General features: G+C 37.2%; 34 protein-coding genes, 1 tRNA gene and 1 pseudogene. 20 read left to right on the top strand and 16 right to left on the bottom strand.

Features of this window, described 5'->3' with window-relative positions; translation table 11 throughout:
* Positions 1 to 1,338, top strand: a 1,338-nt coding sequence (locus H6F62_RS17340; protein ID WP_190372571.1) for an Eco57I restriction-modification methylase domain-containing protein, incomplete at its 5' end; no start/stop codon positions are given.
* Positions 1,339 to 1,346: 8 nt separating this feature from the next.
* Here H6F62_RS17340 and H6F62_RS17345 read toward each other — a convergent pair.
* From H6F62_RS17345 to H6F62_RS17355, 3 genes are all read right to left on the bottom strand, one after another.
* Complete coding sequence (locus tag H6F62_RS17345; RefSeq protein WP_028088620.1) at positions 1,347 to 1,724, bottom strand: hypothetical protein; 378 nt, start codon at positions 1,722 to 1,724, stop codon at positions 1,347 to 1,349.
* Positions 1,725 to 1,852: 128 nt separating this feature from the next.
* On the bottom strand, positions 1,853 to 3,766 hold the full coding sequence (gene ftsH / locus H6F62_RS17350; protein ID WP_137906328.1) for an ATP-dependent zinc metalloprotease FtsH: 1,914 nt from the start codon (positions 3,764 to 3,766) through the stop codon (positions 1,853 to 1,855).
* A 127-nt stretch (positions 3,767 to 3,893) separates the two neighbouring features.
* Positions 3,894 to 4,466, bottom strand: coding sequence for an NUDIX hydrolase (locus H6F62_RS17355; protein WP_137906327.1), 573 nt, complete (start codon positions 4,464 to 4,466; stop codon positions 3,894 to 3,896).
* Between the two features lie 95 nt (positions 4,467 to 4,561).
* Here H6F62_RS17355 and H6F62_RS17360 point away from each other — a divergent pair, with 95 nt between their 5' ends.
* Positions 4,562 to 5,614, top strand: coding sequence for a dipeptide epimerase (locus H6F62_RS17360; protein ID WP_190372572.1), 1,053 nt, complete (start codon positions 4,562 to 4,564; stop codon positions 5,612 to 5,614).
* Positions 5,598 to 6,644 carry a DUF1611 domain-containing protein gene (locus tag H6F62_RS17365; protein ID WP_137906325.1) on the top strand — a complete coding sequence of 349 codons (1,047 nt, stop codon included), beginning with the start codon at positions 5,598 to 5,600 and terminating at the stop codon, positions 6,642 to 6,644. The genes H6F62_RS17360 and H6F62_RS17365 overlap by 17 nt, the downstream gene beginning before the upstream one ends.
* On the opposite strand, the gene menH is transcribed toward H6F62_RS17365, so the two are convergent.
* Positions 6,631 to 7,455, bottom strand: coding sequence for a 2-succinyl-6-hydroxy-2,4-cyclohexadiene-1-carboxylate synthase (gene menH / locus H6F62_RS17370; protein WP_190372573.1), 825 nt, complete (start codon positions 7,453 to 7,455; stop codon positions 6,631 to 6,633). The genes H6F62_RS17365 and menH overlap by 14 nt on opposite strands.
* Before the next feature lie 25 nt (positions 7,456 to 7,480).
* Entirely contained in the window at positions 7,481 to 7,852 is a 372-nt protein-coding gene (locus tag H6F62_RS17375) for a metal-sensing transcriptional repressor (protein WP_190372574.1), read from the bottom strand.
* A gap of 202 nt (positions 7,853 to 8,054) precedes the next feature.
* On the opposite strand from H6F62_RS17375, the gene H6F62_RS17380 reads away from it, so the two are divergent.
* The 5 genes and pseudogenes from H6F62_RS17380 (at position 8,055) to H6F62_RS17400 (ending at position 16,672) form a co-directional block, all read left to right on the top strand.
* Positions 8,055 to 9,266 (top strand): HhoA/HhoB/HtrA family serine endopeptidase, encoded by a 1,212-nt coding sequence (locus H6F62_RS17380; RefSeq protein WP_190372575.1) that lies wholly within the window; start codon positions 8,055 to 8,057, stop codon positions 9,264 to 9,266.
* A 295-nt stretch (positions 9,267 to 9,561) separates the two neighbouring features.
* Positions 9,562 to 9,981 carry a hypothetical protein gene (locus H6F62_RS17385; RefSeq protein ID WP_190372576.1) on the top strand — a complete coding sequence of 140 codons (420 nt, stop codon included), beginning with the start codon at positions 9,562 to 9,564 and terminating at the stop codon, positions 9,979 to 9,981.
* 32 nt (positions 9,982 to 10,013) lie between these two features.
* Positions 10,014 to 13,718, top strand: a complete 3,705-nt coding sequence (locus H6F62_RS17390) for a WD40 repeat domain-containing protein (protein WP_190372577.1) — start codon at positions 10,014 to 10,016, stop codon at positions 13,716 to 13,718.
* 261 nt (positions 13,719 to 13,979) lie between these two features.
* Positions 13,980 to 14,129: pseudogene (locus H6F62_RS17395) on the top strand (transposase); the annotation flags it as partial.
* A 134-nt stretch (positions 14,130 to 14,263) separates the two neighbouring features.
* Positions 14,264 to 16,672: a GH116 family glycosyl hydrolase gene (locus tag H6F62_RS17400; RefSeq protein ID WP_190372578.1), complete on the top strand. Its 2,409-nt coding sequence runs from the start codon at positions 14,264 to 14,266 to the stop codon at positions 16,670 to 16,672.
* A 1,514-nt stretch (positions 16,673 to 18,186) separates the two neighbouring features.
* On the opposite strand, the gene H6F62_RS17405 is transcribed toward H6F62_RS17400, so the two are convergent.
* Complete coding sequence (locus H6F62_RS17405) at positions 18,187 to 18,363, bottom strand: hypothetical protein (RefSeq protein ID WP_162501155.1); 177 nt, start codon at positions 18,361 to 18,363, stop codon at positions 18,187 to 18,189.
* A gap of 702 nt (positions 18,364 to 19,065) precedes the next feature.
* Here H6F62_RS17405 and H6F62_RS17410 point away from each other — a divergent pair.
* The 8 genes from H6F62_RS17410 to H6F62_RS17445 all read left to right on the top strand — a co-directional run bounded on the left by H6F62_RS17410 (position 19,066) and on the right by H6F62_RS17445 (position 27,626).
* The gene (locus tag H6F62_RS17410; RefSeq protein ID WP_137906318.1) at positions 19,066 to 19,446 is read left to right on the top strand and encodes a HetP family heterocyst commitment protein; all 381 of its coding nucleotides are present in this window, start codon (positions 19,066 to 19,068) and stop codon (positions 19,444 to 19,446) included.
* A gap of 1,088 nt (positions 19,447 to 20,534) precedes the next feature.
* A complete protein-coding gene (locus H6F62_RS17415) occupies positions 20,535 to 21,131 on the top strand; it encodes a helix-turn-helix domain-containing protein (RefSeq protein WP_190372579.1) in 597 nt (198 codons plus the stop codon).
* Between the two features lie 21 nt (positions 21,132 to 21,152).
* On the top strand, positions 21,153 to 23,873 hold the full coding sequence (locus H6F62_RS17420) for a peptidase domain-containing ABC transporter (RefSeq protein ID WP_137906316.1): 2,721 nt from the start codon (positions 21,153 to 21,155) through the stop codon (positions 23,871 to 23,873).
* Positions 23,874 to 23,965: 92 nt separating this feature from the next.
* The gene (locus tag H6F62_RS17425) at positions 23,966 to 25,504 is read left to right on the top strand and encodes an HlyD family efflux transporter periplasmic adaptor subunit (RefSeq protein ID WP_137906315.1); all 1,539 of its coding nucleotides are present in this window, start codon (positions 23,966 to 23,968) and stop codon (positions 25,502 to 25,504) included.
* 135 nt (positions 25,505 to 25,639) lie between these two features.
* Positions 25,640 to 25,909 carry a hypothetical protein gene (locus H6F62_RS17430; RefSeq protein WP_137906314.1) on the top strand — a complete coding sequence of 90 codons (270 nt, stop codon included), beginning with the start codon at positions 25,640 to 25,642 and terminating at the stop codon, positions 25,907 to 25,909.
* 64 nt (positions 25,910 to 25,973) lie between these two features.
* The gene (locus H6F62_RS17435) at positions 25,974 to 26,228 is read left to right on the top strand and encodes a hypothetical protein (RefSeq protein ID WP_137906313.1); all 255 of its coding nucleotides are present in this window, start codon (positions 25,974 to 25,976) and stop codon (positions 26,226 to 26,228) included.
* Between the two features lie 123 nt (positions 26,229 to 26,351).
* On the top strand, positions 26,352 to 26,621 hold the full coding sequence (locus H6F62_RS17440) for a hypothetical protein (RefSeq protein ID WP_137906312.1): 270 nt from the start codon (positions 26,352 to 26,354) through the stop codon (positions 26,619 to 26,621).
* Between the two features lie 216 nt (positions 26,622 to 26,837).
* The gene (locus tag H6F62_RS17445; RefSeq protein WP_190372580.1) at positions 26,838 to 27,626 is read left to right on the top strand and encodes a peptidylprolyl isomerase; all 789 of its coding nucleotides are present in this window, start codon (positions 26,838 to 26,840) and stop codon (positions 27,624 to 27,626) included.
* Positions 27,627 to 27,698: 72 nt separating this feature from the next.
* Here the strand turns inward: H6F62_RS17445 and H6F62_RS17450 are convergent, their stop codons facing one another.
* The 7 genes from H6F62_RS17450 to H6F62_RS17480 form a co-directional block, all read right to left on the bottom strand.
* A complete protein-coding gene (locus H6F62_RS17450; RefSeq protein WP_190372581.1) occupies positions 27,699 to 28,781 on the bottom strand; it encodes a T3SS effector HopA1 family protein in 1,083 nt (360 codons plus the stop codon).
* Between the two features lie 15 nt (positions 28,782 to 28,796).
* Positions 28,797 to 29,960, bottom strand: a complete 1,164-nt coding sequence (locus H6F62_RS17455) for a phosphotransferase (RefSeq protein ID WP_190372582.1) — start codon at positions 29,958 to 29,960, stop codon at positions 28,797 to 28,799.
* 71 nt (positions 29,961 to 30,031) lie between these two features.
* Positions 30,032 to 30,247 carry a hypothetical protein gene (locus H6F62_RS17460; protein WP_190372583.1) on the bottom strand — a complete coding sequence of 72 codons (216 nt, stop codon included), beginning with the start codon at positions 30,245 to 30,247 and terminating at the stop codon, positions 30,032 to 30,034.
* A gap of 223 nt (positions 30,248 to 30,470) precedes the next feature.
* A complete protein-coding gene (locus H6F62_RS17465) occupies positions 30,471 to 30,725 on the bottom strand; it encodes a hypothetical protein (protein ID WP_190372584.1) in 255 nt (84 codons plus the stop codon).
* A 201-nt stretch (positions 30,726 to 30,926) separates the two neighbouring features.
* Complete coding sequence (locus H6F62_RS17470) at positions 30,927 to 31,181, bottom strand: hypothetical protein (RefSeq protein ID WP_190372585.1); 255 nt, start codon at positions 31,179 to 31,181, stop codon at positions 30,927 to 30,929.
* A 330-nt stretch (positions 31,182 to 31,511) separates the two neighbouring features.
* The gene (locus H6F62_RS17475) at positions 31,512 to 31,736 is read right to left on the bottom strand and encodes a hypothetical protein (RefSeq protein ID WP_190372586.1); all 225 of its coding nucleotides are present in this window, start codon (positions 31,734 to 31,736) and stop codon (positions 31,512 to 31,514) included.
* Between the two features lie 249 nt (positions 31,737 to 31,985).
* Complete coding sequence (locus H6F62_RS17480; protein ID WP_190372587.1) at positions 31,986 to 32,558, bottom strand: peroxiredoxin; 573 nt, start codon at positions 32,556 to 32,558, stop codon at positions 31,986 to 31,988.
* A 188-nt stretch (positions 32,559 to 32,746) separates the two neighbouring features.
* Between H6F62_RS17480 and H6F62_RS17485 the strand changes: the two genes are divergently transcribed.
* Complete coding sequence (locus H6F62_RS17485; RefSeq protein WP_137906304.1) at positions 32,747 to 33,172, top strand: Fur family transcriptional regulator; 426 nt, start codon at positions 32,747 to 32,749, stop codon at positions 33,170 to 33,172.
* A gap of 119 nt (positions 33,173 to 33,291) precedes the next feature.
* Here H6F62_RS17485 and H6F62_RS17490 read toward each other — a convergent pair whose 3' ends face one another.
* Both H6F62_RS17490 and H6F62_RS21280 read right to left on the bottom strand, forming a co-directional pair.
* Positions 33,292 to 34,701, bottom strand: a complete 1,410-nt coding sequence (locus H6F62_RS17490; RefSeq protein WP_190372588.1) for a 1-acyl-sn-glycerol-3-phosphate acyltransferase — start codon at positions 34,699 to 34,701, stop codon at positions 33,292 to 33,294.
* Positions 34,694 to 34,825, bottom strand: a complete 132-nt coding sequence (locus tag H6F62_RS21280; protein WP_265584146.1) for a hypothetical protein — start codon at positions 34,823 to 34,825, stop codon at positions 34,694 to 34,696. Before H6F62_RS21280 ends, H6F62_RS17490 begins: the two co-directional genes overlap by 8 nt.
* A gap of 40 nt (positions 34,826 to 34,865) precedes the next feature.
* On the opposite strand from H6F62_RS21280, the gene H6F62_RS17495 reads away from it, so the two are divergent.
* Positions 34,866 to 35,495 (top strand): DUF938 domain-containing protein, encoded by a 630-nt coding sequence (locus H6F62_RS17495; protein ID WP_137906302.1) that lies wholly within the window; start codon positions 34,866 to 34,868, stop codon positions 35,493 to 35,495.
* 111 nt (positions 35,496 to 35,606) lie between these two features.
* On the opposite strand, the gene H6F62_RS17500 is transcribed toward H6F62_RS17495, so the two are convergent.
* A tRNA-Ala gene (locus tag H6F62_RS17500) sits at positions 35,607 to 35,679 on the bottom strand.
* 77 nt (positions 35,680 to 35,756) lie between these two features.
* Between H6F62_RS17500 and H6F62_RS17505 the strand changes: the two genes are divergently transcribed.
* Together H6F62_RS17505 and gcvP are read left to right on the top strand one after the other, a co-directional pair.
* The gene (locus H6F62_RS17505) at positions 35,757 to 36,659 is read left to right on the top strand and encodes a rhodanese-related sulfurtransferase (RefSeq protein ID WP_190372589.1); all 903 of its coding nucleotides are present in this window, start codon (positions 35,757 to 35,759) and stop codon (positions 36,657 to 36,659) included.
* A gap of 116 nt (positions 36,660 to 36,775) precedes the next feature.
* A complete protein-coding gene (gcvP, locus tag H6F62_RS17510; protein WP_190372590.1) occupies positions 36,776 to 39,688 on the top strand; it encodes an aminomethyl-transferring glycine dehydrogenase in 2,913 nt (970 codons plus the stop codon).
* Positions 39,689 to 40,620: the final 932 nt, after the last annotated feature.

Genomic DNA, 40,620 nt, shown 5'->3' on the forward strand with positions numbered 1-40,620 from the left:
TATAAACAACAGTATGTTTCTGCTAGTAAGGGAAACTATGATATTTATGTTGTCTTTGTGGAAAAGGGATTAGAGCTATTAAGAAAAGATGGCTATTTAGGTTTTATTTTACCTCATAAGTTTTTTAATGCTCAATATGGGGAAGTTATTAGAAGATTGATAGCGGAAAATAAATCATTGAATCAAATTATTTATTTTGGAGATGAACAAGTTTTTACAAAAGCAACTACATACACTTGTTTACTATTTTTAAGCAAGCGGGAAAATAAAACTTTTGAATTTCAGAAGATTAATAGTTTGATTGATTGGCGTAATCATGAAAATAATAACATACTTAGCCAAACTTTTCCTATTTCTTGTATCTCTGATCGTGAGTGGAATTTTGTAAGTGAAAAAGATCAAAAATGGTTTTATAAAATTAACGAATTACCTGTAAAGTTAGGTGATATTGCTCATTTATTTGTTGGCTTACAAACTGATGCAGATGATATATTTATTCTTGAAGAAGTAGCTAGAGAAAATCAGCAAGTTCTTTGTAAATCTAAAGTAACGGGGCGCTTACATTGGTTAGAAAATGATTTTTTAAAATATTTTTTGAAGGGTTCATTAAATATTGGTAGGTATTTTCTAAAAAATGTTAATAAACGTCTGATTTTCCCTTATATAACTATCAATAATAAATCTGTTTTATTATCAGTAAATAACTATGAAAATAGATTTCCTTTAACCTGGAATTATATGCTGGAAAATCAAGAACGATTAGCAGCGAGAAATAAAGGTAATATGGATAAAAATTGGTATGGTTATGTATATCGTAAAAATCATACTCGTTTTGATTCACCAAAGTTATTAGTACCAGCAATTGCTACTGGTAGTTGTTTTGCTACTGATTTATATGGAGATTATTATTTTGTTGGTAGTGGAGGTGGTGGAGGTGGTGGATATGGTATTTCTATTTTGGAAAATATCAATATATCTTATCTGTATTTATTGGGTATTCTCAACTCTAAATTAATCAACCATTTTCTGAAGTTAATTAGTACACCATTTCGCGGAGGATATATTGCTTTGAATAAACAAGTTATAGAAAAAATACCTATTAAATTATTGGATTTATCAAAATCAAGTGATCAGTTGATTTATAATGACATGATTAAACTGGTTGAACAAATGCTTGATCTTCATCAACAACTCAATCAAGCAAACACACCCCCAGCCAAAAGAATGATTCAGCAACAAATTCAAGCCACTGATAGACAAATCAATCAATTAGTTTATGAACTATATGAATTAACTGATGCAGAAATAACTATGATTGAAAGTATTCAAAGTACATAAACTTAAATTTATTCTTCCCCTTGTCTGCGTCCTAATTCATACACTCCAGCACCCATACAAACAAGTATTCCAGTGCTAACTCCCCAGCTATTACCTAAACTGATATCTAAAATCCAGTTAGATAAACCACCAAATATTAAAAAGGGGAAAATGCTAAATAGTGAAGCATAAAAGGAATTTTGCGCTTCTCTGGCTTGACGAGTCTTGTCAAATTCTGATTGACTAGTGTATAGGAAACGTTCAGCAAAATTAAACCAGCGGTTGAGTTGTGTCGTTACCCATTCTCTAACCTGTGAAAAACTCAAATATAACGCTAAAGCCCATAAACAAGTACCAGCGATCGCAACTTTATCTATTTCAAAGCGAAAAGGCAATATATCAAACATAGCATAGTTTAACTCTCCAATTGTCAATTTTAGCGTTTATCTGTCACTAAATCCCACCATGGGGAGATTTTTTCTTGAAGTTTAAATTAATGTAGAGACATGGAACGTCTCTACAAAAATTATCTAAATTAATAAGGTACGGCTACCGGCTGATGAGTTTTTAGTTGAATTGCAGTATTATCGGCGACAATTTTCCGAAAAACATCACCGTCAATAGTTTCTTGTTCTATCAACAAATCAACCACCCGCTCCAAAATTAAACGGTTTTCCTGGATGATTTCCTTAGCTTGAATATAGCATTTGCTGACAATTTCCCGAACTGTAGCATCAATTTTAGCAGCAATTTCCTCCGAATATTCAGATTTATTCATCCAGTCCCGGTCTAAAAATACCTCATTATTATTTTGATTTTCCAAAGAAACTAGACCTAAATCAGACATTCCAAACTTTGTTACCATTTGTCTAGCCATATTAGTCACTTGTTGTAAATCATTTCCCGCACCGGTAGTCACTTCTGCTTTTCCAAAAACGATTTCCTCCGCCGCACGACCGCCCAAAGTCGCCGCAATTCGGGCTAAAATCTGGGAACGGGAAATTAAACCCTGTTCTTCATTGGGAGTAAACCAAGTTAAACCTAATGCTTGTCCCCTGGGAATTAAAGTAACTTTTTGGACAGGATCATGATCCTTAACCAACGTACCTACCAAAGCGTGTCCCACTTCATGATAAGCAATGAGGCGTTTACTTTTGCTATCTACTAAAGCAGTTCCTTCCATACCCGCAACTACTCGATCTATCGCATTATCAACTTCTAAATCGCTCACCGCTTCCTTGCGTCTTCTAGCCGTCAAAATAGCAGCTTCATTGAGTAAATTAGCTAAATCAGCACCAGTAAACCCAGGAGTGCGCCGAGCGATCGCTGCTAATGATACACTAGGGTCAATCTTCTTATTTTGAGCATGGACTGTCAAAATTTCCTCTCTTCCCTTCAAATCTGGAACGTCCACAATCACCTGTCTATCAAAGCGCCCTGGACGTAACAAAGCAGAATCTAGAACATCTGGGCGGTTAGTAGCAGCAATAATAATAATCCCCGTATTTCCCTCAAAACCGTCCATTTCCGTTAATAGCTGGTTAAGAGTTTGTTCTCGTTCATCATTTCCCCCACCAATACCCGCACCCCGTTGTCTACCTACCGCGTCAATTTCATCAATAAAAATGATACAGGGAGCATTATCCTTAGCTTTTTTGAACAAATCACGGACACGGGAAGCACCCACACCCACAAACATCTCCACAAATTCCGAGCCAGACATACTGAAAAAAGGTACACCTGCTTCACCTGCAATAGCCTTTGCTAGTAGAGTTTTCCCAGTTCCCGGCGGTCCAATTAGTAACACACCCTTGGGAATTTTCGCACCTACAGCGGTAAATTTTTCCGGCAGTTTTAAGAAAGTCACAACTTCCTCTAATTCTTCTTTGGCTTCATTCACTCCTGCGACATCAGCAAATTTGACCCCGGTTTTTGCTTCCATTTGAAAGCGGGCGCGAGATTTACCAAAACTCATAGCCTGGTTAGAAGCATTTGCAGAACGACGCAGGAATAATATCATTAAAGCCACCAGGGGTAAAATCCACATGAGATTAATTAACAACCCTACAGCAACCCTGTTTCCAGCGGAGGAAACCTCACCAAAATCAACATTTTTTTCCCTAAGTTTATTCACTAATTCTGGATTTTGCTCTAAAAGGCGCACCTGTAGAGGAGGTGTATTCGGCTTTTGTCCAGTTAAATAAACCCTAGCTATCTGCTCAGTTTGATCCAATTCAACCTTTTTAACTTCGCCTTTATCCGCCTTCTGAATTAACTCCCCATAAGTTAAAGAATTACGCTCTGTTTTTTGCTGCGCTAAAACGGGACTAGCACCAACTATACCAGGTAACATTATCAACCCAGCAGCTATCATACCAGTTAAAACATGAGTTGAAGACGAACCTGATAAATGCTGTTTGTGCAAAGAATTTTTGTGCAAATTTTTCATAATAGTTATCCTTTATGGCTGTTTTTCTGAGAACTTGTCATATCTAGAAATTACAGTTTCCTGATCTAGTGTAACTGCCAGACTTGATTATTAACAGGTGATAGGACAGAAGGTGACAGGTAACAGCTTATATTGTATTAGGAAGAATAGAAGACCTATTGCTTAAACCCAAGAAAAGAGCCGCAATAGTTCCAGTTACAGAGATTTCACCTTCAGCAATGCACTTAAATACTGAATCTATAGAAATTAAAACTACTTCTATTTCCTCAGTAATATCCAGATTTTGTTGTTCTCCTACTTTCACCACATTTTCCGCTAAAAATAAATGTATTTGATTAGTGTCTTTACTGGGTTTATCATAAAGGGTTGCGATTTTTCGCACATCTTCTGCCCAATAGCCCGTTTCTTCGCGTAATTCCCTGACTGCTGCGCTTTCTGGATTTTCTATATTTACGTCAAATCTACCCGCAGGAAGTTCCATGACAAATTCCCCTATAGCGTGTCTATATTGACGCACAAAAATAATCTCTTGATTTTTAGTAATGGGTAAAATTATGGCAACATCTGGTTTTATACTGATAAAATAGTCGTCTATGATTTTACCATTTGGCAATTCTATCTGATCTTGTCGAATTTGACACATTGGCTCATTTATGACCATTTTTGAGCTTAGTATTTGCCATTTCTGTAAATTATTCATAATTTCATGACCGAAAATATGGGATACAAGCCCCGTCCTAGAAGGACGGCTTTTCTTGATTCTTAATATACTCCTTTTCCCGATTTTATATACTTATGCAAATTAATTTTCAACCTTTTACCGTTAATAAACGATTTCCCTTAACAATTAGTCGCGGAACAACAGCACAATCAACAAATATTTGGTTACAAATCGCACAGGAAGGGATTGAAGGTTGGGGAGAAGCATCTCCCTTTGGGGTGGGTAACTACAGACAAACTACTGAGCAAATCATCAATACTATTGAGCAAATTATACCTATACTTCAGAAATTTAGCCCTTGGCAAAGACAGGAAATTGAGTCACTATTAGAACAAATGCAAATTCCTTCCGCCGTTAAAGCAGCCTTAGATATGGCATTACACGACTGGATAGGTAAGCGATTAGGTTTACCTTTATGGCAACTTTGGGGACTAAATAAAAGTGCTATAGTATCAACATCGGTAACAATTGGGATTAATTCCCCAGCAGGTGCCAAAGCCAGAACCCAAGACTGGTTACAATTTATGGATGTGCAGTTATTCAAAGTCAAACTAGGTTCAACTCAAGGAATAGAAGCAGATCAAAAAATGTTTTTAGCCGTACGGGAAGCAACAGGGGAAAGAGATGTATTTGTTGATGCTAACGGAGGTTGGAATTTAGCAGATGCTATTAATATGTGTAGTTGGTTAGCTGATTTGGGGATAAAATATATAGAACAGCCCTTAGCAAGAGGTGAAGAAGCAAATTTAGCTAAGTTGAAAAAACATTCCCCCTTACCCATTTTTGCGGATGAAAGTTGCTTTACTAGTGCGGATATTCCCCAATTAGCTGATAATGTAGATGGAATTAATATTAAATTAATGAAATCTGGGGGAATTACCGAGGCCATGCGAATGGTACATACAGCCAAAGCTCATAATTTACAAGTGATGTTTGGCTGCTATTCTGATAGTTCTCTGGCTAATACCGCCGCTTTACAACTTGCACCACTAGCTGATTATTTGGATTTAGATAGTCATTTGAATTTAATTGATGATCCTTTTAGCGGTGCGCTGGTAGAGAATGGGAGAGTTTTGCCAAATAATTTACCTGGTTTGGGAGTAAAATACAGTGCGTCTGTCGCTTAATCAAAAAATAGCAATTCTTCTTCATGAGGGAATTACTGGAGTTCAGGGAAAAACAGGGTTATCAATTTTACGCTATAGTGAATCCCCTATTGTGGCTGTAATTGACAGAGAATCTGTAGGTAAATCTTTAGTAGAGTTAACAGGTATTCAGCGAGATGTGCCGATTGTGGCATCTATGACAGCAGCATTACAGTATAAGCCGGAGGTTTTGGTAATTGGGATTGCTCCCAAAGGTGGTGCTGTTCCTGATGATTATTGGGCTGATATCAAAGATGCTCTCAAAGCCGGAATGTCCTTGGTAAATGGATTACATACACCCCTAGCGAATATACCTGAATTAAATGCCCTCCTCAAACCAGGACAATTAATTTGGGATGTACGGAGAGAACCAGCCAATTTAGATGTAGCATCTGGACTGGCGCGGAATCTACCCTGTCGCCGAGTTTTGACAGTGGGGACAGATATGGCCATTGGAAAAATGTCCACTAGTCTAGAATTACATCGGACGGCTAAATTATGGGGTATCCGTTCTAAGTTCTTAGCCACTGGTCAAACTGGGTTAATGTTGGAAGGAGAAGGGGTGGCTTTAGATGCTGTGCGGGTAGACTTTGCGGCTGGTGCGGTGGAACAGTTAGTGATGCGTTTTGGTCAACATTACGACATTCTGCAAATTGAAGGACAAGGTTCTCTTTTACACCCTGGTTCAACAGCCACTTTACCGTTAATTCGCGGTTCTCAACCTACACATTTAATATTAGTGCATCAAGCGGGACAAACTCACAACCGTAATAATCCCAGTATACCGATTCCCCCATTACCGGAAGTGATCCAAATGTATGAAATCGTTGCCCGTGGTGCTGGTGCTTTTGGGAACATCAATGTGGTGGGTATAGCTTTAAATACCAGGAATTTAGAGGAATTAGAGGCAAAAAATGCGATCGCTCAAATCATAACAGAAACCGGACTACCTTGTACAGATCCCATTCGTTTCGGGGCTGAATTGTTGTTGAATGCAGTTATGCAAAATTAGAAGCATGGCAGAAAAAATCTTGAATATTCTGCACAAATGCTAAAGTATTTTCCAGGTGAATATTATGTCCAACATCATGAATTATTTGTAATTTAGCAAACTTACATTTTTCAGTTATTGCTATATTAATATCAATAAATTTTTGATCTTCTTCTCCCACCAATAATAGGAGAGGAATAGTATTTTCTGTGAGTAATTCCCATAAACAAGGTTGAGAACCTGTTCCCATAAACTGCAATGATTTAACTAAATTTGGGGGATGATTTGTTAATCTACTTGCGATCATACATTGGTATTGGGGATGATTTTTAATCTTCCCAAAAATCCGTTGTTGATACCAATTATTGAGAAAGTGATAAAAATCATCTTTATTGATTATTCTCGTTAATTTCCTAGCTATTTGAGCATCACTTTTAATTCTAGCTAACCTGGCCATTTCTGTTGCTAAACCAGGGGAAGCAGATTCTAAAATAACCTTAATAAACCTACTGGGAAAATGGAGAGTGAGATATAAAGCTAATCTTCCTCCCAGAGAATAACCAATTAAATAGCATTGGTCAATTTTTAATTTATCTAATAATTGTATAATGGCTGTGGCTGTAGATGGCATGGTATAGTATTCATCATCTAAAACCTGAGTTTTTCCATGTCCAGGTAAATCAATAATCAGATAGGAAAAATCATCAAATAGTAATTTGATGACTTGATCAAATTCATAAATATTACCCATAAAACCATGTAATAATAGAATTATTGGTTTATGTGCATTATGATTTAAAAAATAGTGAAATTGATATTGATTCCCAGTCATAAATACCGCAGTCAAAAGTTAAGAATTAGGGTAAAAATCTATCTAAAGCGGCTTTTAATTGTTCAATTTCCGATTCTATATTACCTTCTTCGGCAGCTCTAGCGATACACTCAGTTAAATGTTCATCTAGCACAATGCGTGCTACCTTATCTAATGCACCACGGACAGCCGCAATTTGTAATAATACATCAGGACACGAAGTATTTTGTTGTACCATATTTTTAATACCACGTACATGGCCTTCTATGCGCGAAAGTCGGTTAATAATCCGCCGTAAAGACTCTTCACTGTGGACATGAGAATGTGTATGATCTGTATGATTGTGATGGTGTGAATGGTCTCCCGGCTCTAATGTAGCTAGGGATTCGTTAGTTAGTGGGTTTGCTCCATTATTCATGCTATTATACTGACATTTGTTTTGGCATTTTGGCATTAACTAGTATTTTAGCTTGAAAAAAATAGATTCCACAACATCAAAGAAACTTAAAATTGAGTCAAAATGTCAATAAACAGAAATTCTGAATCTGATCTGTAAAAATAAGTGTAGATAGATTTATCAAGAAACAGCAAAAATTAGGCTTGTAGATTAGGTTGTGATTATGCGATTTCCCCAAATATCCCCGTCTATCCGACAACTCAGTACCCATATTTTAGCGATTTTTATGGGAGTGCTGTTAACTGTTACCTCCCTGCGGGTGTTACCTTCAGTAGCAGAACCGGGTCCAAATCCTGTCACGGAGTCATTAACAAAAGTGGCTCAAAAGCCATCTTCCGCTGCGGCTGCGATTGGTGGTCATAGTTTTGTGACAACAGCAGTGAATCGTGTGGGATCAGCAGTAGTAAGAATTGATACAGAAAGAACAATTACGCGCCGCAATGATCCTTTTATGGAAGATCCCTTTTTTCGGCGGTTTTTTGGTGATAGTTTTCCCCAACAATCACCGACTGAACAGTTACGGGGTTTAGGTTCTGGTTTTATTATTGACAAAAGCGGTGTCATTCTTACCAATGCTCACGTAGTGGACAAAGCTGATAAAGTCACAGTCCGTCTGAAAGATGGTCGCACTTTTGAAGGTAAAGTCCGTGGTATTGATGAAGTTACAGACTTGGCTGTAGTTAAGATTAATGCTGGTAATGATTTACCCGTAGCACCTTTAGGTTCTTCTCGTAATGTTCAGGTGGGAGATTGGGCGATCGCTGTTGGTAATCCGTTAGGATTTGATAATACCGTTACTCTGGGCATTGTCAGCACCTTAAAACGTTCTAGCGCTCAGGTTGGTATCAGCGATAAACGGTTAGACTTCATTCAAACCGACGCAGCGATTAACCCTGGTAACTCTGGTGGACCATTATTAAATGGTTTAGGAGAAGTAATTGGAATTAATACAGCAATTCGCGCCGATGCCATGGGGATTGGCTTTGCAATTCCTATTGACAAAGCTAAAGCGATCGCTACTCAATTACAACGCAATGGGAAAGTAGCTCACCCCTACTTAGGTGTACAAATGGTGACATTAACACCAGAATTAGCAAAACAAAATAACAGTGATCCCAACTCCATGTTGATGATTCCTGAAGTCAAAGGAGTTTTAGTCTTGCGGGTTGTTCCTAATTCTCCCGCTGCAATTGCGGGTATCCGTCGTGGAGATGTGATTGTGCAGATTGACAATAAAGCTATCACCAGTGCGGAACAATTACAATCTATAGTAGAAGACAGTACCCTGGGTCAAGCCTTGCAGGTAAAAATCCAAAGAGGTAATCAAACACAAATACTTTCAGTTCGTACCGCTGAATTGAAAGACCTTTCTTAATCAATAAATCCCTGACTTTTTAAATAGGTCGGGGATTTTTTAAAATTTGCCCATTGTTGGTCTAGATTGTGCGATCGCAATTTTTTGATGGCGCGATTTAGAAAGAATTCGTCTTCACAGAAGTATAAGTATGTTGGCATAGTAGTACGGCAATTGTATTGCCGTACATGAGCGTTAGCTCTAAACCCATTATTAAGATAATATTACATAGCAAATCCCTAAGTTATACATTCTGTGATAATCTAAATCTTAAAGATACTTATTTTTTTCTGTTACAAATTGTTAAGGATTAACTATGGACCCTATCTATTTAATTATTGCTGCTTTGAGTGCTGGTGCTACTGCTGCTGCTAAGGATACCGCAGGAACAGCCGTCAAAGATGCTTATCTAGGTTTGAAAACGTTGATTAAGAAGAAGTTTGCAGAGCAAGGGAAAACTGATTCATCAACAATTCTGGATAAATTTGAACAGAAACCAGAAAAGACAAAAGCTCTTTTGGAAGATGAGTTACTAGAATCGGGGCTTGATACACTTGACAAGGATGATGAAGTTATTAAGTTAGCTGAAAATTTACTGAATCAAGTCAAAGACCAGCCTGGTGGACAGCAGATCATTAACCAAAATATCAGTAATGTTAAATATGCAGCTACCTCTGGTTCTGGTAATGCAAGTATTAGTGGCATCACTGAAAAAGGCACATCGAAGGAAGACTGAGACTGTAAATTAATTAATTAGGGTGTCTATTAATGTCTGAGCAAGGCGAGATACAACAAAGTGTTACAGGAACTGAATACGCTGCCACTTCAGTGACTGGTAATGCAACTATTACTATTACCAATTACTATTATCGAGACGAAGTAAAATTAGTCCCTTCTGATTCTCCAAATACTATTGATGAAGATATTCCTTGTCCTTATAGAGGTTTGTTTCATTTTGGACCGAATGATGCGGATGTGTTCTTTGGGCGGGAAATATTTATAGAAGGACTTTATAGTGCAACTAAAACCAAGAATTTTATTCCAGTGCTAGGTGCATCAGGAAGCGGTAAATCTTCGGTAGTATTCGCTGGATTAGTCCCTAAGTTACAAAAAGAAGGTCATTGGCAGTTTACTCACTTTCGTCCTGGTTCTGATAAAGATCCATTTTATGCTTTGGCTGAGGCACTTGTTCCACTTTACAGGTCTGAGATGGATTCTACTGATAAAATAACTCAGGCTGGTAGGCTGGCTGAATCTCTTAAAAACGGAACAACGCCCCTTTCCCGTATATTTAGCTCTATTCAACGCAATCACCCCAATAAACGATTGCTACTGATTGCTGACCAATTTGAAGAAATCTACACTCTGTGTAACGATGAGGAAATTCGTCGTAAGTTTCTCGATTGCTTATTAGCCAGCCTAGAAACTTCTACTTCTCTATCTTCATCGGCTACGGTTTTGGTGACAACAATGCGGGCAGATTTTTTGGGAAATGCTCTCTCCTATCGTCTCTTTGCTGATGTTTTGCAAAATGCTGATGTGAAACTGGGTCCAATGAATCGGGAAGAATTAACAGAAATCATTGAAAAACCCGCCCAAAAATTAGGGGTGACATTTGAAAGCGGTCTGGTAGAACGCATTCTCAAAGATGTGGAAGACCAACCTGGAAATTTACCTTTACTAGAGTTTGCTTTGACACAGTTGTGGAACAAGCGAACTGGTAAACAATTAACTCACAAAATCTATGAAGAAATTGGTCAAGTAGAAGGTGCATTAGCTCGCTATGCTGATGAAAAATATAGAAATTTGACAAATGACGAGAAGGAAAAAGTCCAGCGCATTTTTATTCAATTGGTACATCCGGGTGAGGGAGTAGAGGATACAAGACGCATAGCGTTAAAAGCGGAATTGGGAGAGCAAAGCTGGTCTTTGGTAAAACAATTAGCTGATCCTCCTCGACTGGTGGTGACAAGTCGCAATGCTACCAATCAAGAAACAGTAGAAGTAGTCCATGAAGCTCTAATTCGTAACTGGGGTGAACTGCGAGAATGGATGAATACAAACCGTGTTTTCAGAGCTTGGCAAGAGCGAGTACGGGCAGCAAAGGCACAATGGGAAAAAACGAAACGAGATCCAGGTTCCTTGTTACGTGGTGCAGCGTTAGCAGAAGCAGAAGAAGAACTGAACAAACGCCCAGAAGATTTAATTGATGAGAAAAATTTTATCGAGCAGAGTTTAGAATTTCGAGATAGGGAAATTAAGATACAAAAGCGTCGCCAGATGCTAACTATTTCGGGACTTAGTATTGGTTTAATAGCTGTCTCCTTATTTGCCATTGCGGCCGTATGGCAAAGACAAATGGCGCAGAACGCTTTGGAAGAACAAATTATTGTTTCTGCTGAATCTTCAGAAGCTTTTCGGAATTCTAAAAAAGAATTAGATGCGTTGCTTTTAGCAGTAAGAGCAGGACAGCCAATAGTATCAAACCAGCTAAAAGTAGGAGTTAAAACCCAGAGGCTAGTTTTAGAAAGTTTACAAAGGACAGTTGGTCGAACTAGAGAGTTAAATAGATTGGAAGGGCATAAAAATGCTATCCGAGGTATAAGCTTCAGTCCTGAAGGTGACACCATTGGTACTGCTAGTGATGACTCAACTGCTAAACTTTGGAGTGTAAATGGTAGAGAACTAAAAACCCTTGAAGGCCATAAACAGAGGGTTTTAAGTATCAGTTTTAGCCCTGACGGTCAAACTATTGCTACTGGTAGTGAAGACCAAACTGTCAAGCTCTGGAATCGGGATGGGAAACTACTCCAAACTCTTAATGGACATAAAGGTCGGGTTTTCAGTGTCACTTTTAGCCCCGATAGTAATTTAATTGCATCTGCTAGTGGGGATAACAAGGTCAAACTTTGGAAGCGGGATGGAAATCTACACCAAACTATTAGTGGACATAAAGATTGGATAAATAGTGTCAGTTTTAGTCCCGACGGTCAGACTATTGCCACTGCTAGTAATGACAAAACTGTTAGACTCTGGAGTTCTAGTAATGGAAACGAAATACGACGCTTTACTGATATTAAAACTCAAGAGAAGACGGCTCATAATGATACAGTCACTAGCGTCAGTTTTAGCCCCGATGGTAAGACTATTGCTACTTCTAGTGCTGACCGGACTGTCAAACTTTGGAGTCTTCAGGATGGTCATCTAATTCAAACTCTTGAGGGACATTCGGATATAATCCATCAAGTCAGTTTTAGTCCCGACGGTAAGACTATTGCTACTGTTAGTAATGACCAAACTGTCAAACTCTGGGACAAGTCTGGTAACATACTCCAAACTTTTGCTAGTCATAATGGTGCAGTTTTTGACGTTAGCTTTAGTCCCAAGGGCAAGATCATTGTTACTGGCAGTGCTGATCGAACTGCTAGACTTTGGAGTTACAACCGTCAGGAACTTCAACCCCTCATTGGACATAAAGCTCCCGTCTGGGGAGTAGCTTTCAGCCCTGACGGTCAGACTATTGCTTCTGCTAGTGCTGACAAAACTGTCAAACTTTGGAGTCGCGATGGTCGTCCAATGCAAACCCTGACTGGACATAAGGATATAGTCAGTAGCGTCACTTTCAGTCCAGACGGTCAGACCATTGCTTCTGCTAGTGCTGACAAAACTGTCAAACTTTGGAGTCTGAATGGACAAGAACGCAGAAGCTTTACTGGACATCAAGGAAAGATCAGGAGGGTGAATTATAGTCCTAACGGGCAAATGATTGTCACTGCTAGTGAAGACAATACTGCAAAAATCTGGAGCTTAGATGGTAGGCCAATTCGCACTCTTAAGCATAGTGAGTTGGTTTATTTCGCTGGTTTCAGCCCTGATGGTCAAACTATTGCTACTGCCAGCAGAGACAAAACCGTAATTCTTTGGAACTTAGATGGCACGAAAAAAACCACTCTTAAGCATAACGATTTTGTATATTTTGTTAGCTTTAGTCATGATGGTAAAATCATAGCTACTTCTAGTGCTGACGGGACAATAACATTCTGGAGTCAGGATGGGAAAAAACTTAAAACGCTTACAGCGCATGATGTTCAAGTCTACACTGTTAGTTTTAGTCCCAATGGCAAGTTTATAGCGACGACTAGCAGAGACAAGACTGTTAAACTTTGGAGTATAAGTAAAGACAACAAGGAAATCCAAATTGAAGAACTCAAAACCCTTTCTGGTCACACTGAGATAGTTGACTATTCTAGTTTCAGTTCTAATGGTGAAACTATTGCCACTGCCAGCAGAGACAAAACCGTAATTCTTTGGAAGTTACATATAAACGAACTAGAAAAATTAACAAATTCAAAGCAATCACTGAATACTTTAATGAAAGACGGTTGTGATTGGATAAAAAATTATCTAAATAGCTCAAAATCAAAAGATAGTAAAACTACATTATGTCAAGGCAAACCCAACAAAAGTCTGTGAATGTTGGGTTTCCTAACGTCAACCCAACCTACCTGATTTAATGTTTTTAGCTTAATCGATAAGTATTGGATTTGATGTAACGAACCACAGAGGCACTGAGTACACAGAGGAATGAGGGTTGAAAAAATATTTTGCGTTACTTTTGACTGACAAGTATTGATCATTTATCAGATATATTCTCAATAGAGAGCAATAAATATGAGAGTGGTTTAGTAGAGAATTTTAATAATATAATTTTATGCTGATAATCTCAATACATCATTACTCAAAAAACGTTGGGTGGTGGAACGCACTTACGGTTGGTTAATGGGGTGTCGGCGATTAGTCAGAGATTATGAGTTATTACCCGAAACCTCTGAGACTTTTATCTACCTTGCCATGATCCGTATTATGGTGAGGCGACTTGCTTAAATTTTGAATTCCTGAAACTTTTCAAACATCCTCTTAGAGAGATTGCGCGAAATAAAAATATTTTTCCCTCAGGACTTGAGAAAAATCACACATCGCGCTAGTCTTCATTAGCGTCAACCTGTAAAACTCAAACCATGACCAACCACCCCCAAATACCTCCCTGCACCTGGAAACGTCCCATTGGCCTAGGCTGGAATCAGCCCTACACCGTCCGTTATCCTAGTAATATAGATGATGGTCCCTGGCACGGAATGCCCCTTGGTGGCTTTGGTGCGGGGTGTATAGGCCGTTCCTCACGGGGAGACTTTAACCTGTGGCACATTGATGGGGGAGAACATACTTTTAAAACTGTTCCTGCTTGTCAATTTAGTATCTTTGAATCTGGACAAGCTTACGCTTTATCTACCCAACCCCCAGAAGATGATACACTACAATCTTGGCAATGGTATCCACCTTCTCCCCTCTCTGTGGACCAAGAGGGGTTGGGGGTGAGGTCAGGAACTTATCATGCACTTTATCCTCGTAGTTGGTTTGTTTATGAAAATGTCTTCAAAACTCAATTAACCTGTGAGCAATTTTCGCCAATTTGGGCAGATAATTATCAAGAAACTAGTTATCCTGTAGCGGTTTTTTTGTGGAAAGCGCACAACCCCACAAATGCACCAATCACTATTAGCATCATGCTAACGTGGGAAAATATGGTCGGTTGGTTTACTAATACTTTAAAATCTCCCGAAGTGCAAGTTAGAGATGATGGTAGTCCTGTTTATGAATATCAGCCAGCCTGGGGAAAAAGTCAAGGAAATTATAATTGTTTAGCAGAAGATGATCAATATTTTGGTTGTGTTTTCGGTGCAGTTTCTGATAGTAAAACTGTCGCAGAAGGAGAGGGAACTTGGTGTATTGCGACTTTGAAAAATTACCCGAAAAACAACCAGGTTGAAATATTTTATCATTCCCGTTTTAATTGTTTAGGTAATGGTGCAGATATTTGGCAAAGTTTCTCGGAAAATGGTTCTTTACCTAATTATATAGATGAAACTCCCGCAGATGAAAATTCTAGATTAGGCGCTGCAATTGCGGTGCGTTTGACTTTACAACCAGGAGAAACTTTAGAAGTTCCTTTTGTCCTCAGTTGGGATTTTCCGGTGACAGAATTTGCCGCAGGAGTGAACTATTACCGCAGATATACAGACTTTTTTGGGTGTAATGGTGAGAATGCTTGGCAAATTGCTACTACTGCTCTTAAATCATATCATAATTGGCGATCGCACATTCAAAATTGGCAAAATCCTATTTTAGAAAGACCAGATTTACCCAACTGGTTTAAAATGGCTTTGTTCAACGAACTCTATGATTTAACTAGTGGAGGAACTCTTTGGAATGCAGCCTCAGACATTGACCCCATTGGTCAGTTTGCTGTGTTAGAATGTTTAGATTACCGTTGGTATGAAAGTCTAGATGTGCGGTTATATGGTTCTTTTGGGTTATTAATGTTATTCCCTGAACTGGAAAAATCAGTAATTCGCGCCTTTGCTAGAGCAATTCCCCAAAGTGATGATACAACTAGAATTATCGGTTATTATCTGACAATTAAATCTGAAAGTCCCCTGGCTGTTCGTAAAGTCGCAGGTGCGACACCTCACGATTTAGGCGCTCCCAATGAACACGTTTGGGAAAAAACCAATTACACTAGTTATCAAGATTGTAATCTCTGGAAAGATTTAGGTTGTGACTTTGTTTTACAGGTATATCGAGATTTTCTGTTGACAGGTGCAAATGATATTGACTTTTTAGCAGATTGTTGGGATGCTATTGTCCAAACTCTCGATTATGTGAAAAAATTTGATCTAGATGGGGACAGTATACCCGAAAATTCCGGCGCCCCTGACCAAACTTTTGATGATTGGCGATTAAATGGTGTTAGCGCCTATTGTGGTGGTTTGTGGTTAGCTGCTTTGGAAGCTGCTATTGCCATCTGTGATATTTTAACACAACGTCAAAACACAACAACACAAAAATCAATTTATCAAACTTGGTTAAATCAATCAAAACCAATATATCAGGAAAAGCTGTGGAATGGTGAATATTACCGTTTAGATAGTGACAGTGGTTCTGATGTGGTTATGGCTGATCAATTGTGCGGGCAATTTTACGCTCGTTTATTGAGTTTACCAGATATTGTCCCCAGCGATCGCGCTTTGTCTGCCTTAACAAAAATATATGATTCCTGTTTTCTCAAGTTCCAAAATGGTAAATTTGGCGCTGCTAACGGTGTTCTTCCCAATGGTTTACCAGAAAATCCTCATTCTACCCACCCTTTGGAGGTTTGGACTGGAATTAATTTTGGTCTAGCAGCCTTCCTGGTGCAAATGGACATGAAAAATGAAGCAATGCGCTTAACTGAGGCTGTGGTGAGGCAAGTTTACGACAATGGTTTGCAATTTCGCACCCCGGAAGCTATCACTGCTAATGCTACTTTCCGCGCTAGTACCTATCTCCGCGCTATGGCTATTTGGGGAATTTATTTGCTGATGTGTTAATTTTAATATTCTTAGGACTTACGCACAATTAAGTTTTTAAGAGATTTTGCGTAAGTCCTGATACTGCAATTCGTCCAGGCTCTTTTATTTTCCTGTTATTTCCGGAATTTAGTGAAGAAATCAGTAATGGTAAGAGTTAAGGAATTTTAATCTGAAAATCTATGTTTGAAAATCTGTCTCTCTTCTCTAATTAAATCAGGGTTTGCTCAAAAAATATCAAACCTTTATCCCCCTCGTACTCTAGTCTGTCCCCTGTCCTCATGGATTCTTTTCAAGTATAATTCTCTTGATTTTCACTCTCAAAGTCACTGAAAAATCAGAAATCAGTAATTGCGTTTCCCAGGGTTTGTATTTATAATGGCACATTTGAGCGATGATCTGTCAAAGTGCATTTTTTTACCCAAGTCAGCAAAAAATCATCACCAATTCCTTACTTCATTTCGGGTTATGGGAGATAAAAAGTAACAAGATTGAAGTTACCCACTTAAAAAACTCTCTCCTCTAGTTGGAAATAAATTAAGAATTTATCAGTAGACTTCAATCATCTAAGAATACAAGTAGTTGCACGCTAGATGAATAAGGCTAGGACAGCAGCAGCTTTATCAATCTATTTGGTCAGGTTGGCCAGGTTCAAATGTAGCTGGTGTCTATGACTCCCATTTTAAGTTCAAAGTTCCCGGTTAGTTTGAAGATCATGAAAATTTTGATCTTGATTGAGCTTTCACTAAGTGCAGCGTATATCACCCTTCAATTCTTTTCCCGTTACTGAAAAATTTATAAAAACTTCAACAGCCTTGGGAGTTATACCTTAACCTCTTCATTGTTATTTGTCAAGCAATTTACTTTTGCATCCCCAAAGTCAAACAGCAGCGGTTTATATACTGGGATTTTCAGAAATTTTCTGTTTTTATAATTACTTAACTATACTTATTTAAACTAGCTTATATACCGAAGTATCCGCTTTTCATAGCTAACACCACACTCCGCTATCAGAATCATCAGCAATAATTGACAATAAATAATAATAGTTATTCCTACTCAATCAGTTTAATAACTATCACTGGAATCTCACTTATTTCAATAACTTATATACAGATAATTACCCAGCCTGTTATTTAATTAAATTGCAATATTATCTCATAAATAAATGAGATAATAACTAAATGTTCATGCTGATACGGTTTTTCCTATCTACAGATGATGAGATGGATTTTTGTATTTAAATACAAATCTATCAGTAAATTAAAATAATATTCAAAATCTGGGCATTAATAATAAATTAGATGGATAAAATTTTAATTATTTTTTTCGCAGTTATTTACACCTATTTGTCTGATATTTATTGAAGATTTAAACCATTGTAACCCTTACATAGTAAGGACTTTATCAAAAAAAATTACAAATAAACTACTTCGTCAACATCAAAAATTGTTGAATAGAAATAGGACTTTTTGTTGATAGATATATAGTATTTGCCATTGTCTAGATGCTAATAACATAGATAGAAGACATTGCTAGTATTTTTGCTTTACATGACGATGATAGCATCTGCCATTGAGATTAAAGTGGGGGGTAACACCCCTCATTTTTTGCCCAGCGGGGTCAAAACTTAAACCTGCACAAGAGATGGGTAAATCTCTAGATAACTTGAGTAAATTTAACTTAAATTTTGCTAGTTTGGCAGATGACATTAGCAAGAAAAAATAGTATAAATAAAAATGTGGCTTTTGAAATTGAGAAATCAACGGTTTTCCTGATTCCATCCAGCAATTGTGAGCTTTTACCGAGAAGCGACAAAATTAATGGTAAGAAGTTATACAGCAGTAACTAAGGAAAAGCAGAAGATTAACCCTTGGGAGTTTCAACAGCAGACAACTGTATCTACGAAAAGCTACGTCAAATTCGAGTTCTCCAGGTAGAAACCAGACCAAAGGAAAATATTTACCTTTGATTCATTAGTAAGTACAAACCTAAACTCTATAAGTAATTAATACATACTACTTAGGTAAGGAATAGGGTTTACTAAATGAAAACTGTAAAACTGCCCAGAAAACTAGGATATATACGGCAAAACGGTACAGAAGCTTGATTAAAAATAGTCAGGTTTTCAATCACAGGTCAGGTTATGAAAAAAATCATCAGGTCAAATGCGCTTTTTAGCTTAGTTAAGCGGGTAAATTTAGAGATGCAGTTCTCTCAATTCCATACCCATCAGGTATCCATGTTATCAAGTACCGTACTTTTGAAACGGGTTCTTGCTTTTTGTAACATCTGCCAGCAATTGATTACCTATAGATTCCGGTCATTCCCGCTCCAGCAACTTGGCTGAGGCTGTTTATCAAGTGCAATGCAGAAACTGGACTAATTTACTCAATTTAAAGACAACTAAGATTATGAATCAAGATATTGCTGGCAGTGGTAACAACTTAGGACCGAAAATCCATCCTGAACAATTAGACCAAGTAGTCGAAGCGATTTTAGCAGGTAAGTATTCTTGGGCTTGTGTTTTAATGTTGCGGTTTGTTGGTTATAATCCGATGCACTATATTCCTTATCGCACTTATAACCGCATATTGAAAGAAAATGCCCGCACAAATAGGTCAAACTCACAAAATAATGAAAGTCTGAAAATTGCTAAACCAACCACAGAGAAGTCCGAAAGCAATCTAGCTTCTAACTGTTTAAGCAAGATTAAAGATATAGCGTATCTGGAAGTGGGGGGTAAGCAAAAAGCAGAAGCACGCGCTAACAGTAGGGAAAAAAAGTCAGCATAGTTGCTGAATATACTGTAATTGCCTGTTACTCAGTAAAATTGGATCTGAAATGTGAGTAACTGCAATTACTGAATCCCTATCTGCCAGCATGGGAAATATACATTTGTAACATCTTATAAATTAGAAATAGCAGAACAAAGGTGCATGGCGGACTGCATTTTTCCCAAAAAGCTGATTGCTTGTAGCACTTGTGTCTCTTAATAATTAAATAAATCAGGATTTAGGCAATTTGCATATTAGTAAGGTGTGTCATATTTATTAAACGCTGTCAATAAGCAGATGTTTAATATTTGACGCATCCTATCTGATATTTAGGGTGGTGCAGTCATCTGAGGTAAGATATTAGCGGGCAAGATGCCCGCACCACAAGAGTTTTCTCATGGGAATCTACTAAGCATATTTTTAGCAGATTGAAATTTATATAAATTTTATGTAAAGATATCATGAAGTTTAGATGAAGATTTGATTTTTTATATAAATTTTCAAAGAAGATATAGCAGAATTTAAAAATAACAATCAAAGCTTTGTCACTTTTTTATCTAAACTGAATGGCTAACGCTAAGTTATCAGACAGACAATTTCATATTTAGAAAGTTTGCTGATGAGAATTTTTTGATTTTAGGCTACTGTAAGAGATAGATTACATCCTTCCTGAACTTATCTACTTTGAGGCTGCAATATTTGGAGTAGGTGTGTCGTAATTATTGGGGAATTAAAGCTGCATGAACTTAAATAGTCTAGTGTTGATTGATAAATCTGAATACCAGTGTTTATGAATGTCCTGAAATCTAAATTAGGGATAATATCATCCTTGAAGTGGATTTTTGGATGATTAACTAATGGGGATAAATTTAGTATTAGGGATAAAAATGATTGGAGTTTATCTGTAGGTGTTTTAGCAGACAATGCTGTTTATTGGGGGGAAAACAGCTATACTTGTTGCATAAATATGGAGAAATAAATACTCATGAAACATCCTACAGATTAAATACTAAATGTCTGTGAAATTCTTTGCATCTGTATTTGAGCAATAGATGTAACAGATGGATTTGCCCAAATTTGAAAGTAGAAGGCAACTGGTAAGAATTATGTCATCTTATTCTCATCAAGATCAGGTTGTTAATATTTACGATACTTATGAAAGTAAGTTTTTAACACCCTTTCAGCGGAAGGCCTTGCTAAAAAACTTACAAAATAATTCACAACCAGAATATCGGCGACGCATTGAGATAATGTTGTTAGCAGATATGGGAAAATCACAAACTCATATTTGTGAAATCATAGGCTGTTCTCAAGAAATGGCCAGGTATTGGATAGGTATTGCTGAGGCAGGTATGGCGCATAAATGGAATCAGCGGCCATTGGGTAGACCAAAGATTGTTAATCATCAATATATTGAAAAATTGAAAGAATTAGTTAATTGTAGTCCCCGTGAATATGGCTATGCTTTTAGTGATTGGACGGCTCAATGGTTGAGCAAACATTTAGCTAAAGAGTTGGGAATTAAAATTAGTGATCGCCATATCAACCGTTTACTTAAACAAATGGGACTTTCCACTAAACGTAAAAATTCTCCATTGACAACTGCTGAAAATCAGGATATAGCAATTACAATTAGTGATTTGCATTCTCTACCTGAACCTAGTTTTCATTGGTCATTTAATCTCATGCAGGCCAATCAATAATAGTGTTTTGGAGGTTAGGAAATGCTATCAACGTTTTCTCAGGAACAGTTAGCTACAAACATTAAGCAAGTCTTGGGTGATTCCCTATCAAATCAAGCAGTTGCCGATTGTATCAAGGCTTTAGAAATTATTGAACCACCGGTAGCAAAGCAATTTTGGCAAGGGACAACAGCAAAGCCGGGAATTTATATTGTGCTAACGGGTAAGGTGAGATTACTTGATAACTCTAATAACTTAATTACTACTCTCGCGCCAGGTTCATCATTTGGGGAGTTAACTTTATTTCCAGAACAAGAATTTAGTAGTTACGTTGCTAGAGCTTCTGTGAATTTAAAAATTGCCTATCTTCCCCAACAGATGGTGAAGAAGGTAATGGGAGAATTTCCTGATACTTATGATCTTTTGCTGAATAAAGCACAACTAATTAACACTGCCAAACCTCCAGAAATTCCCACTCCAGAAACACCAAGAACAGCAAAAACTGCCAATTTTACCCAACTGACAATTCCCCCACTGGCACAACCAAAAAAGCGCCCCAAATACTTTCCTATTCCGACTGTAACTGCTGGAAATTGGTGGCGTAAATTTACCAAACGCTATCCATTTTTTGAACAACAAAGTGCTGCGGATTGTGGTGCTGCTTGTTTAGTCATGATTGGTCGTTATTGGGGGAAAAACTTCAGTATTAATCGCCTGCGGGATTTGGCTAATGTTAGCCGTAGTGGTGCATCCATGCGAAGTTTGAGTGCAGCAGCGGAAAGTCTTGGTTTTGCTACCCGTCCAGTGAAAGCCAGTTTAGATAAATTTGCTCAACAACCTTTACCAGCGATCGCTCATTGGGAAGGTAAACATTACATTGTTGTCTATGAAATTACCAAAAAACAGGTAATTGTCGCCGATCCTGCCCTTGGTCAACGCTATTTAACTATCAATCAATTCAAAGCAGGTTGGACAGGCTACGCTCTATTACTAGAACCCACAGCTTCACTCAAAAAAACACCAGAAGCTAATACGCCATTTTGGCAGTTATTGGATTTAGTTAAACCTCACTTTCAAGTCCTACTAGAAGTATTCATTGCTTCGGTATTAATTCAGGTATTTGGATTAGTAACACCCCTATTTACTCAACTTTTATTAGATAGAGTCATTGTTCAAGGTAGCACCTTAACCTTAAATACTGTAGGCTTCGGATTATTAATTTTTGGTTTGTTTCGTGTCGCCATTAATGGGTTAAGACAATATTTACTTGACCACACAGCCAACCGAATTAGCGTCGCTTTAATGGTGGGATTTATTAAGCATACATTTGGCTTACCTCTGTCCTTTTTTGAGTCTCGATATGTTGGTGATATTGTCTCCCGTGTCCAGGAAAATCAGAAAATTCAGCGTTTTCTCACTGGTGAAGCTTTATCTATTGGCTTAGATTTATTGACCGTCGTTGTTTATGTAGGATTAATGTTTTGGTACAGTCCACCAATGGCGGGGATGACATTAGCAATTGTGCCACCATTTGTGTTATTAACATTATTTGCTACGCCATTTTTACGTCGAATTAGTCGAGAGGTATTTGCCGCAGGAACCCTAGAAAATAGCTATTTAATTCAAAGCTTGACGGGGATTTCTTCCATTCGCTCAATGGCAATTGAACAAACGGTGCGTTGGCATTGGGAAGAATTGCTGAATAATTTAATTAAAAAGAACTTTAGTGGTCAAGTAGTTAGTAACCAACTGCAATTAGTTAGCTCTACCATTCAATCTTTAGCCAGTACAGGATTACTATGGTTTGGGGCTTGGTTAGTTATTCAAAACCAACTTACCATTGGTCAATTAGTTGCTTTTAATATGTTGTTAGGCAACATTATTCAGCCTTTCCAACGGTTAATTATCTTGTGGAATCAACTACAAGAAGTAATCGTTGCCACCGAACGAATTAATGATGTTTTAGAAGCAGAACCAGAAGAAGATTTAGAACATAAACCTCGCCAATATTTACCCAGATTAATCGGGAAAATTAGTTTTAATAACGTTACATTTCGCTATCACTCTGAGAGTGAAATTAACATTCTAGAAAATCTCAGTTTTGAAATTTTACCAGAGCAAACTGTAGCAGTTGTCGGGCGCAGCGGTTCAGGGAAAACCACCCTTTCTAAATTGATTTTGGGTTTATATCCACCGACAGATGGAAGAGTTTTAATTGACAATCAAGATGTGACTAGTATTTCCTTGCATTCTCTGCGATCGCAAATTGGAGTTGTTGATCAAGATACATTTTTATTTGGAGGAACAATTCGGGAAAATATCACTATTGCCCATCCTGAAGCCTCTTTAGAAGAGATTATAGAAGCCGCCCAACTTGCAGGGGCAGACGAGTTTATTAAAAGGATGCCAATGGGTTATGAAACACAAATTGGTGAAGGTGGAGGAATGTTATCAGGAGGACAACGCCAACGGTTAGCAATTGCCCGCGCCTTATTAGGAAATCCTCGACTTTTAATATTAGATGAAGCTACGAGCCACCTTGATTCTGAATCTGAACGTATTATTCAAAACAACCTCAAAAAAATTCTGCAAGGACGTACAAGTTTAATTATTGCTCACCGTCTTTCTACAGTTCGTCATGCTGATCTAATTTTAGTTTTAGATCGTGGTGTTTTAGTAGAAAGTGGTACTCACGACGAATTAATTACCAAAAAAGGACATTATTTTTATCTCAATCAACAACAATTAGCACAAACAAATTAATTGTTTTAATTGTTTAATTGCCAAGATATCCCTGACTTCTTGCAGAAGTCAGGGATATATAACTACAAAAATAGAGAACTGTAAAATTATTTATGCCCCAGTCAGTTTATACACAACCAACAACTACTATAAATCAGCAGAATCAAACCGAATCTACTGCTTTTCTCCCAAATCAAAATCAAACCCAGACATTAGGTAAGGTCCAGGATTGGTTTTATGGTACAGAAGAATTATTAGATGCTTTACCAAAAGTCTGGACTCGTTCAATGTTGTATTTGCTGGTTAGTTTTGCAGCAATTATTTTACCTTGGGCAATGTTAACTAGAGTTGATGAAACCGGAAATGCTATTGGACGAATAGAACCAAAAGGTGCAACACAAAAATTAGATAGTGCGGTGACTGGTACTATTGTTTCTGTTAATGTTAAAGAAGGGGCAACAGTTAAGGCAGGACAGGTTTTAGTGAAAATAGAATCTGAGGTTATGCAAACAGAAATACAACAAATAAAAGCTAAATTAGAAGGGTTGAAAAATCGTAAATCTCAACTAGAAATCTTAAAAAATCAAGTCTTAATGGCGATTAATATTCAACGTCAGCAAAACCAATCTCAATCATTAGAAAAAATGGCTCAAGTTAATCAAGCCAGACAAACATTTGAAACTAAAAAAAGTGCTTATAATTTCCAAGATTTGGAGAAATTGGCACAAATTGATCAGATGAAACAGAATGTAAAATCTACTCAAAGTAACTATAGGTTAGTTACAAGTCGCTTGCGTCGAGATATTTCAGAAGTTGCCCGTTATCGTCTACTGTTAGAGGAAGGTATAATTCCTCAAACCAAACTAGTAGAATTAGAAAAGATTGCTGAGGAAAGTCAACGTTTACAAGAAGAAGCAAAATTTAATATTCAAACGGCACGGTTACGCTTAAAAGAACAAGAAAGTAGTTATCAGTCGCTTATGAATCAATTTAAGTCAGATATTGAACAAGCAAAATTGCGATTACAACAAGAGGAAAGTAGTTATAAAAGTGCTATACAAGGAGGAGAATTAGCATTATTAAAAAGTCAGGAACAGTTTAAAGACCTACAAAATCAAATTACTTCTCTACAATCGGAAATTATGCAAACAGAAGGACAGATCATCTCCCTAAATTTACAACTAAAACAGCGAATTATCCGCTCTCCTATTGATGGAACAATTTTTGAACTACCCATTAAAAAAGCTGGTTCTGTAGTCCAACCAGGACAAATGATTGCTCAAATTGCACCCAAAAATGCGGACTTAATTTTGAAGGCACGTATGGCCAGTCAACATAGTGGTTTCGTTAAAGTAGGAATGCCAGTAAAAATTAAATTTGATGCTTATCCTTTCCAAGAATATGGAATTTTATCAGGGCGAATTACTTGGATTTCACCTAACTCTAAAATTCAGGAAAATAGTGCCAATCGTCTAGAAACCTATGAAGTAGATATTGCTTTGGAAAATCCTTATATTCAAGTTGGTAACAAGCAGATTCCTCTCACCCCTGGACAAACCGCAAGTGCCGAAGCAATTATCCGTCAACGTCGAGTTATTGACTTTATTTTAGATCCATTTAAGAAGTTACAAAAAAATGGTTTAGAGCTTTAATGTCAACGAAAATTAAAGACATAATTCATGCAATTATGTCTAATAAAAAAAGACTTTAATATGCAACTTTTATATAATCTATGAGGAAATAATGTAAAAATATAAGAGTCAAGTGAAGATTAGAAGGATAATATAATGGAAAGATTAGTAATTAATAACTTTGATTACACGGATTTAGAAAGCTTTATTTATGATTTAAAACAAATAGAATCAAATATTGTATTAGGAGGATTAGTTTGGGGCGATTATCCAAATTGGGGAGGGACTCCTAATGTTTTTGTCATGACCATCTATGATGGTTTAAATACCATATCAACAACTTATGAAGGTGCAGGGAATTTTCATGATAATAAATTCCATACGATAGACTATGCGCGGACAGTTAATGCTTGGGTATCTCATTAATTATTTCACGATATTTAAAGGTGCAATCAGCAGAACTGTTTACTTTTGATGAGAAAATAAGATCATGGCTACAATCATAATTTCTGATTTGCAACTTCTTGAGAAAAAGACATTCTTATATGACTTAAATTCACAGCAAATCACACAAATATCAGGTAGTATTTTTCTGCCTTTATGGGATCGTCCTGCTGTTCACTTATCAACAGTTTATGATGGAATAAACAATCCCCAAACAACATATGAAGGTCCATTTGGATTCCATGATAACAAGATTTTCGCTATTGACTTTTCCAAACTATCCGGCTATTTAGTAATCTGATAGGTATATTGCCTTGTCATCAGGACAATTTTTAGCACCAACCTACTTAATTATTGTAGCAGATTCAAATGCAATTTCGTCACAATTGCAAAACTGTTCACTTTTTGATTAGGAAATAATATCATGGCTACAATCATAATTTCCGACTTAGAAACTATTGATAAAAATACATTCTTGTATGACTTAAATTCAGAGGAAATACAACAAATAGTAGATACTGATATTCTCCCTTTATCAGGTGGTTTTGATCTGAATTTTCTGTTAACCACCATTCAGGATGTTATAACTAATCAGACATCAAGCGATAATGGGCTATTTGGTTCAAATTCCCGTAATAACAAGATTTTTAGTCTTGATTTTTCCAACCCATCTCTTTATTTAGTTACCAAATAACTCGATCACAATCACAATTATGTCCCCGGATTGTGAGATAATTCGGGGGTATAAATCTGGTAATTTTTCTCATATAAATTATCAAAAATATTAAAAGTATCATTAGATAGAGATAAGAAAATAACATATCAGGTAAATATGATAGATACGCTGATAATTCATTTAAATAGGATCAAATAAATTGTTAATGGGTTTAGTAAATTGAGGAATTACGCCATGTCAAATATTTTAAAAATATCCAATGAAGATATTATTTATCATCTAAAAATATCTTGTCAAATCCCTAGTTTATTAGAAGCGATCGCCACTAGAAAATTTATTACTGAAACATCTCAAAAAGTAGGGATTACTGTCGAAACAGCAGAACTACAACAGTCCGCAGATAGTTTACGATTAGCGAATAGACTGATTAAAGCTGAAGAAACCTGGGAATGGTTACAGAAACATTATCTTTCCTTAGATAATTTTGAAGAAATAGCACATCTCAATATCTTATCAACAAAATTAGCTCATCATTTATTTGCTGATAAAGTTGAACCATTCTTTTATGCTCATCAACTTAATTACAGCGCCGCCGTCACCTATGAAGTGATATTGGATGATGAAGACTTAGCCTTAGAGATATTTTACGCTCTTCAAGAAGGAGAAATTAGTTTTCAAGAAATCGCTCGTCAATATATCCAAAATCCCGAAATAAGACGTGCTGGAGGATATCAAGGTATTCGCAAACGTAGTGATTTTAGGCCAGAAATTGCTTCTCTAGTATTTGCAGCCAATCCCCCACAAATTCTCAAACCAATAATTACACCAAAAGGAGCGCATATCATTATAGTTGAAGAAATAATTGAACCCGAATTAAATGAACAAATGCGTGTACAAATCCTTGGCGATTTATTTACTAATTGGTTAAAAGATCAAGTTAATAAATTAGAGATTGTCGCTACATTAGGAGAAAGTCCCAATTTTTCCTCTTCTCCAGCAGCAATATTGAGTAAAGCCAGTTAAAATTGAGAAGAGTTAGATCCCTGACTTCCTTAACAAGTCAGGGATATTTTGATGAGATAATATTCAGGAAAACTATCTATTTAATGGGGTATAGATATCCTGTGAATGTGTATTAAGATAAGGATATTGTAATTTAATTTTTTGTAATGCAAATTGTTCAAAAATAGCTGTCATTCGACTTTCTGAATCATTTTTACCTGCTTGCCAAGCAGCAATTAAACCATTAGCAATAATTTGACAACGATGAGTACCAAAACTTTCTTTTTCACCAAATTTATTTTCTGGTTCTTCAGCACAACTCAATCCTGGTGCTAGTGGCTTAGTAAATAACGGTACTTGTGGAGAAAAAATCTCTTGATTTGCTAAATATACCTTTTGTAATATAGGGTAAATAGTCTTATATTCATGTTTACTGAAATATAGCACTGCTGAATCATAACGTCTATATTCATCGGGAGTATATAGAGCCTTAAATGAGAAAGCAACTGGCAGATTATTGAGTTCTGTAGTTATATTTTCCATCACCGATACTGCCCCTTCTGATGATACATTAAAGTAGATTCTGACAATATCTTGATTGTCTTGAGTTCCTAGATTAGACACTGCCATGTAAAATCCATTTTGAACTAAATTCTTTGGCATTTTGATCGCTACTAAGTTACCGACAATAGCAGACTTATCAACTTCTGACAAATATAAATCCCGCTCAATATGCAAGGTTAAACCACTTTTGTGGACTGCCAAAGATCCATCTTCTTCTTCATTAACTACTAACCAATCTTGACTCCAATAGCCTATACCTTTATTACCTTTATGTAGTCGTTCATAAAAAGCCAAATCTACGCCAAAGAAGCTATTATTACTGAGGTTATTTATCTGCGAATCAGCGGTAGAAAAATCATTCCAAGAACCGTTATAATAAACACCATAAAGAAAATTACGCAATTGCATACTCAAATGTTTATGTTGAATATCCAAAGGTAAATCTTTAAAGCGAGAGATTACTGATTCTGGCAATTCAAATAACTTGTATTCTGGATGCTTAATTGAATAAAATGATTCAATTTCCAGATGGTCAACAATATTTTGCAGTGCTGTTTGTAATTCTTTTGGTAATTGGAAAAGTTGACTATTTATAGAATCTAATACTTGCATACAAGCTTTCCTTCTCTAAACAAGAGATAAATTTTTAGAAGTTATTGTTGAAAATTCCATTCCCAAAATTGTGGAAATAGATGCTTGAGGACGACATAATAAACTCTTAGCAACTTGCAGGATACAAATACCTGAGTTATCAAAAGTTTTTTGATATTGCAGTCTAGCCTGAATAGCTCTAATTAAAGCTAAACCGCTAAATTGCATCACTAATTGTAAGAAATTTGGACGAATTTCTAAAATTTCTGGAAAGGTATTTAAATAACTACTAACTAATGTTGACAAAGACGGTTGAATCATTGGTAAGGGAATAGCAGCTAAACGCAAACATTCTTCAATAGGGATAGTTTTATTAGCCACTATGCTATATAACCAAATTTGCAGATAACTAGCAATTATTGTCCCTAAATCATTAGCAGGATCTCCCCAACTACCTCTTTCCCAATCAATTAATCGGATGATATTTTTATTTCCAGGTAATTTATCTTCAATTTCTGTTTCCCAGTTTAAAGATAAAAGAATATTATTGAGCTTGAGATCATTATGAGTGAGACAACAAGGAGTAAAATCCTGATTTAATTGTGCAACTGCTTTTCCTAAATTATCGTAACGTTGATAGAGAGCAAAAAATCTCAAACCATCGGCAGGAAGTTGACCAAATATTTGTGGTGTAATTCTCTCTAATCCTTTGGTAATATTTTCATGCTGGCGAGAATTTTCTAGAAATTCTCGATAGCTTTTATTATTTATTGTTAAGCAATGCACCGTTGCCAAAGTTGTACCAATTAACTGGGAAATCTCCACAGGAAATATCTGATCTTTAGCGTAAAATTCTGCTAAATCTTGATATTGATTTAGGTAATTAAAAACAATGATGGAGTTTTCTAAGTCAAAATGAATTACTTCCGAAAAAGATGAGCGTAAATGCTTAATTTCTGGGAATTTTTGACAAAAATCATGAATTTTCCATTCATCTATAAATTCACCTAAAGTTTTACCATCTCGATCATGACGCTCTTGCTTGACTAAGATTTGACGTTCCTGTGGTAAACTGATTAATAAATTAAAGTTTTTAGCTGGTTTTAACTCAATTTTGCTCAATGATTCATCTTGTGGGGGACAAATTCCACGATTAACCAAGTAGTCAAAAACGTTGGTAGAACTTATGAGAAGTGGCATAGCTTTACATCAAAGATTAGTTAACAATGGGTTGGCTAATTAACAATGGGTTGGCTGATTACAAATTAGGTTTAATAATTGCTATTAAATGAACTTCTTAAATAGGAAATAGAATCTATAGCATAAGCTAATAAAATGAACTCCATAGACTTAATTCCGAACTTAACTAATTCATGGAAATTATCGCTATTTCCCCCAAATATAGAAACAGATTTGATGTTACTAATTTCATGGATTAATAATGTCTCTTGGGTTGTGTTTAGATCAGAAATTGTAATTCTTGCCATTTGCTTAATACCCAGCAAGTACAAAATTATCATAGCCGTAAAGTGTAAGCAAACACTAGATATTAATTGATTATTTAATCCGGTTTCGTGAGTTATGTAAGATTATTATCTCCTGTTATTTAAGGGGAATTAGGATGATAAATTCTTAACTGAACCGGATTTTCATGGGATGAATAAGCAATTTTATATTACTTATTCATCTCAGGTATTTTAATGACTATAGTTACTGATGGCTGTAGCTATGGCTATCGCTGTGGCTAAATGATTTAGCTAGAGATACAACGTTATCAATAGCAAAGCCTAACAAAACAAACTCTTGACCCTTAATGCTGTAGTATACTAAATCATGGATTCCAGAACCACTACCACCTTGAACGGAAATGGTATCTACATCATTCATTTCGTTTAAAAAGCTTTCGGAATCTTGGAACAATTCAGAACCGTTAGCTTGTAATTGAGCAAGTTTGATACTAGCCATGATTTCTTTCCTCCTAAATTAATCATCAGTCAATTGATATTCTGCGAAAGTCAATTAAGCTTGTTTTTTTGATCGATCATCCTAATTCCCCTGAAAAAATAGAGAAATTAGGGTGATAAATTCTTAACTGAACCAGATTTTCATGGGATGAATAAGTAATTTTATATTGCTTATTCATCTCAGGTATTTTAATGACTATAGTTACTGATAGTCGTAGCTATGGCTAACGCTGTGGCTAAATGATTTAGCTAGAGATACAACGTTATCAATAGCAAAGCCTAACAAAACAAACTCTTGACCCTTAATGCTGTAGTATACTAAATCATGGATTCCAGAACCACTACCACCTTGAACGGAAATGGTATCTACATCATTCATTTCGTTTAAAAAGCTTTCGGAATCTTGGAACAATTCAGAACCGTTAGCTTGTAATTGAGCAAGTTTGATACTAGCCATGATTTCTTTCCTCCTAGATTAATCATCAGTTAATTGATGCTTGGCGAAAAGCAGTTAAGCTTGTTTTGTGCCTTCTCTTAACTGCTGATTTAATTTTTATTCATAAAATTAGTGAAAATCAAGGCTTAAACCTAGTTAAAAACGACATAATTAAATGAGTTGAGTCTGTTTATCCAGAAAATATTAGGTATAGATTCAAAGACAAAACTATCTTCTCTTTTCCTCAAGATGATATTTTTAATTGAAATCATAGAAAAAATCGTGTGTTAGCTGTTCATAAGTATGAAAACACACGATTTTTGGGAAAATATTCAATTATTGCTATGTTTCTTAAGTATCCAATCGTTGTCTGAGATTGTCCATGATTGTATTGAGTTCTGTCCTCCAGTCTTGAAATTGAGCCTCTATGCTAAGAGGTAATGGGGTTTCTGTAGACCGATAATTTCCGCGTCGGCTTCTGTAACCACCTGTAATTTCCTTCAATTCCTCAATGCTAAGATCATTGAAAATATGTTCGCTACCCAGAGGATATATATCGGAAACTGTTATCCGCATAATTGACTCTCCTTTCCCAATTAAAGCTGGGATAAAATCAGAATATAAATTTAACATTTCCTCTCTTATATTTTCATTTTTTATAGAATAAATTCAAGTTTTTAAATCTGATTTATTAGACACAATTGCAAATTTTTTGTCCATCAAAACAAAAAAGCAAAGGAAGTTTATTTGAGTAACTTCCTTCGCCTTATATAAGTTAAAAACTATTAACCTCTATCGCCAGTTAGAAATTTCTAACTTTACTAATTAACCAACAAATGCTAACCGAGGTGCAACTTCAGCAGGACGTTCTACACCTTTGAGGTAAGCAAGAACAGTATCAGCATCAGATACTTCAAAGGGGTCACTACCACAGTTGTCTTCAAAACCAGGTTCAACGAACATTTTTTCAATTTCGCCGTTATTAACAACCATTGCATAACGCCAAGAACGCATTCCGAAACCGATGTTAGATTTATCAACTAACATTCCCATTTTCCGGGTAAATTCTCCACTACCATCGGGTAACAAGAAGACATTTTTAGCACCTTGTTGTTTACCCCACTGGAACATAACAAATGCGTCATTAACTGACAAACAAATGATCTGATCAACACCTTGCGCTTTGAATTCTGCAAATAGTTCTTCGTAGCGAGGTAAATGAGTAGAAGAACAGGTGGGGGTGAACGCACCAGGAAGAGCAAATAATACTACCTTTTTACCACCAAAAATCTCTTCAGTGGTTACATCTTGCCAACGGTAAGGATTGGGTCCAGGTACAGATTCATCCCGAACACGAGTCTTGAATACTACATTTGGAACGTGAGTAATAGCAGTCATAAATACCTCTTTTTTAGATGGAAGATTTTAACTCGTGTCTTTAGCTTACAAATCAGAATAATTCTGATTTAGGAATTTGTCAATAGTTATAAATACTTATTTTATAATGTATTTTTTAAAAAGCTTTAATTCTGAAAAAGGAAAAGTTATAATGGGGGTTTATATCTTTATATAATCAAGTAAATCCTATGCAGCAAAAAGCTAATGATATTATCAAAACCCTGAAAAGTAGAGGGTTGAGAGTCACACCCCAAAGATTTGGGGTTTATGCCAACCTATTAGCAAGGGAAGATCATCCTACAGTTGATCAAATTTTGAGAGACTTAAACCAGGAAGCACCGACTTCCTCCCAAGCTACGGTGTACGCGGCGCTTCAGGCACTGCGTGAAGCGGGTTTAGTGCGAGAAGTGCTATTACAAGAGGGAATATCTCGTTATGATGCCAATGTAGCGCCCCATCATCATTTTCGCTGTACCTGCTGTGGTGCGATTGAAGACATTAACTGGAATGTTTTTCCCGGTATTGATGTCAGTCAACTGCGGGAGGGGTTAACAGTAGAAAGGTATGAAGTGACAGTTGAAGGAATCTGTGATATCTGCGGTAATGGTACTTAATGCCGCCATTAAGTATAATTAGATTGTGAGTAAATGAAGTCCAAACATGAATAATCAAACCCTTGTGCTGCGGGCATCTTGCCCGCTACAGGTCTACCTTATGGGTCTGGAGGGAGAAACTAATCCTTAATTAACCCCTCCAAAATCATCTGTAAATCCTGGGTCAAATCACTTACACCCTTTCGTAAAGCTTGTTTATTCCCTTGACAATTTTCCCATCTTTCATTAATATTAATCGCTTCACCGACAGAAATCATGGCTTGTTTCCAACCTAAACGCGGCCTGCCTGGTAAGGTAGAATCTTTAATGCGAGACAACATATCAAACATTAATAAAATCGTTTCTGCAAATCTTTCTGGGGTTGGTTTTTCTAGAATATAATTAGCAGTGACCGCGACGAAACTTTCAGCAATTCTCATGTGTTGCATTTTCAAATCTGCTTCTTGGGCTACCCAATCAGCTAGACCACGTTGGAAAGGTGATAAACTTTGAATATCAGCGATATCATCCCGATAAATATAATTCCAACCAGCATCTTCTAAACGCCGACATCTATCAATAAAATTACCTTGAGGCCGGATATTAAAATACTGTTCTGCAATTTTTAAAGCTGTATCCATCAATCGGTGTAATCTAGTAATTAAAATTTCATTTGTGGGAATTTCGGAAGTTATAATTTCTGGAAATTCTTGATGATAAAAACGCCGATAAAATTCCTCCATTTCCGAAATTAGATATTCAGATAAATCCACCACCCGCTGATATAAAATTTCTTCCCTTTCCTGGCTAATTTCACTAGTTTTCCTAACAGGTAAACCGCTATCAAGTTCTAATTTAGATAATAGCCAATCTATTCTTTTCCAAGGTGGGTTCACATAGCTATATTTAATCCCAATCGGAATAATAAAAACCTGTTCTTCACGGTTAGCTTTTTTGAGATCTTCCACACACCAAAAACCCAACTGGGCTACACCAGGTTCTAAGGGACTGACTATACTACTGTGTCCATTTGTACCACCTTCAGGAGCGATCGCTATGGGCATCTCTGCGGTTGCAAATAATTCTCTTGCCTTATTAATAGCCGTTCTATCTATGCGTTTGCCCCTACGTATAGGTATACCACCAAGTCTAGAAAATAACCATCCTAACCAATTTCCTGCCCAGATTGTCATCCCCCGTTCATAGATAAAATAGCTGTGAAGTGGATATTTGAGCTTAATACCTTTTTTTCGCGCCACTTTGGGGACAATCCGTGATAGCAAATATGACATAGATAGAGGATCTTCTACCTCCGGGTGACGAAAAGCAATTAAAAATCGGACTTTACCAGCCTGAAATTCATGGTATAATTCAGCTAGGACTTCGGCATTTTTAGCTTGAATATTCACAATACCCGCAGGTAGCCAAGGTCTAGTTCTCACCCGCAAAATCAAGGGCAAAAACCAAGATACAATTTTTACAACCAATGGATTATGACATTGGGGAATAAACTTGAGCGGTGGTTGGGTAGAATGAATAGATTTAGGCAAGTTGTTCTCCTGTGGTGTAGCGAAAAAAGCGATTAGAAATCGCATCTACACAGACAAAACCTGTCCACCCAGGTGGCCTTGGCCTGTGTAGTAGCGTTCCCCTGTAGCGAAGCCATATTACCATATTATATTCGTCCAATATTTCTCAAACACCCTCCCATCCAATTATGACACCAGACTGGCGGAAATTTGCCCCCGCAACCCAGCGCAACCGCGAACCCATTCTAGAAGTGCTTTTACAGATATTACCTCAAAATGGGACAATACTCGAAGTAGCCAGCGGCACAGGTGAACACGCTGCATTTTTTTCCCAACACTTAGCACCCCGGCAATGGCTACCATCTGACCCCAACCCAGAACTGCGTGCTAGTATTAGAGCATGGTCTGAATATCTCCCCTGTGATCATCTTAAACCACCCCTAGATTTAGATGCCAATTTACTAATATGGCCTGTAGAAAAACAGCCATTGCCAGAACCACCGATTTCTGCTATAGTAAACATTAACATGATTCATATTTCGCCTTGGTCTGCTTGTTTAGGACTAATGGCAGGGGCTGGACGGATTTTGCCACCAGGCGGTATACTGTATTTGTATGGTCCTTATAAACAAAATGGAAAACATACAGCACCCAGTAACACTGCTTTTGATGAGTCTTTACAAGCACAAGATACAGCTTGGGGAGTCCGTAATTTAGAGGACGTGGTTAAATCTGCTGAAGCACAAAATTTGATATTGCACCAAACTCACCCCATGCCAGCAAATAACCTTTCGCTAATATTTAAACATAATTAGGGCTTGCTGAATTGAAATATGAAACCGGAAAATATGGCTACGCCACGCAATCTATCTACCTTGACTCTTTGCGCCTTTGCGTGGGACATATTTACATATTTCGCAAATAAATGGAGGTTAGCGGACTCGAACCGCTGACATCCTGCTTGCAAAGCAGGCGCTCTACCAACTGAGCTAAACCCCCAAGCCCTGTTTTTAATACGAAAAATGCAATTATATAACTAGACCATCGTAAACTCTTATGATTATTTTGTCAAGACCATGAACCAAGAAAATTTTTTAGTCGTTGCTGCATTGTATAAGTTTGTCAGTTTACCTGATTATAACCAACTGCAAACACCCTTATTAAATTGTTGTCAGTTACAGGATATCAAAGGAACTATATTACTCGCTCCCGAAGGAATTAATGGTACAATTGCTGGTTCTCGTCAGGGAATTGATACGGTTTTAGCCTTTCTCCGTCATGACTCGCGGTTTAGAGATTTAGAATATAAAGAATCTTATGCCGAACTTCCCCCTTTTGAGCGGCTGAAAATCCGCTTAAAAAAAGAAATTGTGACTTTGGGAATACCAGAAGTTAACCCGAATGAAAAAGTGGGAACTTATGTCACACCTCAAGAATGGAATGATTTAATTTCTCACCCCGAAGTCACTGTTATTGATACTCGCAACGATTACGAGGTCACGGTTGGGACTTTTAAGGGTGCAGAAAATCCCCAAACTCAGACATTCCGAGATTTTCCCGAATATGTAGAAAAGCATCTTGATACCAGCAAACATAAAAAAGTGGCTTTATTTTGTACTGGAGGTATTCGCTGTGAAAAAGCATCATCTTATTTACTTTCTCAGGGCTTTGAAGAAGTTTATCACCTCAAAGGCGGCATTCTCAAATATTTAGAAGAAGTCCCCCAGGAAGAAAGTTTATGGGAAGGAGAATGTTTTGTTTTTGACGAAAGAGTTGCTGTCCGTCATGGCTTAAAACCGGGAAGTCATGAATTATGCTTTTGTTGTGGAAACCCCATTTCCGACGAAGATAAATCATCATCTGAATATGAAGCGGGAATTTCTTGCCCCCACTGTTTCCACAGTCTAACACCAGACAAAAGAAAACGACAACAAGAAAAATGGAAACAATACCAACTCACAAATTCAACCCACACCTAACCTTTAGATTTTTGCGCGAAACAAAATCAATATCTAGCAAAAAATCTAGCAAAAACCCTAAGATCCAAAAGTAATCATTACAATATATGAAGATATAAATCCTTGGAGAACAATTTGTGGTAGATAATCTTACCCGTACTCAACCGAAAACCAATCAAAAATTGGGTAACTTTACACAAAGACACATTGGACCAAACCCTGATGATATTCAGCAAATGCTTGATACATTAGGCCTTTCCCACCTTGATGACTTAATTGATAAAACAGTACCACAGGCAATTCGTTTTCAGCAAGAGTTGAAATTACCACCAGCACAAAGCGAATATGCAGCATTGGCAAAATTAAAGCAAATAGCCGATAAAAATCAGGTTTATCGCTCATTTATCGGCATGGGGTATTATGATTGTATCACCCCGGCGGTCATTCAACGCAACATCTTAGAAAATCCCGGTTGGTATACAGCATACACCCCTTATCAGCCAGAAATTGCCCAAGGACGTTTAGAAGCGTTGTTAAACTTCCAAACTATGATCATTGACTTGACCGATTTAGAAATTGCTAACGCTTCTTTACTTGATGAAGCCACAGCAGCCGCAGAGGCAATGAGTATGAGTTATGGTGTGTGCAAAAATAAATCTCATAACTACTTTGTATCCCGTGAATGTCATCCTCAAACCATTGATGTATTGCAAACACGCGCCAAACCTTTAGGCATAAACATCATTATCGGTGATCATCAAACCTTTGATTTTACCGAAACTATCTTTGGTGCAGTTCTGCAATATCCCGCAACTGATGGTACAATTTACGACTACCGCAACTTTATAGAAAAGTCCCATGCTCAGGGTGCATTGGTGACAATAGCCGCAGATCCTTTAAGTTTAACATTACTCACACCCCCCGGTGAATTAGGGGCTGATATTGCCGTAGGTAGTACCCAACGCTTCGGTATTCCCATGGGTTTTGGGGGTCCACACGCTGCTTATTTTGCCACCAAGGAAGAGTATAAACGCTTAGTTCCAGGGCGCATTGTGGGAGTATCAAAAGATATTCATGGTCAACCTGCCTACCGTTTAGCCTTACAAACCCGTGAGCAGCATATCCGCAGAGATAAAGCCACCAGTAATATCTGCACAGCCCAAGTTTTATTGGCAGTGATGGCGAGTATGTATGCAGTTTATCATGGACCTGATGGACTCAGAGCGATCGCCCAAAATATTCATCAATTAACCGCAACTTTAGCCGCAGGACTGAAAAAGTTAGGTTATAAAATCACTTCGGAAAACTTCTTTGATACCTTGCGGGTAGAATTAGAAAATACCAAATTATCAGCAATTCTCGACGCTGCGAATGAGAGAAATATCAACTTGAGAATTTTTGATAATTCCACCGTGGGTATTTCCTTAGATGAAACTACCACAGAAGCAGATTTAATTGACCTTTGGCAAATTTTCGCACTCAAAGATCAATTACCTTTTACTGTGGAAGGATTACCAATTTCTCATGCTCAATTATCACGAGAAAGTAAATATCTCACCCACCCAGTTTTCAATCGTTACCATTCAGAAACCGAGTTATTACGTTATTTACATCAACTAGAAAACAAGGATTTATCATTAACCACCTCAATGATTCCCTTGGGTTCTTGTACCATGAAATTAAACGCAACTGCGGAAATGATTCCCGTAACTTGGGAACAATTCGGCAAAATTCACCCTTTCGCGCCAATTTCCCAAACCAGAGGTTATCAAATCCTGTTCCAACAACTAGAAGCATGGTTATCAGAAATTACAGGTTTTGCGGGAATTTCCTTACAACCAAATGCAGGTTCTCAAGGAGAATATGCGGGACTTTTAGTAATTCATGAATATCATCAAAGTCGCGGTGAAGGACACAGAAACGTTTGTTTAATTCCGCAATCTGCACACGGTACAAATCCCGCGAGTGCGGTAATGTGTGGAATGAAAGTAGTGGGAATTGCTTGTGATGATCATGGTAATATTGATGTTGAGGATTTAAAAGCCAAAGCTGAAAAACATAGTCATGAATTATCAGCTTTAATGGTGACATATCCATCAACCCATGGGGTATTTGAAGAAGCAATTCAAGAAATTTGTGCAGTAATTCATTCTCACGGTGGACAAGTTTACATGGACGGCGCTAATATGAACGCCCAAGTGGGTATTTGTCGTCCTGGTGATTTTGGTGCAGATGTCTGTCATTTGAACTTACACAAAACCTTCTGCATTCCCCATGGTGGTGGTGGTCCCGGTATGGGTCCCATTGGTGTCGCTTCCCACCTTGTCCCCTTTTTACCAGGACATTCTGTAGTGAGAATAAATAACAATGAAGATTTTACTCCGCACTCCGCACTCCGCACTCCGCACTCTTTTGGCGCTGTTTCTGCTGCACCTTGGGGTAGTGCGAGTATCCTAGTGATTTCCTGGATGTATATTATCATGATGGGTGCTGATGGGTTGACACAAGCAACCAAAATCGCCATTTTGAATGCTAATTACATCGCTAAGAAATTAGAGTCATATTATCCGGTTTTGTATCAGGGAAAAAATGGTTTAGTAGCACATGAATGTATTTTAGATTTGCGAAGTTTGAAGAAATCAGCGCAGATTGAAATTGATGATGTTGCGAAGCGGTTAATGGATTATGGTTTTCATGCACCTACTGTTTCTTGGCCTGTTGCTGGGACAATTATGGTCGAACCAACGGAAAGTGAATCTAAACAGGAATTAGATAGATTTTGTGATGCTTTGATTGCGATTCGTGAGGAAGTTGCGGCAATTGAATCTGGTACAATGGACATTCACGATAATCTTTTAAAAAATGCCCCTCACACTGCGGAAAGTTTGATTATTGGTGAATGGAAACATCCCTATTCCCGTGAACAAGCTGCTTATCCTGCAAGTTGGAGTAAGGAATATAAGTTCTGGCCAAGTGTGGGGAGAATTGATGCGGCTTTTGGGGATAGGAATTTCGTTTGTTCTTGTTTACCGATGGAGGCTTATAGTTAGATAATTGTAGGGTGCGTTAATGAAATGTAACGCACCGTTTTGATTTTTTTATTGAAATGGTGCGTAACGCTGGTGCTAACACACCCTACGGCCATTTATCAGAACTAAATTGTGCTGATATGATAAGGATCGCTAAAGAACCCCAAAAAAAATAGGGGGTTAAAACAACAGGAACAGCCCCAGCTAAAGATCCTATTAAACAAAAAAGTGCGAACATTGCAATATATGTCATAATTTCCCCCGATTATAACCACAGTATATAGTATATTATCTATCATCCAAAAATCGCCATTTTTCTTAAACAATAAAAAAATTACATCCTGAAAATCCTCCAATCCTGGTTATGATGTACAGGATGGTAATTTGGTAGGTTATTGGTGGGATGCTGAAATTGTCATTGTCTGATAGCGTAGCGTGGCGCAAGCCATATCAGGATGTCCAGGATTTTAGGATTTTCAGGATGGTAATTTGTAAGTTGTTGGTGGGATGCTGAAATTGTAATTGTCTGATAGCGTAGCGTGGCGCAAGCCATATCAGGATGTCCAGGATTTTAGGATTTACAGGATTGTGATTTGTAGATTATTGGTGGGATGTGGAAATTGTCATTGTCTGAATCAGGATGTCCAGGATTTTAGGATGTACAGGATTGTTATTGATGAATTATCTGTGAATATTGAAAGATGATAAAATACAGTTACAGTAATAGTCAAGAAGTAACAGCGGATAATTTAACTGATAACTTATCTATCATCCCAAAATCTCTATATTTTATAGACAATCAAACAACTACATCCTGATAGCGAAGCGTGGCGTTAGCCATACAGCAGTTTCCGAAGTTATGAGGTACAGTTAGTAATAATAAAGATAATACTGTCATGAAAGCATATTCAGTGGATCTCCGAGAAAAAATAGTTGCAGCCCATATTGAGGAA

This window comes from Anabaena sp. FACHB-1391, assembly GCF_014696755.1.
In the GTDB taxonomy this organism is placed as follows: Bacteria; Cyanobacteriota; Cyanobacteriia; order Cyanobacteriales; family Nostocaceae; genus Dolichospermum; species Dolichospermum planctonicum.

Coding starts and splice junctions, on each gene's coding strand:
- H6F62_RS17345 (WP_028088620.1), bottom strand. CDS start 1,724: ATGTTTGATATATTGCCTTTTCGCTTTGAAATAGATAAAGTTGCGATC.
- ftsH (WP_137906328.1), bottom strand. CDS start 3,766: ATGAAAAATTTGCACAAAAATTCTTTGCACAAACAGCATTTATCAGGT.
- H6F62_RS17355 (WP_137906327.1), bottom strand. CDS start 4,466: ATGAATAATTTACAGAAATGGCAAATACTAAGCTCAAAAATGGTCATA.
- H6F62_RS17360 (WP_190372572.1), top strand. CDS start 4,562: ATGCAAATTAATTTTCAACCTTTTACCGTTAATAAACGATTTCCCTTA.
- menH (WP_190372573.1), bottom strand. CDS start 7,455: ATGACTGGGAATCAATATCAATTTCACTATTTTTTAAATCATAATGCA.
- H6F62_RS17375 (WP_190372574.1), bottom strand. CDS start 7,852: ATGAATAATGGAGCAAACCCACTAACTAACGAATCCCTAGCTACATTA.
- H6F62_RS17380 (WP_190372575.1), top strand. CDS start 8,055: ATGCGATTTCCCCAAATATCCCCGTCTATCCGACAACTCAGTACCCAT.
- H6F62_RS17385 (WP_190372576.1), top strand. CDS start 9,562: ATGGACCCTATCTATTTAATTATTGCTGCTTTGAGTGCTGGTGCTACT.
- H6F62_RS17390 (WP_190372577.1), top strand. CDS start 10,014: ATGTCTGAGCAAGGCGAGATACAACAAAGTGTTACAGGAACTGAATAC.
- H6F62_RS17400 (WP_190372578.1), top strand. CDS start 14,264: ATGACCAACCACCCCCAAATACCTCCCTGCACCTGGAAACGTCCCATT.
- H6F62_RS17405 (WP_162501155.1), bottom strand. CDS start 18,363: ATGTCATCTGCCAAACTAGCAAAATTTAAGTTAAATTTACTCAAGTTA.
- H6F62_RS17410 (WP_137906318.1), top strand. CDS start 19,066: ATGAATCAAGATATTGCTGGCAGTGGTAACAACTTAGGACCGAAAATC.
- H6F62_RS17415 (WP_190372579.1), top strand. CDS start 20,535: ATGTCATCTTATTCTCATCAAGATCAGGTTGTTAATATTTACGATACT.
- H6F62_RS17420 (WP_137906316.1), top strand. CDS start 21,153: ATGCTATCAACGTTTTCTCAGGAACAGTTAGCTACAAACATTAAGCAA.
- H6F62_RS17425 (WP_137906315.1), top strand. CDS start 23,966: ATGCCCCAGTCAGTTTATACACAACCAACAACTACTATAAATCAGCAG.
- H6F62_RS17430 (WP_137906314.1), top strand. CDS start 25,640: ATGGAAAGATTAGTAATTAATAACTTTGATTACACGGATTTAGAAAGC.
- H6F62_RS17435 (WP_137906313.1), top strand. CDS start 25,974: ATGGCTACAATCATAATTTCTGATTTGCAACTTCTTGAGAAAAAGACA.
- H6F62_RS17440 (WP_137906312.1), top strand. CDS start 26,352: ATGGCTACAATCATAATTTCCGACTTAGAAACTATTGATAAAAATACA.
- H6F62_RS17445 (WP_190372580.1), top strand. CDS start 26,838: ATGTCAAATATTTTAAAAATATCCAATGAAGATATTATTTATCATCTA.
- H6F62_RS17450 (WP_190372581.1), bottom strand. CDS start 28,781: ATGCAAGTATTAGATTCTATAAATAGTCAACTTTTCCAATTACCAAAA.
- H6F62_RS17455 (WP_190372582.1), bottom strand. CDS start 29,960: ATGCCACTTCTCATAAGTTCTACCAACGTTTTTGACTACTTGGTTAAT.
- H6F62_RS17460 (WP_190372583.1), bottom strand. CDS start 30,247: ATGGCAAGAATTACAATTTCTGATCTAAACACAACCCAAGAGACATTA.
- H6F62_RS17465 (WP_190372584.1), bottom strand. CDS start 30,725: ATGGCTAGTATCAAACTTGCTCAATTACAAGCTAACGGTTCTGAATTG.
- H6F62_RS17470 (WP_190372585.1), bottom strand. CDS start 31,181: ATGGCTAGTATCAAACTTGCTCAATTACAAGCTAACGGTTCTGAATTG.
- H6F62_RS17475 (WP_190372586.1), bottom strand. CDS start 31,736: ATGCGGATAACAGTTTCCGATATATATCCTCTGGGTAGCGAACATATT.
- H6F62_RS17480 (WP_190372587.1), bottom strand. CDS start 32,558: ATGACTGCTATTACTCACGTTCCAAATGTAGTATTCAAGACTCGTGTT.
- H6F62_RS17485 (WP_137906304.1), top strand. CDS start 32,747: ATGCAGCAAAAAGCTAATGATATTATCAAAACCCTGAAAAGTAGAGGG.
- H6F62_RS21280 (WP_265584146.1), bottom strand. CDS start 34,825: ATGGTAATATGGCTTCGCTACAGGGGAACGCTACTACACAGGCCAAGG.
- H6F62_RS17505 (WP_190372589.1), top strand. CDS start 35,757: ATGAACCAAGAAAATTTTTTAGTCGTTGCTGCATTGTATAAGTTTGTC.